Source organism: Paenibacillus sp. 598K (assembly GCF_003851045.1).
In the GTDB taxonomy this organism is placed as follows: domain Bacteria; phylum Bacillota; class Bacilli; order Paenibacillales; family Paenibacillaceae; genus Paenibacillus_D.
In genome coordinates this window covers 1-53,515 of the sequence record NZ_BFBX01000115.1, presented here as the reverse complement: position 1 = coordinate 53,515, position 53,515 = coordinate 1, and the positions used below count along the sequence as shown (strand labels likewise).

The window sequence follows — 53,515 nt, the reverse complement described above, 5'->3', positions numbered from 1 at the left end:
GTCTAGCGCCTGCTCTGCCGCCTCGGCGAAGCGGCGCAAGCCCCGGTCGAGCCGCTCGACCATCGCTGCAGAGGCTCCCTTCTGCGGCGCGAAGACGTGGGCCGCTCCCTCCGGGCCATAGAGCGGGTTGTCGACATCGCAAGCGACGCGGAAGGTACAGCTCGCCAGCTCAGGCAGCCCGTCGGAGCGCTCGATGCGGACGATTCCCTCTAACGCGCTGCCGCCTTCGCCGACCGAGCCCCCGTTTGCATCCAGGAAGCGGTAGCCGAGCGCTTGCAGCATGCCGATGCCGGCATCGCTGGTGGCGCTGCCGCCCAGTCCGATGACGAAGTCGCGGCAGCCCTCGCGGATCGCGTCTGCGATCAGCTCGCCGACGCCGCGCGTCGTCGTGCGCGACGGGTCGCGTCGATCTCTTGGCACGAGCGGCAGACCGCATGCAGCGGCGACCTCGATGATAGCGGTCCGACCGTCGCCGGCGATGCCGTAGACCGCCTCGACCGGGTGACCGAGCGGGCCGGTCACCGATACGGTGCGCAATCGGCCGCCGCTGCCTTGGGTGAGCGCTTCGACCGTTCCTTCGCCGCCGTCAGCCAGCGGCAGCACGACAGTGTGCGCGTCCGGGTAGACGGCGCGAATGCCTGCGGCGACCGCTTCGCCGCTCTCCGATGAGGAGAGACTCCCCTTGAAGGAATCGATGGCGATGACAACCTTCATCCAGATGACCTCCTAATGTCCGATATTGACGTAGTAGACGCCAGTAGTTTTATTATAAACGAAGTTCGAGCGTCAGCGGATTGGTCGGCATGCCAAAGATGGCGCGTCTGCTCTGGTCCGCAGACCAATAGTCGATGTAAGGGCGGCAGGTGTCTTGCAAGTAACCGTTGCAGCGTTCACGTCTGTATGGGCGTTCCCTTTTGATCCCGGCGCACTCCGGGCGATCTGCGGCATGACGGTGGTCGGACGACTACGTCTGCGCGCAGCTCCCAGCACGCGGCTTCTCCCCCTGCTGACATGAAAAAGGCCCATCCATCTGCGATGGACGAGCTTAATCAGTCGGACCGAGTGCCATCAAGCAGCAACGCGATGTACAGCTCAACGGAGTCGACGTAGCGGCGGGGGTCGAGACCGGTCTTGCGGGAGATTTTGTCTAGGCGATATTGCAGCGTGTTTTTGTGCAGGAACAGCGCTTCTGCCGCAGCTTTGAGCGATAGCCCATGCGCCTGGTAGACGCGGAGCGTATCGCGCTCCTCCGCATTCAACGCGCCGAGTCGTTGCTCCGCGTAGTCGCGGCGCTGCGCCTGCGGCAGCTGCGAGAGCAGCAGGTCCAGGCCGAGCTTGCGGAATTCGCAGACGGCACTCTCGTCGTTGCGAGCTTGCTGCAGAGCCAGCTGCGCATGACGGTAGGAGAGCGAGAGCTCGCCCCACGGCTGCAGGCTACCGATACCGGCTTGCAGTCCATATCCTGCCGCCAACTCTCGGAGGTGCCGTAGCATCCCCTCATAACCGTCCTCGGGCAGAAGGATGGCATAGCGATCCGGGAACAGGTAGGCGTAGAGCGGCGTCTTGGCCGCCGCCAACAGCCCGTCCATCCATGGTGCTGCGCTGCGCACCGTCGATTCTCGCATCTGCGCCCGTTCACTCCTTGCTTCACCATCCCCCACCACGCCCCGGGTCTCCACCTCGCTCCGCAGCGCCACCACCAACACGCACGCCTGCCCCTGCATGGGCAGCCCGTACCGCTCCAGCAGCTCGGACAGCGACGCCGCGTCGCGCCCCTCGCCGAATAGCAGACGCCGCACCGCTGCATGCCGCTCGTCGTCCGCGCTCTGGCGCGTCTCCGAGAGGCGCTGCTCCCGGATCAGCAGCTCGGCGATCTTGGTCAGCAGGTTGGCGAGCGGTCGGCACTCCCGGGCATCGCCGGCGATGCCGATGACGCCGAGCGGCTCGCCGTCGACGATGACCGGACAGTTGATCCCCGGCCGCGAGCCCTCGTAGAGCGTCGTCGCATCGACCTCTACGATCTCGCCCAGGGCGAGCGCCTCGAGCGCCGCCGCATGGCGCGTGCCGATCCGCTCGGGCGTCGTGCTGGCGACGATGATGCCGTCAGTGCGGATGAAGTTGACCTCATGCCGGATCACCTCCTTGGCCGCTTCGACGATCCGAAGCGCGAGCGCTTCGCTGATCCTGTCGTAGTCTGCCATCGTTTCCCCTCCGCCCTTTGTAAGTTCTGCCTAGTATACAACAAAAACAAGCCTCGCGTCTCCGTAGAGAGGCGAGGCTTGTCCGCAGCTTCCATCATGCGCCCTGGCAATGCAAGATCAGGGCTGGGAGAAGCCAAAATATTCGTACAGCGCATCCACGATAGCTTGCGCGATCTTCTGCTGCATCTCCTCGGTGAACAGCGCGGCTTCCTCGGTCGGATTGGAGATAAAGCCTGACTCCAGCAGGACCGAGATCATCTGCGTATCCCGCAGCACCTTGAAGCTGGCTTTTTTGACGCCGCGATCCTTGAAGCCTGTCGCCTTGAGCAGATGCTTGTGCATCACTTGTGTGAATGCTTTGCTCGCTTCTTCATAATAGTACGATTCGGTTCCGCTCGCGGACGGCGAGTTTTCCACCGAGTTGGCGTGTACAGAGATGAAGGCGTCGGCACCCAGCCGATTGGCGATCGGGCCGCGCTCGCCCAGCTCGATGAACGTATCGTTATCGCGCGTCAGGACGACCTCCATGTTCGGATCGTTCTGCAGCAGCGCCTGGACCTTGAGGACGACGGACAGGTTGAAGCCCTTCTCCTGGGTTTTGGAGTATCCGATCGTACCCGGGTCCTTGCCGCCGTGTCCGGCATCGAGGACGATCAGCTTCTTGCCGGACGAGACCGGCGGAAACTCGGGATCGATCACAGGCGGCGTCTCTGATCCGTTGCCCGGCGTGACGGTGCTGCCATCCGTGCCCGGGATAGTCCCATCCGTACCTGGCAAAGTCCCGTCTGTACCCGGGATGCCCGGAGCGGTCTCGCCCCCAGTAGCCGGATCAGGCGTCGTGCCGCCGAGCAGCTCGACGATGACTTCATTGCCTGCGCCGCGCGACACCTGATACGGCGTGGCGCTGCTGAGGTCCATGACGATGCGTACCGTCGACGGGTTGCTGCTGAACAGAGCGTAGCGCACATTGGCGATCTCGGGCGCACTGGCGGTGGTGACGACGCCCTTCTGGCCGGCTCGCTCCTCGAGCGTGCGCGACAGGCTTGTCCCTGGCAGATCGATGACGATCCGGTCCGGACCGCTCATCGTGAATACCTTCGGCTCCACCTTGCCGCCGACGGCGATCGTCAGCTGCCGACCGTCCACCCGGATCTCGTCCACCGTGATACTAGGCGTCTCGACGACTGGCGGAGCCGGGCGATTGACTATGGCAGTCTTCGTCGCAGCGTGCCATTGCACGTTCATGCCCATCTGTTCGCTGACGAAGCGGAGCGGCACGCTGGTGACGCCTTTCTTGAGCGCTGGCGCTGCCAGCAGCTGCTTTTCCTCGCCGTCGACATAGGCGGTCTTGCTGTCGATGGTCAGCCGGATCAGCCGACTCCCGTCCGTGATGTCGATGCCGCGGGTGGCTCCGTCCCAGTTGACCCGGAAGCCGAGGTTCTCCGTGACGACGCGGATCGGGATGATGACATTGCCGTCCTTGATCTCGACGCTAGCGCCTCCGGACAGCTCGAGCTTCTTGCCGTCCACGACGATCGATGGCTCGGATGCGGCTTGTACGATCGTGGGGAAGAGCGCCAAGACGCAGGCCAGCATCGCGAGCAGACCGATGTGTTTCCATGCTACACGCATACCTACATAATCCTCCGTTCCTTCTTGCTTTTAGTCTTGCTCCTATGTACATGCAGTTAACAGATTAGACGCCAATAATCGCCAAATGTTGCGGCGGGGCAAAACAGCAAAGCGCCGCAACCGACAACGGAAGATAAAGGAAAACACGAATATGTCTCTATTCTAGCGGATTTTGCGAGAGAAAGGGAGAGTTTTATGAAGTTTTTTTAATGTAGAACGGAGGAATGTCGAATCGTCAGAGGGGGAGCGCATCAGGACTTGCTCCAGATGCGCGTGTTGAGGTCGAAATGCTCGATCAGCGAGAAGAAAAACAGCAGCTCCTCATAGATCTGCTCCAGCTGCTGCTGGGTCGTTCGTCGGACGGACGGCTCGAAGAAGCTGGCGCGAGTAGAGATGGCGACGTACATCCGCGAACCGACGAAGGCAAACTCGACCTTCTCGTCGTGCCAGGACTTGAACGCGAGCACGCGCTCGATGAAGTTCGGCGAGAGCAGATAACGCGCCTCGACCTCATCCGAGGTGTTCGTGTCGAAGTGGCGATTGAACTCGGGGTGCTCCAGATCGATATTGACCATCTTCGTCTTGGCGAATAGATTGGTGAGATTGTTGCTCAGCTTGTTGAAGAAGCCGCTCGTGCCCATCCAGCCGTTGGCGAGCAGCAACGTGATGCCCTGGAAGGACTTGTGGAAGTCGGCGACGAACAATACGCCCTCGAATACCGTGACATGCCGGGTACTCGTCGGCCCCTTGCTTCTGTTGCTGTGCTCGATCCGCACCAGCTCCAGCTCGGAGAGCTCGAAGTCGGTGAGGCCAAGCCTGCCCTGGATCAGGTCTTCGCCGGACACCTCATCGATCCGCTCGTTGAAGAGCAGACAGTTGTCGATGTGGGCATCGCTGATCCGGGCGTCCGGGTGATAGGTCCATGTATACCTGTATGCCGGCGTCTCCTCCGGCAAGCGGCACAGCTCGACCAGCTCTCGCACGGCGCCTCTGACGATCAACTGCTTGAAGTGCTCGCGATAGGCGGCATAGTGACGGCGCATGCGTACGACCATGACGATGGCCGCGACGGCTGCGACTACGCCGGTCACGGCGACTACCTCGGGCATTCCCGTCAGCAGGCTGGCTGCCGTACCGACGATCGCCGCGAGGATCGTCAGGATGCCGTTGCGGAAGGTGAGGAGGTAGGCGAGGCGCTCTCGCTCCAGCTCCGGCAGGCGGCTGTGAAGCGCCGCGACGACGTCTATCTTGGCCGGGAACATCGGTTAACCCCGCAGGATGGAACGCAGATCGACGTCTTGCTTTTTGGCCGCGGCGACCTCCAGCAGCTCCTTGCGACGGAAATTCATCATCCCTGCCAGCAGATTGAGCGGGAACATCTCGATCAGCGTGTTGTACCGGGTGACGCGAGCGTTGAAGGTGCGTCGGCTCGCCGACAGCTTCTCCTCCAGATCGTTGATCGTCTTCTGCAGATGGACGTAGTTGGCGCTTGCTTGCAGCTGCGGGTACGCCTCGGCTTGCAGCCGCAGTCCGCCAGCGAGTTGCTCCATCTCCCGATAGATCTGGATCTTGTCCTCGTCGGAGCGGGCGACGATCGCTTGGTTGCGCAGCGAGGTGACGGCCATGAGCGTCTCCCGCTCGTGATCCGTATAGGCGGATACCGCTTCGGCGGCTTTGCTGAGCGCGTCGAAGCGTTGCTCCAGGAAGACGTCGATCGCGGCGAACGCCTCCCGCACCTTGTTGCGGGCCGAGACAAGCGTATTATAAATGACGATAATGCCGAGCAGCGCGACGATAGCAACTGACAATGCAATAATCATTATGCTCGTAGCCTCCTTCAGTTCGATCCGATCGATCGATGCGTATACCTTACATACGTCTGAAGGCGGCAAAGGTTACATGAAGCGCTTAGCGGGCGTAGACTTTGCGTTGATGGAAGGAGAGGGAGCGGTAGCGGGCGGCGAGCTGGCGCAAGCGTGCAGGCGAGAGCTCGGAGGGGCGAAGGGAGAGGCTGCGATTGCGCGCGGGCTTCAGTATCTGTCGTCCGGGACTGCTGGAGAGGTGGTAGTTGGCATAGGTCTCGAACTCGGAGAAGGCGAACTGCTTGTTGAGATTCATGCTGCCAAGGATCGCCCGATACCAGCTCTTGCCGTGACGGGCCTCGATCGTCTGCTTGAGCCGACGGACCTTGGCAGTCTCGAACAGCATATAATGGGTGACGAACGAGGTGCGCGCCGGCTCGCGGCCGAGCAGCTTGCGGTAGGTAGCGAAGTATTCGGGCTGGCTCCAGTTGCGCGTGTAGAAGATCGTCTTGCCCTTCGGCGTCAGGAAACGGTGCGGTCGGATGAGGATCGTATCCGCATCGATGACGAGGTAGTGAGAGGCGGACACCAGCTTGGCGCCCCCAAGCTTGAGGAGCTGCTGGTATAGCCAGCCGGAGCGCTCCCAGCGGGCCGACCGGTAGCGGATATCGCTCTTGGTGATCGGCAGCACGCTCCGTTCGTTGATGAAGGAGCAGCGCCGGTCGGCGCATAGCTTGCGCATGCGCGGGGTGTCCGGGGCGACGATGAGGATGCGCCCGATCGGGTGCCGGACCATTGTCCGCACGCTGTCGATCACGCGCGGCAGCGTGCCCAGATCTTTTTCTATTGCGGGGATCAGCACATCAATCGCAGGCAGCGGCACACTCTCACCTCCATAGGATCTAATAGATAGTCTCAGAGAGCAACATATGCTGGCGCCGCAGCAGAGGTGAGCAAAATAGTCGGCTATCCAATGTCCAGCGCATCTGCGCTGAGAGACTTGTCAAAAATGGAGACGCGGTTGCGTCCGCTCCGTTTGGCCGCGTAGAGCGCCTGATCCGCTTGGGCGATCAACTGAGGGAGCTCTTGCTCGCTCGTGCGAGAGCAGATGCCAAAGCTGGCGGTCATCGGCAACGAGCCGTCTGCGAGAGGCAGCGGCGTCGTCTCGATCGCGGCCCGCAGCCGCTCGGCCAGCAGGGCAGCGCCCTCGGGCGGGATGTCCGCGACGGCCAGCACGAACTCTTCGCCGCCGTATCGAGCGAACAGGTCGCCGCTTCGCAGCAAGCCTCGGCACACAGCGGCGACATGGCGCAGCGCCGCATCGCCGACATCATGACCATGGCCGTCATTGATCTGCTTGAAGCGATCGATGTCGAGCAGGATGACCGTGTAAGGCGCATCCGTTGCTATCGCATCGGCGAGTCTGCGGGAGGCCAGCTCCACGAAGTGCGAGCGGTTATACAGCTCGGTCAAGCCGTCGATGGTCGCCATCCGCTGCAGCTTATCGTGCAGCGATGTCTGCTCGGTGACGTCGATGAAGATAATCGTCCGACCGATCAATTGGCGATGTCGGTTCAAGAGCGGCGATACCCGCACCTGATAATGACGGGTCTGTCCCTGCACGATGCGCTGCAGCTTGTGCTCCTGCGGCTCCAGAGCCGCGGGATCGTCCGCGTCCGGGATCGACTGCTCGATGTCGGGCACGACCAGGATCGAGACGGGCTTGCCGATCGCCCCATCTCCCAGTCCCGGCAGCAGACGAGCGGCCGAGCGGTTGAAGTCGCCGATCCGGCCATCCCGGTCGAGCACGAGCACGGCGTCGCGCATATTCTCGAATACCCGCTCGCGGGCAATCGGCGACACCCGCAGCATGCCGGTGGAGAGGATCGCAAAGATATACAGCGTCGAGGTGACACTCATAATGATCGGCACGGGGTCCATTCCCTTGGGTGTCAGGCCGAGCAGATAGACGAGCGCGCCCAGCATCGGGATATAGAGGGAGGCTAGCACTGTCGCCATCTGCAGCCGATACGTGCGCCGCCAGTGCCGGATCAGGACGACGCCGCCAGCGAGCAGGCAAGCGAAGGTGAAGCTGCCGTGCACGATGTACCATCGGCCGATGACGACTTCGATCATCAGCGTCTCCGTATCCGTACGCGGGAAGATGGCTTGATAGAACAAGCCGTGCAGATCGTTGGTCGCGACCATCACGCTGGTGATGACAGGTATGGCGAAGAGAGCGGTCTGCACCCGCCGGGTGAGATGGCGCTCGAGATTGACATAGTGGAAGGCTAGCATGAGTGAGCACGGGGCGATATAAGGCATGCCCAGGTATTCGACGGCGATCCACAGCTTGGCCTCGGCGAGCGATTCGCTGGCGAGCTCGAACGCGAAGCCGAAGGCATAGATGCTGCTGAAGAAGCACATCCAGACGAAGGTGCGGATACCGGTAAATTGCGTTTTGACGGAGAGCGCGTAAATGACCAGCAGCAAATGAAGCACGCCGGATATCGAAACGATGACAATGTAGTTTTGAATTGCCGAATCCATGGCTCGCACCGCTCCATCGCAATAGAAATGGCCAAACGTGTGCGGACAGCCTGTAAGCAGGCGGTCCCTGTCCGTTCGGGATGTGTCTATGGTATCACAATTGTCCGGGACGAGGAAGAACAGACTGGCGAACAGTGGGGGAATTTGTAAATCGATCTCTTGAAGAAAAGAGTAGACAATTCAATTCACTTTTGTTACTATAAAAAAGTAATTAACAGATAAAAAGATTCGATTATCAGGAGGAGAAACCTTTACATGGCACAAGTTCTTTTCATTAAAGCAAACAACCGTCCGTCCGACCAATCGGTCACCGTTCAGCTGTACGAGCAATTCCTGAATACCTACAAAGCGAACCATCCCGACGATATCGTAACCGAGCTGAATCTGTTCGAAGCAGATCTGCCATACTATGATAATGATATGATGACCGGACTGTTCAAGCTGGGCAAAGGCATCGAGACAACGCCTGAGGAGCAAAAAGCTGCCGACCTGTCCAATACGTATCTCGATCAATTCCTGGGCGCGGACAAGATCGTCCTGGCGTTCCCGCTGTGGAACTTCACGATTCCTGCGCAGCTGCTGACGTACCTGTTCTACCTGTGCCAAGCAGGCAAGACGTTCCAATATACGGCTGAAGGACCAGTCGGTCTGGTCAAGGACAAAAAAGTCGTCCTGCTGCAAGCGCGCGGCGGCGTCTACAGCGAGCAGCCGATGGCTTCGATGGAGATGTCCCTGAACTATGTGAAGACGATTCTCGCCTTCATCGGCATCAACGACCCAGAGGTGCTGGTCGTCGAAGGCCACAACCAACTGCAGGATCAGGCGCAAGCGATCGTTGGCGAAGGCTTGAACAAAGCACGCGAGCTGGCTGCAACGTTCTAAATCCCGATGGACACCGAAAAACCTTCAGCCCGGCATTTGATGCCGAGATGAAGGTTTTTTTAAAATTCGCAAGAAACTATAAGTTTCACACTATATCAGCTTAGAATTCTGCGACAAAGCTCTTTCCACGTCCCAGAAGGACGACGAAGTCTTTTTTGCTTGAACGATTCCCGTTATTCCGTTCACGGTCTTGACATAAGCTATGGGGAAAGACAATGTGAGCCGAAAAAAACCTGCGGGAGGGAATACTGTGTCAAGGAATGCAAGGACTCAAGGGAAACGGACCTTTTTCATTTCGGCGCTTGCGGTGCCGGGCCTGCTGCTGTTCAATTTGCACGCCTATGCGGTCACCAACCAGAATCTTTATGACGAGATGCACGAGCCTCACGAAAGCTACGCGCACGGACTGCCGCCCGAATGGGATTGGGCGCAGGGACCGACCTACAAGGATTTGGCGTTCCCCACCACGACCTATACGCCGATCAGCCCGAATCCGCACACCTGGGACGCCGTGGTCCCTTGGGGAGCCGTCTATGAAGCCGCCGAGGGCAGTTCTTCGGTCAACACCCGCGTCGCCGTCAAAGACTTGCAAAGCTACTATCTCAGCTACGACGATAACCAGTGGCATGAGTTGGTGTTTCAAACCGCTCCGGACGGCGCCTATTTCACGGAGACGCTGGACAGCACGACGCAAACGCCGGCGCCCCGCATCGAAGCCGACGGGAGCCTGTCCGTCGTTCCCGGGAACGGCAAGCTGTATCACTTCTGGCCCGACCTCCGCACGCAGGTAACCGACCCCGCCGACGTCAAGGCGATTTATACGAGCTACCAAGCGAAGCTGGTCAAAGACAATCCCGCCGGTGTGGACGACAGGGCGAGCGCCAATTTTCTCGCCCATGCCAGCACGGACATCTGGTACAGCACCTCCGCTCCGTACGACAATCTGCAGACGAACGGCGATCTGGGCATCGGCCGCTTTCGGTACGTCACGAACGATTACCAGTATTTCTCGGCGTACAGCGCCAGAAGCGGCGTCAATATCTTGACCGTTCCGGCCCCGCCGACCGGCGACCCGACGCCGACGCCAGGCTACACGGAGGATTTCAACGACGATCTGGCGCAAAATTGGACGCTGCCTGCGGGCATTTCGGTCAGCGGCGGGCATCTGCATACCGACAGCTGGTCGATTCATCCGTTCTCGACCTACGACGGGGCGACGTTCAGCGGCACCTACACGTACGAGATCGACGTGAAGACGATCGCCGGCTCCGACGGCAACCGTACGAAAATCCTCTTCAATGCCGCGGACAGCGCCAACTATTACGCGCTCGATCTGGGCGGCGGTTCGTCGCCGAATATTTATCTGAAGAAGGTGATCGGCGGCACGGAAAGCACGATTGCGACCTCTTCGGCCCATACGAGCATTATGGACACCGGCGCTTACACGACGATCGCCATCGCTTATGCGAGCGGCGGCAACATTTCGGTCACGGCCGCCAAAGGCGGGACGACAACGACCTTGTTCAGCAACGTGAACGATACGTCCAGAACGTCGGGCAAAATCGGCGTCACCGTGGCCGCCTCCGTCACGCAATTCGATAACGTGACCGTTACACTGCCCTGATCGCGCAGGCGTTGTACGCGCAGAACCCCTTGAAGGTCGATAGTTTAGGGTGTACAATAGGGCGGTCAGGCTACATATCGATGGAGGTATAACCGATGACGAGCAAGCGGCCCGAGAGTGGCCAAGCGATTAATGAACAGGAACTGCTGGACTATCTGGTCGAGCATACGGGCGAGAAGACGGAGGATATCCGGCTGGTCTTGCGGCATGAGCAGACTTATATCGAGCAGGCGGCGACCAAGTCGCGCGGCGATGTGGATATCGATATCGACGACCTGGTCGATTATATTGTGCAACAGCGCGACGTCAAGCTGAGCGAGCTGGCCGTGGATACGATCCTGGAGGCCGAGATGTCCTACCTGATGGACCGGGGCGTCGCAGGCTATCTCAACGACTGACGCAGCAGTCTACCTACGGAGGATGATACGAGTGAATCAGCCAGTAAGAGTAACGATCTGGAACGAATATCGGCATGAGCAGAGCAACCGGGCAGTACAGGAAGTCTATCCCGAGGGCATCCACAAGGTGATCGGAGCCGCCTTGCCGGCGCATCATACGGTCGCTTACGCGACGCTCGACGAAGAACAGCACGGACTGACCGAGGAGCGGCTGCGCGAGACCGACGTGCTGCTGTGGTGGGGACATATGGCGCACGGCGAGGTGCAGGACGAGATCGTCGAGCGCGTCTATGCGCGCGTACTGCAGGGCATGGGATTGATCGTACTGCACTCCGGGCATTTCTCCAAAATCTTCAAAAAGCTGATGGGCACGACATGCGACCTGAAGTGGCGCGATGTCGGCGAGAAGGAACGGCTGTGGGTCGTCAAGCCGGGCCATCCGATCGTCCAGGGCATCGGCGAGTATATCGAGCTGCCGCAGGAGGAGATGTACGGCGAGCACTTCGACATCCCGGCGCCGGACGAGCTGATCTTCACGAGCTGGTTCCAGGGCGGTGAGGTATTCCGCAGCGGCTGCTGCTGGACGCGCGGCAAAGGCCGGATCTTCTACTTCCGCCCGGGTCATGAGACGTTCCCGACGTATCACCATGCGGATGTGCAGCGCGTCATCGCCAATGCGGTAGACTGGGCTGCGCCGCTCGAGACGGCCACGCCGGTGTACGGCAACGCCAAGCCGCTGGAAACGCTCTAATGACAATGAGTCTTCGCAAACTGTCGGTGCCGCAGCTGATGCTGCAGTCGCTGAACGGAACGCTATTGCTCATCTGGCTCATCGTGAGCCTTTCCTCCTTCAGGGACTATGAACTCTCGTTGTGGCTGTTGCTGTGGCTGCCGATGCCGGCCTTGACGATCGCCTCGCTCATGCGGGCGGTGGCTGGCCCGGCGGCGACGATCTTCGGTCGTCTCATCCATATCGGCCCGGTGCTTTGGGTGCTGCTCAGTGCGCTGTTGCTGCTCTCGACAGGGGAGCCTCATTACGAATAATGCCAAAATAAACGAAGCCCGTTCCCTTGCTTAGGGGACGGGCTTTTTGACGCTTAGCGCGAGCTAAGGTTGCTGCCAGGGGAGGCCTTCCTTCTATGCCTTCTACAGTTTATAAGTCTGACTCCCGTCTTCTTTCCATCGCTTCCTTCAAATAATCTCTGGACGGAAATTTGCTGTTGATATGGAGCAGCAATACGATGATGACGAGCAGCAGGAATACAATAAGAACGTTCACAACATCACCTCCAGACGAATTGCATTGTTTATCACAATGGACCGATAATCTCCAGCTATCACAGAGCGTAGCAAAAAACAGCCACTCATGCAAAATAAGCCCTGTCTGCCGAACGGCGCTTGTCCGCGAAACCCGCGAACAGGCGCCGTTCGGGCGTTCAGCAGCCGTGCAAAAAAGTCCCATTGAACGCCCGGTGCGGCTAAGGCGAGAATAGAGACAGCAAGAATGGAGAAAGGAATCGGTGCTTAGCTATAATGAGAGAGTGTATAAGGAGGGAACTCCTGGAAAGGGGCGTTACGTCAATGTTTAAGCGCTTACAAAAACAGGTCGAGCGATTCGCCGGCTGGCGGCATGCCAAGCGAGGCGCATTCTACCGCAAAAGCTTGATCCTGATCCTGCTCACCGCGAGCATCCCGGGGTTCGTGACCGGGGCCTTCATCTATTGGTTCTCGGTGGCGGGCATCGAACGGGATCTGAATGCGATGCATCAGCGGCAGATCGACGAGCGGGTGGACAATATCGACGATCAGCTCGGCTATCTGGAGATGGATCTGTCGCACTGGGCGTTCAGCCCTCGCTTCGGCTATCCGCTGCAGGAGCTCGACTTCGTCTATCACTTCCAGGAGACCTGGGATATCAGCAAGTCGCTGGTCATCCTGCAAGGCTCGCACCCGCTCATCCAGGATGTCGAGCTGTATATCCGGCCGCTCCAGGAGGGCGACGCGCCGGTGCTGTTTAATACGGGCTTCCATATGCTGCGGAGCGAGGCGCAAGCTCGCCCCTATGAGGAGCAGTTGGCAGACTCGCGCAAGATGTACTGGAGCAAGAGCGGACAGCAGCGGACTGCCGACGGACTGGATCGCCGCGAGCCGATCCGGCTCGTCCATCACATCCCCGGCGAGAGCACGCGCCCTTTTGGCGTCCTGACGATCACGGTCAATCAGGAGAAGATGGTCAATCTGCTGAAGACGATGACCCCCTACAATGAAGGCGCGACATTCCTCATGGAGGGGACGGACCATGTCATCGTCTCGGACAACCGCGCCTCCTCGCAGGCGCTCTACAGCGAGCTGCGCGAGGAGGTGACGCGTCGGGTCGAGACGGCAGGCAAGGACACGTTCCTGTGGGAGCGGGAGGGCAAGACGTACTCGGTCTCCTACGGCAGCTTCCTGCGGGTGGACAAGGGCTGGACCTATGTGTCCGCCGCGCCGGTGACAGCGATTACCGGGCCAGTCGTCATGCTGTCCAACACGATCCTCATCGTCAGCAGCGCCGGACTGATCGTCGCGCTCTTGCTCTCGTGGCTGGCTTCGCTGCGGATGTACTCGCCGATCGCCCGCCTCATGCGGCGGCTCGGCGGGGCCGAAGCTCCGCTGCGCGAGGTCGACGAGTTCCAGTATATCGAGGGACGCTGGCAGAGCGCCGAGCATCGCAGCCTGCACCTGCAGGAGAAGCTCGACGACCAGCTGCCGCATCTGCGCTCGGGCTTCCTGCAGCAGCTGCTGCAGGGTCATCTGTACGCCTACAGCGAGCAGGATCTGCGCACGCGGCTGCAGCGCTACGGCTGGGAGACGGAGGGGCATCAGTTCCAGCTGCTGCATGTCCGCCTGACGGGCTACAGCCGGATGACCGAGCGCTTCCCGCGCGGCGACGAGAGCCTCGTCACCTTCGCGGCGGCCAACATCGTCGAGGAGCTGACCGAGGCGGCGTTCGCGCGCTGCGACGTGATGAACTTCCACGATCTGTCGCTATGCGTCATGATCGTCAGCGAGCGCGGCAGCCAGACGAGCGAAGCGCTCGAGGCGCTGGGCAGCCGGGTGACCGAGACGATCAACCGGATCCTGCAGCTGCAGGTGACGCTGACGATCAGCCGCCCGATCGAGCAGCTGCGCCTGATCTCCGCGACGTTTATGGAGGTCGAGCGGGCGTCGGGCTCGCGGCCGTTCGTCAATCAGAACCAGACGATCCGGCTCGGCGACCTCGACGAGTCGACCGAGGCGCAGGCTGCCCGCTACCCGTTTGCGTTGGAGCTCGAGCTCGTCCAGACGATGCGCAGCGGTCAGGGCAGCGCGGTGCGGGCGCTGGTGGATCGCTTCTATGAAGAGCTGGTAGCGTACCGGATGTCGGAGGTGCAGATCCAGCAAAGCCTGCTGCAGCTGCTCGGCTCGCTCCAGCACATGATGCTGCAGGCGGGGATCGTGCCGTATCAGCTGTTCGCCGGGGCCAATCTGTTCGAGGAGCTATCGCAGATGCGCGATCCCGAGAAGATGGTCGACTGGCTCAAGGAACGGGTCGCCCTGCCGTTCATCGCCGAGCGCGAGGCGCGGGCGAGCCGTCAGCTGCGCGAGGTGGTCGAGCAGACCGTGGCGCATCTGCAGGAGCACTACATGACGCCGGTGTCGCTAGAGTCGTGCGCCGACCGCGTCGGCGTCAATTCCTACACGCTCAGCAAGCTGTTCAAGTCCGTGACCGGCGTCAACTTCATCGACTATCTCACCGAGCTGCGTATCGCCAAGGCCAAGGAGCTGCTGCGCGAGTCGGAGATGCAGATCAATCTTGTGGCCGAGGCGGTCGGCTATCAGCAGCGCTACTTTAACCGCATCTTCAAAAAACACGCCGGCGTCACGCCAAGCGAATATCGCGGTCAGGCGACGGGCTCGTGATTCGAGCGGATAAACGACCAGGGCACCCTTTTTGCACGTGCGCGTCAGCGATCAAAAAAGTACCATCGCGCTCGCCATCCCAGGCCTGGCGCGGGGTACAGCCATTACGCAAAAGCAGCAAAAAAGTGGAATTGAAGGCGCTCCCAAAGTTCTGCAATACTCGGAGGCAGGAAGCCAAATCCCGAATCTCGACAGAAAGGAAGAGCCGATGGAGACGACCGCGCAAGCAAGCAACAACCGCAAGGCGCAGCAGCCGCTGCCCGAACGGCAGAAGCGTTCATGGACCGCCCGGATCAAGAAGGACCGCTGGCTCTACGTACTGCTTCTTCCGGGACTACTGTATTTTCTCGTATTCAAGTATTTGCCCATGTGGGGCGTGCTGATCGCCTTTCAGAACTTTCAGCCGTTCCTCGGATTTTGGGAGAGCTCGTGGGTTGGGCTGGACCACTTTCGCAATTTTTTCGGCAATCCGGACTTCGCCCGGCTGCTGCGCAACACCTTTATCCTGGCCGTCTACGATCTCGTCTTTTTCTTCCCGGCGCCGATCATCGTCGCGCTGCTGCTCAACGAGATCCGCGTCGGCATCTTCAAGCGCTTCGTCCAGACGATGGTCTATGTGCCGCACTTCATCTCGATGGTCATCGTCGCCAGCATGACCTATGTGTTCCTGACGACGCAGGGCGGCGTGCTGCACGCGCTCATCCAGCAGCTGACCGGTCGCAGCTTCAACTTCCTGGCCGATCCCGACTGGTTCCGCCCGCTCATCATCCTGCAGATCATGTGGAAGGAGACGGGCTGGGGCACGATCATCTTCCTGGCAGCGCTCGCCTCGGTCGATGTCGAGCAGTACGAGGCGGCCGTCGTCGACGGGGCCAGCCGCTTCCAGCGGCTCTGGCACATCACGCTGCCGGCGATCAGCGGCGTCATCTCGATCCTGCTCATCCTGCGTCTGGGCAACTTCCTCGACAACGGCTTCGAGCAGATCTTCCTGATGACCAACTCGCTTAACCGCAGCGTCGCCGACGTGTTCGACACGTACGTCTACTTTGTCGGCATCACGCAGGGGGCATTCAGCTACAGTACCGCGATCGGCCTGTTCAAGTCGCTCGTCGGCATCGTGCTCATCTTCGGCAGCAACTGGCTGGCCAAGCGGATGGGCAAGGAGGGGCTGTACTAGGGCATGTCTGCATGCGGACACACCCTAGACGCTGCCCGGTGACAGCTCTCAGCTATGAAAGGAGGAATCCCTTGTGCATTCGCGTCACGATACGCTCGGTGAGCGGTTGTTCGATGTCGCCAATTATTTATTCCTGACGATCTTCGCCTGCGTCACCGTCCTGCCCTTCGTCTACATCATCGCCGGCTCGTTCACGACGGAGGCGGAGCTGGCCGCGCGGGACTTCTTCATCATCCCCCGCGACTATTCGCTGGCGGCGTACCAGTATATTTTCTCGTCGAATACGATCTTCCGCAGCATCGGCGTCTCGATCTTCATCACCGTGACGGGGACGATCACCAATCTGATGTTTACGCTGACGATGGCCTATGCGCTCTCGCGCAAGGATCTGATGGGGCGCAATACGATCATGAACCTGGTCATCTTCTCGATGCTGTTCAGCGGCGGCATGATCCCGTCGTATCTGGTGGTCAAGGAGCTTGGCCTGATCGACAGCTACGCCGCCGTCATCCTGCCGGGCGCGATCAGCGCCTTCAACCTGATCGTCATCAAAAACTTCTTCCAGCAGCTGCCCCCGGGTCTCGAGGAATCGGCGCGCATCGACGGCTGCACGGAGATCGGCGTCCTCTGGCGGATCGTGCTGCCGCTGTCCAAGCCGGTCATCGCGACCTTCGGGCTGTTCTACGCGGTCGGCCATTGGAACAACTTCTTCTCGGCGCTGCTCTATCTGAACGATCATACGAAGTGGCCGCTGCAGGTCGTGCTGCGCGAGATGGTCATGCTCTCGCAGCTGGCGGTCGGCGATCTGAGCAACATGGACCCTAACTTCGTGCGGCCGCCGGATCAGGCGGTCAAGATGGCGGTCATCGTCGTCGGCACGCTGCCGATCCTGCTGCTCTATCCATTCCTGCAAAAGCACTTCGCCAAAGGCGTGCTGCTCGGCTCGATCAAAGGGTAGCGTCGCTGCCCGCACGACAGATCGGCATGCCGGGAGGGGACGTGCGTCGCTAGCCGCACGACAGATATACAATGAATGCTGGCAGACCGGCAGCGTGGGCCGTCCCGGAAGGGAGGGCCGAGCCGCCGGCTTCCATAGAGCGACCGTAGTCTGGGCCTGGCGGACCACTCGCCGTCCGCTGAACGCAGATGGCAGCGACCACAGCGACCTAGCCAAGCCCGGCTGCGCGGCGCATCAGGCTGTACTTGAGCTGTACATTATACGAGGGAGGTTAACAGATGAACAGACACTCAGGGTGGAAACGCAAGACGATGGGGCTGCTGAGCGCGGCGCTCGTCCTCGGCTTGCTGTCGGCGTGCTCCGGCGGCAACGGCGGCACGAATGCAGGCGCCGGAGCCGGCGGCGAGAAGCCGGCCACAGGAGGGACGAACGGGCAGGAGACTAACGGCGGCGCGCAGGAGCAGCCGCTCAAGCTGAGCTTTATGATCCCGGCCTTCGAGACCGATCTGCCAGGCAAGGACTCGCCGGTGCTGAAGGCGCTGGAGGAGGCGACGAACACCGACATTACGATTCAGTTCGTGCCGAACAGCTCCTATCCTGACAAGATGAACATTACGCTTGCCTCCGGGCAGCTGCCGACGCTCATGGTCGTCGACCGCAACTCGGCGAGCTTTATCAACGCGGCGCGCTCCGGCGCATTTTGGGAGGTGGGTCCGTACCTGCAGGATTATCCGAATCTGAGTCAGGCCAACCCGATTATCCTCAATAACTCCTCCATCGATGGCAAGACGTACGGCATCTACCGCGGCCGTGTGCTCGGACGGATGGGCGTGACGATCAACCGCGACTGGATGGAGAACCTCGGGCTGCCTGCGCCGAAGACGATCGACGAGTTTTACGCGCTGCTCAAGGCGTTCAAGGAGGACGACCCGGATCAGAACGGCAAGGACGATACGTATGGCATCGTCATTACGAAGTACGCCGGTCCGTGGGACATTATGCAGACCTGGTTCGGCGCGCCGAACAAGTGGGGCGAGGCGGCGGACGGCTCGCTCGTGCCGGCGCATACGACACCGGAATATTTGGAGGCGCTGAAGTTTTTCCGCCAGCTGTATGAAGAGGAGCTCGTCAATGCCGACTTCCCGGTGATGGACCCGGCGGTATGGAACGACTCGATCATCAACGGCGAGGCGGGTGTGCTCGTCGACGTCGCCGACGCGGCTCGCCGCATCAACGACAAGATGCAGGACAAGGAGCAGCGGGATAAGCCGTACGTCGATGTGTTCCAGGCGCCGGTCGGGCCGAAGGGACATCGCGACATGCCGACCTCCGGCTACGCCAACGTTATCGCCATCTCCAAGTCGCAGGTGAAGACGGAGGAGGAGCTGCGCCGCGTGCTGGAGTTCCTGGATCGGCTCAACGACGAGGAGATGCAGATGCTGCTCGGCTACGGTATCGAGGGACGGCACTACGAGATGGTGGACGGCTACATCCATCCGCTGATCACAGCGGACGACGTGGCGCTCTCGACCGAGCTGCGCTCGATGAATCAGATGCTCATGTTCATCGGACCGGAGACGCCGACGCTGGAGTCGACCGAGATTAACGACAAGGTCAACGAGGTGCAGAAGGCCAACGAGGAGATCGTCGTCGCCAACCCGGCGGAGCCGCTCATCTCCGATGTGTACGCCCAGAAGGGGCAGCAGCTCGACAATATCGTCAACGACGCCCGCATCAAGTACATCGTCGGCCAGATCGACGAGGCGGGCCTGGAGGAAGCGTTCCAGTTGTGGCGCACAAGCGGCGGCGACGACTACATCGCCGAGATCAACAAGCTGTACCAGGAGGCGCAGGCTGCCGGATAAAGGTAATGGCTGCTGGATAAAGGCGGCGAAGTGGGAAAAAGCAATGATGTGGGATAAGGACCGCGACGCTGGATAAATGCAAATCGAAGGGGCGCGGCGCAGGCTGCGCCCCTCTGGCGGCTAGAGGAGGACGATAATATGAGTGAAACCGGAAATGCGCAAGTCCCGGCGCGTCTGGGCACGATCGATATCACAGGAGTGGGCGCGCGCTGCAAGATGCTGCTGGGAGATATCGACGGCGACGGCCGGATGGAGGTTGTCATGATCCAGGCCGATGGCGGCATCGATGACCGATATGTGCCGCATCAGGTGCAGTGCGCCACCGCCTATAGCCTCGACGGCGAGCTGCTATGGCAGGTGGGCGCGCCGGATCCCGAGGCTGGCGGACCGGGCTCGGACTATCCGGCGCAGTTGTACGACATCGACGGCGACGGCTGCTGCGAGCTGCTGTGTGTGATGGACCGGCAGTTCCGCATCATCGACGGCAGGACCGGTGTCGTGCGCGAGTCGCGGGAGCTGCCGGACGAGCTGGCACATGACTGCATCATCGTCGCCAATCTGAGCGGGGGCGAGCGCGCCAGCGACATCATCCTGAAGGATCGGTACCGACGGCTATGGGCGATGGACGCCGACTGGCGTCTGCTGTGGACGCATGAAGGCAACCCGGGCCACTATCCATGGGTGCACGATATCGACGGCGACGGGCGCGACGAGGTGATGGCGGGGTATACGATGCTGGATCATGACGGGACGCCGCTCTGGTCGTGCCGGGATCTCGACGACCATGCCGACTGTCTCTGGATTGGCGATGTGCTCGGCGACGGCACCCGGCAGCTGGTCGTCGGCGGCAGCGTCACCGTGATGTACGACTTTGGCGGACGCGAGCTATGGCGTTATGACGGCTCCATCGAATCCCAGCATGTGGCGCTCGGGCGATATCGCAGCGACGAGCCCGGGCTGCAGGTAGCCGGACTGGATCGGATCGTACGCGGAGATCAGGGGGCGGCGAGTGGCCGCGACGGCATCTTCCTGCTCGACCGTCATGGTCGGGAGTTATGGAAGGAGGACCGGCAGACGAAGGGCTGGCTGACGATCATCGAGACGCTGCGCGGCTGGGATGGCGGGGCGCTCGACTACATCCTCGCCTACCGACGGGGCGGCGGCGTCCTGCCCGCGCTGCTGGACGGTCACGGGCGCACCGCCTGGGCCTTCCCGGTCGACGGGTATGTCCAGTACGGCGACCTGACCGGGGCCGGGCGGACGCATGTGCTCATATATGATGACCAACAGGCGTCGATCTGGGCGGCCGAGCCGGGCACGCTGGCAGCAGCGCGCCCCGGACAGCCGCTGCGACAGCCCAAGCGGCTCCATCATGCGACGCTTTATCCCGGCGGAGAGTACGGGGTGTCTTGCTGATCGCGAAGCTTTCGCCTTTGTCCCTGGATATCAGTGTTCGCCGGGTATGTAAGCTGCCTGATCGACCACTTTGAAGTCGCCAAAAATAAAATGAACCGCAGATGGATTGATGTCATCAAGGATATCATTTTTGTTTTTCTTGTAATTTTCCTCTGAGATATAGATATCAACCTTGTTGGCATCAACCTTTATAGCAGTAAGTGTCACTCCGAGATGCTCCTTATCTCTTAACTTCTCTTGGATTTCCTTAAGTTCAGGCTCACTGAAGCTATTTAGGTTCCGCTGCTCATTCTGAGCTTTCTGTTCGTTATCGATCGAAGCTGGCGCGGCCGCAACGACATCTTCTACATCGACTGGAATCACAAGATGTTTCGTTCCATCGTGATCTTGTAAATCTTCCTCCTTGATGGCAGAATTCAAGCCAATGATAACAGTGATGGAAAGTACAGCAGCAGCCAAAACGATCACAAATTTCCTTTTCAACATTCCGGTAACTCTCCTTAGCTAGAATGAATTACATCTACTATGACACATAAAAGGTTGATTTTGTTGCATTTATTGTAAAAAATAGAGAGCGAATCAATTAAAGTGGTTATGAAAGGGGCGTAGCGGTCGAGTGCCTCCCTGACTATGCAACACCCTCTCCTCTTCCTGCGTATAACAGGTAAGGGAATACGAGGAAGGAGGCATGGCTCGATGGCGCGTTATGTGTTCGTCATGGTCGTCTCTGGCATGGTTGTGCTTTTCACTCCGCTCATGATCTGGTACAGGATATGGGATAACAATCGTCCCAAGGTCGGACCGGTCGGGAACGGCCCAGTGGAGCTGACGTGGCTCGACTTCTTGCCGTGGATTATTGCATTCGTCTGTCATCTGGGGATTCTGATATTGGTCAGCATCAAATTTCGCCAAGCAAGGTGGGAGGGGGACTGGTCCCCGGATAAGTAATAGAGAACCGAAAGCATGAATAAGCGGCAAGAAGAAGCAGTCCATGACGTGACGTCATGGGCTTTTGCTGATTGCTTAGGAATTGTGCGTAAGCAGGCGATGAGAACGAGGCTAAGAAACTTAGAGGTTTAACCACAAACTAGCGTTAATCTGTTCGTTCGCTCCACCAAGGTACTAATTTGGCGGAGGATCGCGCGAAGAGATAGTCTAGGGTGGAGCTCGGTGTAAACGTCGTCTTACCTGGCCCACGGGAGCGCGCATCGTAGGGTGCGACCGACTCTAAGTCTCGCCCTGGCACTTATTTGTCGTTTTTTGCGTGTGCGGAAAACGTAACGCTCGCCCTGGCGCTTATTTGCGAAAAAATGCCTGTTTTAGCGCTGTTTTACCAAAATAAGCTCCGTGGCAAGCGTTAGCCTGTGAGCCCCTGCATTTTCGACTAAATAAGGCCGAGGGCGAGCGTTACAATCGAACATGGGCTAACGGCCATCACCAGAATCCGAAATGACCTGAAGGGATGACAGTGTCGTTGCGAACACACATTAGGGGGCCGCCAACACGTACCAGGGGACGTCGCGATGAGCATCAGAGGAGCGCACGCGTTAGGGGACGTCGAGCAAACGCAATCAGGGAACGTCACGAACACGAAGGTTACCCACTACAACATGGTAAAAAACGGGTAACGAAGCAAACAATTGCAGCTTGTCCCGATCACGCCTGATCCTGATAATTAGAGATGCGTCAGGATAATGTGCCGAAAGGGGGGCATGTCTCGATAGCAATAATGTAAGCGATTACTAAACGATGCCAGTCAAAAGGAGAAGCGTAAGTGATGACTATGCAAGACCAACTACCGGAGCGTCTGCAACGCCAACTATCGGGCGAGCGGCTGCTGTTCAGCTACCAGACCGATCGGGTCGCCGACGGGAGCTTTGGCGTCCACTGGATCGCTGTCACCGAGCAGGGCGTCTCGGTCTGGAAGGAGGAGGGAACGCCGGTCTGTCGGCTGACCCTCCAGGAGATCAAAGACGCCCGCGCTGTCGGCGCGATCGGCGGGGGCGCGCTGATCGCTGATACATACGAAGGGCCGGCGACGCTGGTCCGATACACGGCGGCGCTGACGCCGGTGTTCAACTATGCGGCCAAGCTGATCGGCGCGCTCGCCAAGGGCGAGGAGCCGCCGGCGATGTCGGAGCAGGATCGTCTGCGCCACTGTCCGAGCTGTGGCGCGCCGCTCCCCGAGTCGACGGCGATCTGCCAGCTCTGCGCCAACAACGGCAAGCTTGCGGTCCGGATGCTCCGGTATGCCAAGCCGTATCGTCTGCGGATGGCGATCGCCGCCGTCCTGCTCATCCTGACGACGGCGCTGGAGCTGATCCCGCCCTATCTGACCAAGGTGATGATCGACGATGTGCTCCAGCCCACGGGCAGCGCCGATCTGTTGCTGCCGCTGATTGTCGGGCTGGGCGCGACGATGCTCATGATGGCGCTGATGCAGGCGGTGCGCGGCTACATCGGCGCGTGGGTCGGCTCCAAGCTGATGGGCGACATCCGGCGCGACATCTATGACGCGCTGATGAAGCTGTCGCTCGCTTTTTTCGATCGGCGGCAGACGTCGCAGTTTATTAGCCGGGTCAACAGCGATGCGGAGTCGATGCGGCAGTTTATGACCGAGGGCGTCATGTATGTGTGCGGCGAGACGCTGCGGATCGTGGCGATCTTCGCCATCCTGCTGTCGATGGACTGGCAGCTGGCACTGCTCGCGCTACTGCCGATGCCGATTATGTTGCTCACCTCGATGAAGCTGTGGCCGCGGATCGGCCGCCTGCTGTATCAGCAGTGGCGCTCGATCTTCCGGCTCAACACGCTGGTCGGCGATTCGCTGCAGGGCATCCGGGTGATCAAGGCGTTCGGGCGCGAGCGCGAGGAGACGAGCCGCTACGGGATGGCCAATGGCGAGGTGATCCGCAACAACGTTCGGACCGAGGGGATGTGGCAGTTTATCTTCCCGGCCTTCGGCTTCATCGCCGGACTGAGCACGCTGCTGATCTGGTACTCGGGCGGCGGCAAGGTGCTGGGGGCCGATCTACAGCTCGGTGTGCTGATCGCGATGATCGCTTACCTGGGGATGCTGTTCGGACCGCTGCAGTGGTTCAGCCAGATGATCAGCTGGGCGGGCAATGCGATGGCGGCGGCGCATCGGGTATTCGAGATCATGGATACGCAGCCGGACGTGATGGATGTCTCGTCGCCCCGCTCGCCGGGGATGATCCAGGGGGAGGTGCGATTCGAAGGCGTAACGTACGGCTATGAGAAGCATCACCCGGTACTCCGGGACGTCGAGCTGCATGTCCAGCCTGGCGAGATGATCGGACTGGTCGGCCACTCCGGCGCCGGCAAGTCGACGCTCATCAACCTGCTATGCCGGTTTTACGACACGGATGAAGGCGTGATCCGCATCGACGGCATCCCGATCCGCGAGATCGCCCAGTCGGAGCTGCGCCGGCAGATCGGCGTCGTCCTCCAGGAGACGTTCCTGTTCGATGGCTCGATCGCCGACAATATCGCCTACTCCAAGCCGGATGCGACGCCGGAGGAGATCATGCAGGCGGCCAAGGTGGCCAACGCGCATGACTTCATCGTACGGATGCCGGACGGCTACGACACGCGAGTCGGCGAGCGGGGGCACAAGCTCTCGGGAGGGGAGAAGCAGCGCGTCGCGATCGCCAGAGCGATCATCCACGACCCGCGCGTCCTCATCCTCGACGAGGCGACCGCCTCCGTCGACACCGAGACGGAGCGGCAGATCCAGGAGGCGATCGCCCGGCTGATCCGGGGGCGGACGACCTTCGCGATCGCCCATCGGCTATCGACGCTGCGAGGCGCAGACCGGTTGGTCGTGCTCGACAAGGGCAAGGTCGTCGAGGTGGGCACGCATGAGGAGCTGCTCGCCATGCCGGATGGCGTCTACCGCAAGCTGGTGGACGCCCAGCAGCAGCTATCGCAGATCAGAGGGGTGGGGAGCTGATGGAGCATCATCGAGATCGTACGGGCTTGCTGCAGCCGACCGCAGTGTCCCTGAGCCGGAGCAAGGGCGGCGTCCTGTGCGGCGTCATCGACGGCAAGCCCTATGCCGAGCTGACCGTCTACCGGGCCTTCCCGTTCAGCTATCCGGACCGCTACATCTCGATCCGGACGGCGGAGGGGGAAGAACTCGGCATGGTCGGCTCGATCGCCGAGCTTGACGCGGAGAGCGCCGAGGAGCTGGTCCGGGAGCTGGAGCTCCGCTATTTCCTGCCGCGCGTGGAGCGGATCGAGCGGGTCGACTTCCGCTCCGATCTGTGGCTATGGGACTTGCATACCCATCTGGGACCGACCCGGCTGGTCATGCGCAATCTGCACGAGCATCTGCATTACGCCGGCGACGGCCGGATTATCCTGAGCGACCAGAGCGGCAAGCGATGCGAGATCGCCGATTGGCGCCGCCTCGATGCGCATAGCCGCAAGCTGCTGTCAGAGCTTTTGTAAGGATCGAATACAACGATACCAAGGAGATGATACCTTTGCCAAGATGGACGAACATGCTCAAAGTATGGCTGGTCTGTACGCTGCTGCTGCCTTTTATCGCGATCGATAATCAGGTGGCCGAGGCCTGGACAGGCACGGGGGTACCCAAGCTGCATGTCAGCGGCAAGCATCTGGTCACCAGCAGCGGCGAGCAAGTGCTGCTGAGCGGCTGGCACCAGCCGACCGGCGCCTACTGGACCTATCAGGACAGCCAGTACTATCTGAGCCGCCACGGCAACAATCGACACGCAGCGACGCTGGCCTATCTGAAGGACATCACCGACACCTTCACCGATACCTCGCCCAAATACGGCAACGACCATGGCTGGTACATGAATCAGGTCCGTCTCTTCATCGACCGGCAGGATATGGGCGACGTCGCGGCCGGGACGTATAATTTCGCTGGATTGCAAGCGGTTACGCAAAACGTCATCATCCCGTACATCGCCTATGCCAAGACGAAGGGACTGTATGTGACGCTGGGCCTCGACTTCACGCTGCTCAACGACGAGGCGACGACCCAGGGCAACCTCGACAAGTTCAATCAGATCTGGGGCTACCTGGCCTCCCGGCCGGAGATCAAAAGCGCCGACAACGTCATGTTCGAGATCGTCAACGAGCCGGTCAAGTCGTATGCCAACGGCCGCTGGGGCGGACATCCGTCGGACCCTGACTTCGTCGCCTTCTGGAACTCGCTGCGCACCTTCCAGAACTCGATCATCTCGACGATCCGCAATCAAGGCGCGGACAATGTTATCTGGGCGGCCGGCCTCGGGTGGGATCAATACTACCAGCTCTGCGCCTCGCATCCGCTGACCGACCCGCTCAACAATCTGGGCTACGCCGTTCACTGGTATCCGGGCTACGGAGCCAACGACAACCTTTCGATCCTGCAGCAGCAATGGAACACCAACATCCAGCCTTGCGCCCAGAACTTCCCGATCAATATTACGGAGACGACGTGGTATAAATGGCTGCCCGGCGATTCGCAGTATTGGACGCTCTTCGATGGCACCAACGCCGGCTTCGGCAAAAACACCAAGTCGATCTTCACCTCCTCGGGCAATGTGAGCATCGCCATTCATATGAACGGCTTCCTGCTGGAGCCGGGACCGCGCAGCTCGTTTGCCGATCCGACGGCAGGCCTGAAGTATGACGGCAATGCCGCGAGGGACGGGATGGCCCGCTTTATCTTCGAATGGTATTACGAACGCGCCCAGACCGTACCGTGGAACGGCGTCTGGAACCGCATCACCTCAGGCGGCACCTACAAGCTGATCAATCGCGCCTCCGGCAAGGCGATCGACGTCCCGGGCGGCCAGAACACGAACCAGCTGCAGCTGCAGCAATGGCCGGACAACAATGCGACGGCGCAGCAATGGGTAGCCACCGACATGGGCACCTCGACGAACATCTACCGGCTGCGCAGCGTCAGCTCGAGCGACGGCAAGGTGATGGACGTCCGCAACGGCACGAGCAACAACAACGAAGTGATCCAGCTCATGCAGGACCTGACCAACAACGCCCAGCGCTTCCGGCTGATCCGGCTGAGCAACGGCTATTACAGCATCCTCAACGTCAACAGCAACAAAGCGGTCGAGGTGGCGGGAGCCTCGGGCGCGGACGGAGCGAAGCTCCAGCAAAATCCGTATCGCGGCGACAATCATCAGCAGTGGCAGTTGGTCAGAATCGACGCTTAGATAAGGAGGGGGAGCCTGCCCGAGGAAATGCAGGCTCCTCTTTTTCCCCGTTTTTCGCCGCATCCGGTTCAAGTTATAATAAAGCATGCGCGCAAGGCGCAACAGAGTAAAAGGAGGGTAATGATACAAAGAAATGCGGGTTGTCAGCGGCGGAATCGTTTCTGATAATTAGAGGTACGGACAGAGTTGACTTAGTTCTACTAAAGATGGAGTGATGCTGGCGCATGACATCTACACAGGTCATCAAGCTTGGACTCGCAGTGCTGATGCTGCTGCCGGTGCTGGTCACCTGCGCGGACAACAGTCCAAAGCAGCCGGAGACGGGAGCGATCAGTTCGCCCCCTCCGGATACGGACGGCAACCCGGCCTTCGCGCCCTATGAGCCTGCGATCGAGATCGGCATGGTCCGCGAGACGACCGATTCGCTGGAGGATATGATCGCCGGTCTGCCGGGAGAGTCGCTGCTGGATAATCGCTGGACAAGGCTGTACGAGGAGGAGCTGGGCATCCGGATTCGTTACGATTGGGTGGATAAGGGCGTGCTCTTTCATCAGAAGATGGGCGTGTCGCTCGCCTCTGGCGCGATCCCCGATGTTGTCCGAGTTAACGCGCAGCAGCTTAGACGACTGAGCAACGCCAATCAATTGCAGGATCTTACCTATGTGTACGAAGCCTATGCGTCGCCCTTGACGCGCGAGATTCTGAACGAGGAAGGGCCGGGCCCGCTCGATATGGGGACGATCGACGGCCGGCTGATGGGCATACCGGAGACGAGCGGGTCTGTGGAGCAAGCGATGTTTATCTGGCTGCGCACCGACTGGCTGGAAGCGCTTGATTTGCAGCCGCCGACGACGATGCAGGAGCTTTTGGCGATTTCGGAAGCGTTTACAGATCGAGATCCCGACGGCTCGGGCGCGAGCGACACGTATGGACTGGGGATTGCCAGTCATATCTGGGACCCGGTCGCCGGTCTGGTCGGCTTCATGGCGGGCTATGGCGCGTACCCGAACATCTGGATCGATGACGGCGACGGCAGGCTCGTCTACGGCGGCATCCAGCCGGAGGTCAAGGAGGCGCTGGCTGTGCTGCGTCAGATGTATCTGGACGGTCAGATCGACAGCGAGTTCGGGCTCAAAAGCGGCCTGAAGGTGCAGCGCGACATCGCCGAGGGCCGCATCGGTCTCGTCTATGGCGAGCAGTGGAGCTCCTTTTTCGTGCAGCCGAGCCGCGCCGGCGAGTCCGACGCGCAGTGGCAGGCGTTCCCGATCGTATCGGCTACGGACGCCTTGCCTCGGGTGCCGCTCAAGGTGAGCCCGAGCCAGTTTTTTGCGGTGCGCAAGGGCTACGAGCATCCCGAGGCGTTGCTGAAGCTGTTTAATCTCCACCTGGAGAAAAACTGGGGCGAGACGGCCGATTACGAGAAATATTACAGCACGCCTCAGCCGGTATGGCAGCTCTCGCCGGTGACGCCATATCCGGGACGCAAAAATCTCGACGCCTATCGCCAGCTCGAGGAGGCGAGGCGAACCGGCGACTATACCCGTCTGCAGGCGGAAGCTCGCGCCATCCACAAAAACATCTCGATCTACCAGGCCGGGGGTGAGGATCGCGATACCGGATGGGGATGGGAGCGGACGTATGGCCCGGAGGGGGCGTTCAGCATTGTCGAGCAATACGAGCAGAAAGGCCAGTTTTTGATGGACGGATTTGCGGGCGCGCCGACGGAGGCGATGATCGACCGGCAGTTTATCCTCTCCAATCTGCAGCACGAGACGTATATCAACATCATCATGGGACGCCCGTTGTCGGACTTCGACGCATTCGTCGAGGACTGGCACGCGCTGGGCGGCGAGGCGATCACGGCCGAGGTCAACCGTTGGCAGAGAGAGCGCAACCGGTCTTAGGCGGCGCTCGTCTGCAGAAGCGCCGTCTGATCGCGGCGAGATCGTCTGACCTCGGCAACGCCCAGACAGCAGGCATCTGGCAATCCATTGGAGGCGGAATCTTGTTCAAATTCCCTGCGATCCGTTATCGCAAATCAATCTTCATGCGGCTGGTCGTCACCTATGTGCTGGTGATCATGCCGATCATCATGCTTGGCTTCTATCTCTATCAGTGGAATTACAAGAGCGCTACCGAGGACATCTCCCGGGCGACCAATATGCAGCTGGAGCGATATCTCGATGAGCTGCAACGCGAGGTCGAATGGATGGGACTGCAGCAGTTCGATATCCTCGAGGATGACAGCCTCAACAAGCTGGCGGTCATGTGGTCGAATATGGACGCGGCGGAGCAGCGGGAGCGGCTCAACTACGTTGCGAACCGTCTCACCTCCTTTAAAAACAGCAGCGCCTTCATCAGAGATATCTACGTGCATATCCGCACTATGGGCAAGACGGTGTCTGCTTCCAACGCAATCAACGACTTCGATGCCGAACGCTTCACGCGGTTCGACGTCGCCTCGATCCGACGCGAGAACCGTCTCATCCGCTGGGGCGATACGCTCCATATGAGCGCGGCCAAATTCAGCGGCCGCCGGGCCGAGCCGCCGCTCTTCATCGTCCAGATCGAGCTGGACGCCGAGGGGCTGCGGGAATCGCTGCAGCAGGTACATCTGTATCCAGAGAGCGGAGCATTCCTGCTCTCCGAGCGCTCGGGCTTTGCGCTGACGAGCGATCCCGACTCGGCGGCGATCGTCGAGAGCTACCTGGCTGTGCGCCAGTCGCCCCAAGCGAGTAGCGCGCTGCTCGAGCTGGAGGGCGTGCTGTATCGGGTCGACCAAGCCTATTCGGACTCGCTCGGGCTGACGATAGCGACGTATCTGCCCGAAGAGACAGTCCGGCGACCGTTGGCCAAGTTCTATAATTGGGCCTGGGTTTTCGCTATCGCTTCCCTCATGGCTATCGTCCTGATCTCATACTCGACGTACAGGCTCATCCACAGGCCGCTGCTGCTGCTTGTCCAGAGCTTCAAACGAATGGAGGGAGGCGCATTGAACATTCGGATCAAGCATGAGCCACAGGACGAATTCGGATATTTGTACCATCGCTTTAACCATATGCTCAAAAAGCTGCAAAGCCTGATCGACCAGGACTTCAAGCAGAAGATGATGATGCAGCGGGCCGAGCTGAAGCAGCTCCAGTCCCAGATCAACCCGCATTTCCTGTACAATAGCTTCTTCATCCTGAACTCGCTGGCCAAGACCGGGGATGTCGAGCGGATCGAGCAGTTCACCGACATGCTCGGCGAGTACTTCCGGTTCATCACCCGCAACGGCGAGGACCATGTCCCCCTCTCCGAGGAGGTGCGGCACTCTCGCATGTACACCGAGATCCAGAAGCTGCGTTTCTCGCGGCGCATCCAGGTACGCTTCGACGAGCTGCCGGAGGCGATGGCGAGCATCCGCGTGCCGCGGCTGATCATCCAGCCGATCATCGAAAATGCGTATGAGCACAGTCTGGAAAAGGTACTCGACGAGGGGCTGCTGCGCGTCACCTTCGAGGAAGAGGCGGGCAGCATCGGCATCTGCATCGAAAATAACGGCGAGGCGGTCGACGAGGACACGCTCGCCACGCTCCGGCACAAGCTGGCGCATCCGACCGAATCGTATGAGATGACCGGGATTATGAATATCCACCGGCGACTGTTGCTGACCTTCGGCGAAGGCAGCGGGCTGCAGCTCTCGCGAAGCGAGCTGGGCGGTCTCAAGGTCGTCATCCGCATCAGACTGGAGGAGGGGATATAGATGTATCGGCTATTGATCGTAGATGACGAGGAGATTATTACGGATGGGCTGTATGAGGTGTTCCACCGGCTCATGCCGGAGAAGCTCGATATCTGCCGGGCGTACTCCGGCAGGGAGGCGCTGCAATGGATGGAGCGGACGCGGATCGATATCGTGCTGACGGATATCCGGATGCCGGGGATGTCGGGGTTGGAGCTGTCTCAGCAGATCCTCACCTACTGGCCTCGCTGCCGGATCGTCTTCCTGACCGGGTACAGCGAGTTCGACTATGCGTATCAAGCGTTCCAGATGCCGCAGGTGCGCTATCTGCTCAAGACCGAGGGCTACTCCAAGGTGACGGAGACGATCGCCGAGGTCATCGAGGAGATCGACCATAGCAGCCGGATGAGCGAGCTGGTGAGGCAGTCGCGCGAGCAGACCGATGCGCTCGCGTATCTGGCGCAGAGCGACTATCTGCGCCATCTGCTGCATGAGAGCTCGAGTCTGGCCGAATGCCCCGAGAGCATGGAGCGGGACTTCGGCCGCTGTCAGCTGACGCTTGATCCGGGTACGCCGGTGCTGCTGGCGCTCGGGCATCTGTTCTTCCCGGAGGGCGCGTCCTATGCGGCCAAGCAGGAGATCATGGCGGCCGTGCAGGTCATCTGGCGGCAGTTCCTCGGCAGCCCGGCCCGCAGCGCCGGCACGACCGACAAGCATGGCGACATGGTATGGTTCATCCAGCCATCGATCTATGCCGAGGAAAAAGTGGTGCAGCATACAGTGCGGTATCTCGAGGGCACGCTGGAGCTCGTCCAGGAAGCCTGCATGGAGTCGCTGGGGCTGCCGGTCTCCTTTACGATCAGCGGCTCACCCTGCGAATGGCGCGACGTCAGAGAGCAGCATGAGCGGCTGCGCCAGCAGCAACAGATGCGGATCGGCGACGGCATCTCGATGATCTACACCGACCGCTCGGAGCGGCAGGAGGCGACTCCGGTACGCGAGAGCGGCAGAGTGAGCCAGAAGGTGGAGCAGATGACCGCTCATCTGGAGGCCGGGCGCGAGGAGTCGTTCGTCGAGCTGTTCGACGAGGTGACGGCGATCATGCAGCAGCCGGATACGCTCGCCCAGCGCAGTCAGGAGACCTACTATGCGCTGGCGCTCATGCTCCTCTCCTCGATCAACCGATGGGGGCTGCACAGTCATGTCGGCGATTATGGCCGGCTGATGCGGCTCGACGAGCATGCCTCGCTGCGCAAGGGAGTGGAGTATCTGCGCTTGATCGCCGAGCGGATCTTCGCCGTGCGGCGGATGGATGCCAAGGACCGGACGGCGCATGTGATCGAGCGGATCTGTCAGTACATCCAGGATCATCTGGGCGACGATCTGTCGCTCGTGCGGCTGGCTGAGATCCACTACTTCAACCCGTCTTATCTGTCCCGCCTGTTCAAGCAGGAGCAAGGCATCAACCTCTCCGAATACATCGATCAGTGCCGGGTCCGCAAGGCCAAAAAGCTGCTGGAGCTCGGCGATCTGAAGGTGCGCGACGTGGCGTCGGCGGTCGGCTACGAGGCAGCGCATTCCTTTACACGCTTCTTCAAAAAATCGCTGGGGATGACCCCGCAGGAGTACCGGGACACACTAAGCAGCGTAGGAGAGTGAGAGCAGACCGATGAGCACCTCCCGCAAGTGGCGATGGGCAGGGATTTTGACGATTGTTATCGCGTCAGTTATGATAATTCTAGCTATCTATGAAACGCCGTCCGATAATATCAAACAAAAAGGAGATTCTCCCATGACGAATGCAAACTCAAACCTCTCCGCAGAGGAAAAAGATCCGGTCCAGGATGCGGGAGCGGACACGAAGCCAGTCGAAGCGAAGCTGGCCGCTGCGCTCGGCAAGCAGCCGCCGCACGGCAACCCGCTGATGGGCCACAAGTTCGGCGCCGATCCGTATGCGCTCGTCTACGACGACCGCGTCTATCTGTATATGACCGGCGATGTGCTGGAGCATGACGGGGCGGGCGAGATCAAAGAGAACTCCTATAGCTCGATCAACAAGCTCCATCTGATCTCCTCGTCCGATCTGATGAACTGGACGGATCATGGCGCGATCGCCGTGGCCGGACCGCAGGGTGCAGCGACCTGGGCGACACAGTCGTGGGCGCCTGCCGCCGCGCACAAGGTGATCGACGGACAGGACCGCTTCTTCCTCTACTTCGCCAACAATGCGACCAGCATCGGCGTGCTGACGAGCGACAGCCCCGAGGGGCCGTGGGTCGATCCGATCGGCAAGCCGCTCATCACCCGCCAGACCCCCGGAGTCGAAGCGGTGACCTGGCTGTTCGACCCTGCCGTGCTGGTGGACGATGACGGCGAAGCGTATATCTACTTTGGCGGCGGCGTCCCCGAGGGACAGTTCGCCGAGCCGAATACGGCCCGCGTCATGCGTCTGGGCCCCGACATGACGAGCGTCGTCGGCACGGCGGAGGTGATCCCGGCGCCATACATGTTCGAGAACTCCGGCATCAACAAGGTGAACGGCCAGTACTATTACACCTACTGCTCCAACTTCTATGACGGCGTCCGCGAGGAGGGCAGCCCGCGGGCGGGCGAGATCATCTACATGACGAGCGACAATCCGATGGGGCCGTGGACGTATCAGGGCTCCATTCTGAAAAACCCGATGCACTTCTTCGGCGTCGGCGGTAATAACCACCATGCGATCTTTGAGTTCCGGGACAGCTGGTATATCGCCTATCATGCGCAGACGTTGTCCAAGGCGATGGGCGTCGCCAAGGGCTACCGCTCGACCCATCTCAATCCAGTCGAATTCGACGCGGCGTCCGGCTTGATCCAGGAGATCGCAGCCTCGTACGAGGGCGTGCCGCAGCTGCAGTCCTTCGATCCGTATGCGCCAACGCGCGGCGTGACGATGGCCTGGAATGCTGGCATTACGACGGAGGCGGCGGCAGAGCCTGCGCGCACGCAAGTAGCCGATATCCAGACCGGCGACTGGGTCGCGCAAGCGTCGGTCGACTTCGGCGAGGGGGCGAAGACGTTCCGCGCCTGGCTGGCCGGAGCGGGCGCAGGCGGCACGATCGAGCTGCGCCTCTCCAGCGCCGAGGGCGAGTCGATCGGCGCGCTGGAGGTGCCAGCGCTGGCGTCGGGCGAGACTGTCGAGCTGACGGCCGAGGTGTCGGGAGCGAGCGGCACGCACGACCTGTACCTGGTGTTCCAGGGCGCGCCGGAGGCCGAGCTGTTCCGTCTCGCCGCGTGGCAGTTCGAGCGGTAGGCGGGGGCGCGGAGCGGCTATTTCAAGACGCAGGCGTAGGGCGACACGGCAATATCAAGAGGCGCATGTCCGAGTGACGGGCATGCGCCTTTTTTTGCTTGGAGAGCCGCGATGGCTAGGGACAGGCGCCACGTCCGTCCCACCAGTCTCGACTTGTGCGAAAAATCGCCCAAGTATCGCCGCCTGCCGGTAAACGAGGGGGCTCGGGGGAGAACGCAGCGACCCGAAGCCGCTGGAGTCACAGCGAGCCCCTCCAACCCCACCGATCGCCACCGAGAGGGCCAATGCGACTCGAACATGCCTCTCCGCCTGAGAGAGCCGCAGCCATTCAAAGTGTCGCGCCGCTCCGTCCCCGAAAGGTCCGATAACACACGTGCCCGCTCCTCCCCGAAAGTACCGATGCGACTCAAAAGTGCCGCTCCGCCCTCGAGAGGGCCGAAGCAACTCAACTCAAAGTGCCTCCTCGACCCAAGGCGCCGATCCTTCCCATGAAAAAAACGCCACTCCAAACGCAGCGATAAATTTGCAAAACACTACTAGTATCTCAAGGAATGGGCGAGAAAGAAAGCACCATTCCTTTACTATATATCCCGCTGTTTTCCTTGTTTTCGGGCTGTAATCGGACAGGTTGAAAAGATGCAAAAAACCTATAAACCGACAGGTTAAAAACCTGCGGTTTCACAGGTTGTTGCCCCTATTTGAAAGCGCTACAATTTCGTAGTAGAACAACAATTGAGGGGGAGAACCATGAAGGCAAACAAGGTTTGGCTTACGCTTCTCAGTCTGATGCTGGCGATCGCACTGGCTGCATGCAGCAGCGGGAACGGAGGCAATGGCCCGTCTACCGAAGACCCCGGCAACGAGCCGCCGGTCACTGAAAATACGGAGAACGACGGCGGCGAGGAGCCGGATGCGACCGCGAGCAACGAGATGGACTTTGATATGGGCGGACGGGTAATCAAGGTCGTCTCCTGGTGGGACATGACGATACCGGAGGACAATCCGGACAACATCCAGCGCAAAGAGAATCTCGAGGCGCTGAAAGCCAAGCATAACTTCGATATCGAGTACATCGCAGTCGACTACGGCGAGTATCAGGAGCGCGTCGTCGCCTCCCTGATGGCTGGCGAGCCGCTCGGCGATATCGTACGGATGGGCAAGGCGTACATGATCCCGACGTTGACCAAGCAAGGCATGTTCTGGCCAGTCGACGAATATACGAGCAACGAAAATGTGTTCAATCAGCGCATCACCAACCTGTACTCCCAGTACGAGGGCCGCGGCTATGGCTTCTCGGAGGGACGCAGCAACCTGATCACCGGCATCTACTACAACCGCACGCTGATGAAAAACCTCGGCCTGAAGCCGCTGCAAGAGTATGTGAATGAGGACAACTGGAACTGGGAGACCTTCATCCAGGTCGCCAAGGAAGCGAATCAGGATACGAACAACGATTCCAAGATCGACACGTGGGGGCTGGCGGGCAGCTCGCTGACCGAGCAAGCGCTGGCTGCCAACGAGACGGATCTGGTGAACGGCGACAAGCATAATCTGGACGATCCGAAGGTCGTCGAAGCGCTGAACTTCATCTCCAAGATGGCGACGGAAGGCGTAGCGCGTCCGACCGAGGGCGGCGACTGGACCGAGCCGGGACAGTTTTTCCGCCAGGGCAATGTATTGATGTACGCGGGTGCTGACTATGAGGCATCCGGACTGAAGCAGGATATGCCGGACTTCGATATCGGCTTCGTGCCGTTCCCGAAAGGCCCAAGCGCCTCGACGTACCATGCCCATGAGCCGGCTGTTCAGTTCCTGACCATCCCGAAGGTCGTGGAGAATCCGGAGCAGCTGATGTACATCTGGGAGAAGATCAACGATATCGAATCGATCTATGACTACCCGGGTCAACAGGGGCTGGAGACCAACTTCGACAACGAAGACGATATTGCCAACGCAAGACTGGCTGGAGACAACATGAACATTATCGACCGCAACTCGTTCCCGTCGCTTCCTTACTTCGACATGGTCGCAGAGATCGAGCAAGGCATCTCGGTATCCACGGTCATTGAGAAGTACAAGGCGCCGATCCAGGCGGCGATTGACGAGGTGTATCAATAACAAGCAAGAATCATTCGTCAGTCCCCATTTTGATTCTTCGAAATGGGGACTGTGTACTTTGCCTACAGGTTAGGAGGTAAACCATGAAGCGTCGTTGGAAGACATACACCATCATCCTGCTCGCCTGTGCCCTTCTCGTCTCGCTTTGGGCCTGGCCGTCTCAACGCTCCGAGCCTTGGCAGGTGCAGGCGCGGGCCGATTTTGAGGCGGTATCGGATTCGGCGGGCGAAGACAGCTACGATGACTACTACAACAGCCATATCGGGGCCGGTCGTCCAGAGGCGACGATCCGTATCCCGGCCGTCGAGTTCGCGGAGACGGCGGACGGCGAGTTCGAGGTCCTCGACCAGTATATGGGCGCGTCTGGCCAGACCGTGCTGACGCCCGAGACCGGCAAGATCGAGTGGCAGGTCGAGGTGCCGGCCACCGGCATGTACAACATCCGCATCCACTACTACCCGATCGCAGGCAAGAGCTCCTCGATCGAGCGGGTGCTGACGATCGACGGCAAGCTGCCGTTCCGAGGCGCCGATCTGCTGCTGTTCGACCGGGTGTGGGACAATCGCGAGGATTATATCCGCCGCGACGATCGCGGCAACGATCTGCGCCCCCGCCAGATCGAGCGTCCGCAGTGGCAGCTCGCCGACCTGAGGGACAGCGAGGGCTACTATGAGGACCCGTACCTGTTCTACCTCGAGGAGGGGACGCGGACGATCGCGCTGGAGGCGCAGCGGGAGCCGATGGTCATCGACTACATCGAGATCTATCAGCGCACCGGGCTCCAGACGTACGAGGAGGTCAAGGCCGAGTACGAGGCGCAGGGCCTGCAGCCGGCGACAGGGCAGTTCATCCAGATCCAGGCCGAGGACGCACTCGTGAAGTCGGCGCCGACGCTCTATCCCGAGTCGGATCGCTCCTCGCCGACCGTCGAGCCATACGATGTGTCCAAGATCCGGATCAACAGCATCGGCGGTCTTAACTGGAAGATCCCCGGTCAATGGATCGAGTGGGAGATCGAGGTGCCGGAGGACGGACTGTACCAGATCGCGCTCAAGCGCAAGCAGGATCAGCTCCGCGGCATCTACTCGACGCGCAGTCTGATGATCGACGGCGAGTACCCGTTCGAGGAGATGAAGCGGCTGCGCTTCAATCACAACACCAACTGGCAGACCGATGTGCTCGGAGGGGAAGAGGAGCCGTATCTGTTCCATCTGACGGCAGGCAAGCATCGGCTGCGGATGACGGTGACGCTCGGCGATATCGCGCCGCTGCTCCGTACCGTCGAGTCGAGCGTGCTGGCGCTCAACGAGATGTACCGCAAGATCCTTATGATCACGTCCAATAACCCTGATCCGCTCCGTGACTATCAGCTGGAGCGCCGCATCCCGGAGATGACGGAGCTGTTCCGCGAGCAGGCGGAGATCATCGGCTCGGTGGCGGATTATCTGGAGGAGGTGACGGGCGAGGCGAGCGACAAGGTCGCGGTGCTGCATGCGCTCGTACGCCAGCTCACCGACATGACGGAACGGCCCGAGACCGTCGCCAGACGGCTCGACAGCTTCAAGATCAATGTCGGCGGTCTTGGCACCTGGATCCTTACCGTGCGCGAGCAGCCGCTGTCGCTCGACTATCTGATCGTCTCGACGCCGGGCGCGGAGCTGCCGCCGGCCGAGGCGACGCTGCTGCAGAAGACCCGTCATGAGCTGGGCGCGTATGTCGCCTCCTACACGGAGGACTACGACAGCATCGGCAATATCGAGGAAAAGCAGCGCGCCATCACCGTCTGGATCACGACCGGACGCGACCAGGCGCAGGTGCTCAAGGGACTGATCGACGATTCGTTCACGCCGAACACCAACATCTCCGTCAGCCTGCGGCTCGTGCCGCCGAACATCCTGCTGCCGGCGACGCTGGCGGGCCAAGGGCCGGATGTGGCGATGCAGATGGGCGAGGATGTGCCGGTCAACTACGCGATGCGCAAGGCGGCGGCCGACCTGAGCGTCTTCCCGGACTTCGAGGATGTCGCGACGCGGTTCCGCGAGAGCGCGCTCACGCCTTATCGGTACAGCGACGGCGTCTATGCGCTGCCCGAGCAGCAGCTGTTCCCGATGCTGTTCTACCGCAAGGATGTGCTCGCGGAGCTGGGCCTGACGCCGCCCAAGACGTGGGATGACGTGTACGCGATGATCTCGGTGCTGCAAAAGCACAACATGGAGTTTTTCCTGCCGATCGAGGATACGATCAACAATGCGGCGCTGGTGCCCAATGCCACCTTCGCAATGCTGCTGTATCAGAACGGCGGCGAGTTCTACAGCGAGAATCATATGTCGAGCGCGCTCGACTCGGAGATCTCGATGGAGGCGTTCAGACGATGGTCACAGTTCTATACCAACTACAAGTTCCCGCTGCGGGCCGACTTCCCGAACCGGTTCCGGACCGGGGAGATGCCGATCGGCATCGCCGATTATACGACCTACAACATGCTCACGGTCATGGCGCCGGAGATCCGCAATCTGTGGGACTTCACGATCGTGCCGGGGACCAAGCAAGCGGACGGCCAGGTGACGCATGAAGTCGCCAGCTCGACCAGCGCCGTCCTGATGCTGGAGAATGCTCGGGACAAGGAAGCAGCCTGGGAGTTCATGAAGTGGTGGACGGAGAAGCAGACGCAGATCGACTACGGCCGCGAGATGGAAGGGCTGATGGGCGCCGCTGCCCGCTACCCGACCGCCAACATCGAGGCGCTCGAGCAGCTGCCTTGGCCGGTCAAGGACTACCGCAATCTGGAGGCGCAATGGCAGTGGGTGCAGGGCATCCCGCAGATCCCTGGCGGCTACTTCACCGGCCGTCATCTGGACAATGCCTTCCGTCGCGTCGTCAATGCGGCCCAAAATCCGCGCGAGGCGCTGAACGACTACATCGTCTACATCAACGATGAGATCACCATCAAGCGGCAGGAGTTCGATCTGCCTGTCCAGTAGGGAGGGAATACGTTGCAAGCCGAAAGAACCGATAATGCGGCCGTCTACGCCGTCCCGGCGGAGAAGACCTCCCGCTGGGCGCTGCTCCGAAAGCAGCTCCACGTCAACAGGCATCTGTACGTGCTGATGAGTCCGTTCATGCTGATCTTTTTCGCCTTTACTGTTATCCCGGTGGCGATGTCGCTGCTGCTGAGCTTCTTCTACTTCAATATGCTGGAGTTCCCGCGCTTCATCGGTTGGCAAAACTATGCGCGGCTGTTCCTGAACGATGACGTGTTCCTGGTTGCGCTCAAAAATACGCTGCTGTTCGCCGTCATCACCGGACCGATCAGCTATGTCGCCTGCTTCCTGTTCGCCTGGATCATCAACGAGCTGTCACCGAAGATACGCGCCTTTATGACGCTGGTGTTCTATGCGCCGTCGATCTCGGGCAACGTCTTCTTCATCTGGCTGATCATCTTCTCCGGCGACAGCTACGGCTACCTGAACGGCTTCCTGATGCGGGTCGGCTTCATCCTCGAGCCGATCCAGTGGCTGCAGGATGAGAAATATATCCTGACGATCGTCATCATCGTCCAGCTGTGGCTTAGTCTGGGCACCAGCTTCCTGGCCTTTATCGCCGGGCTGCAGACGATCGACAAGACGCTGGTCGAGGCGGGCTCGGTCGACGGCATCAAAAACCGCTGGCAGGAGCTGTGGTACATCACGCTGCCTTCGATGAAGCCGCAGCTCATGTTTGGCGCGGTCATGCAGATTACCGCAGCGTTCGCGGTGGCGGACATCTCGATCGCGCTCGCCGGCTTCCCGAGCGTCAACTACGCCGCGCATACGGTGGTGACGCATCTGATGGACTTCGGTACGATTCGCTTCGAGATGGGCTATGCGTCGGCGATCGCGACGGTGCTGTTCGGCCTCATGCTCGGCACCAACATCATGACGCAGAAATTGCTACGAAAGGTAGGGGAATGAGATGTCGACCAAGGTGCTCGGAACGTTCCGTCTGGGCAAGCGGCGATTGAACCGCTCGTTCTCCGTCAGCTTTCTGTTATTCGGTCTGCTGGCCGTCTTCGGCTCCTTTATGGTGCTGCCGCTTGTCTACACGGTCAACAATGCGTTCAAGCCGCTCGATGAGCTGTTTATTTTCCCGCCGCGTTTCTTCGTCAACAATCCGACGTTCGATAACTTCTACGATCTGGTCGCGTTGATGGGCAATTCGTGGGTGCCATTCTCCCGCTACATCGCCAATACGCTGCTGATCACGAGCGTCGGCACGGCGGGCCATATCCTGCTCGCCTCGGCGGCGGCGTATCCGCTCGCCAAGTATCGGTTCCCGGGATCGAAGATGCTCTTCACCATCGTCGTCCTCTCGCTCATGTTCTCGCCGCATGTCACGGCCATCCCGAACTATATGGTGATGTCGTGGCTCGGCTGGATCAACACGCATGCGGCGATCATCGTCCCGTCGCTGGCGTTCTCGCTGGGGCTGTTCCTGATGAAGCAATTCATGGAGCAGATCCCCGACGCGCTGCTGGAGGCGGCCAAGATCGACGGGGCGAGCGAATACCGGATCTTCTGGACGATCATCATGCCCAACGTCAAGCCAGCCTGGCTGACGCTGATGATCCTGCAGTTCCCGGCGCTCTGGGGCACCGATGGCGGCAACTTCATCTACAGCGAGAATCTGAAACCGCTCAACTACGCCCTCAGCCAGATCATCCAGGGCGGGATCGCCCGGGCCGGGGTCGGCGCGGCGGTGGCGCTGGTCATCATGATCGTGCCGATCAGCCTGTTCATCGTCTCGCAGAGCAGTGTCATCCAGACGATGGCGACCTCCGGTATGAAAGATTAGTACACGATGGCGACTACCGGTATGAAGGACTAGCGCACTGTAGCCTAGGGGGTTCACGGACACGGACTGTAGGCGGCCATAATCCTAACGCTCGCCAAGGAGCTTATTTGGCCCAAAAGGCGGCGACCCGCAGGCTAACGCTCGCCAGCGAGCTTATTTGGACAAAACAGCGCCTAAGAGGTCAATTTTTTGAAAATAAGCGCCGTGGCAAGCGTTACGTTGTCGGGAAGCGCAAAAACACGCAAATAAGCGCTGTGGCGAGCGTTACGGCAACGGCGGCGGCTTACAAACGGTGCGTCGGGCGATCCGAGGCCGTAATAACTCTAGAAAGTAGAGTTAGAGCGGTGCTCCGGGTGGTACGAAGCCCTAATAACTCTAGAAAGTAGAGTTACGGCGGCGCGCTGGTCGGTCTGTGATGCGAATAACTCTAGAAAGTAGAGTTACAGTGGTGCGTCGGACGTCCCGTAGGCCGAATAACTCTAGAATATAGAGTTACATCAACACGTCGGGTTAATCGCGCCAATGCCTACTCCTGCCCAAGCACAGCCCGCAACGTTCCCCAATCGTCGATATGCGAGGCGTCGAACAGCATGATCCCGTCGCTGCGCTGGAGTGCGAGCCGACACGCCTCCGCGAGCAGCGGCGTACCGGCCAGTTGGCCTACAGCCAGACCGGTGTAGATCGGCAGCTCGCCCATCGTGACGATCTGCGCCTGCGTCACATACTTGTCGATCTCGCCCGCCGTCTGCTGGTAAGCACCGATGATCAGGAAGTCCAGATGGTCGGTGTAGCCGGTGCGGAGATAGGATGGTGTGTAAAGAGGCGCTGGCTCCAGGCTAAGGCGGGCATCCGGCTGGAAGCGAGGGCTGCACCAGTTGGCCCCGTGCTCATAGTAGCGCTCATACCAGGAGCCTACGTAAGCTGACATCTCGATGCGTCGCCCGGTAGATCGGCTGCAGGCGTCAGCGAGCTCACGCGTCTCGGCGAGGAAGCTGGTGATCGTCTCAGCCCGGAATTCCCACCAGTCCTGCAGCAGCGGTCCATTGATCCGCATATCTGCCGCGTAGACATAGATATCGTCCGGCCAGTGCCGTAGCCGCTTGCCCCGGGCGGCTAGGAAGGCCTCGAACTTGATGCGCGACGTCTCGCTGAAGTCGGCGTATTCGTTGTCGTAGCGGCTTCGATCGTGGACGATGCCGTCGACTTTGTAGTTCGTCATGATCTCCTCGAAGGTGCGCAGCTGGTACGCGCGCGCTTCGTCATGCGCCGGATTGACGAAGGCGACGACGCCTGGGTCGGCGCTCTCCCGCTGACGCTTGATCTCGCCGCCATCGCCAGGAGAGCGCAGCTGCTCCTCCCATCCGGGATGCTCGTTCAAGACGCCGTATTCGCCGTACAGGATCGAGCCTTCCGCGAAGACGTTAATCGAGGCATGGATGCGCAGGCCCAACTGATGGCCGTATGCGACGAACAGCTCTAGCAGGTCGAGCTCTGGATGAGCGCCGGCCTTCTTGGCCGCCCGGATGCGGCTCGCGTGTGGGCGGCCGGTGAGGGTCGTCTTGCGGTACGTGACGAAGCCCTCCACCCCGAGCACATCGAGCACGATCATCGTCACGCCGGCCGAGCGGGCCTGCCGCAGGAACGTCTCCACCTGCTCCGGCGACTGAAAGCGGCGGCTGTTCGCGCCCTGGTCCACCCAGAGGATGACCTCGGGACGCTGGCGCGAGCCTCCTTGCCCGGCATCGGATTGTTGGGCACGAGCAGCGCCATCGGCGGGCAAGGTCGTCCCCGCCGCTTCGATGTCCCAGGCTTGCACGTCACCTAGCGATCCTCGTAAGTCAGCTGGCGACCTCTGCTCACCTTGGGACTGTCGTGCCGCCCCGCTGCGTTCGCCGCCATCCGCGCGTCCGGCTGACGTATCCGTCCGCGCTGCCTCCTTTTGCTGTTGGATGATCGCTCCGTCCGGATTGCCATCTCCGTCCGTACTCTCGCCTAACTCCGAGGTCGCAGCCGCCTTGTCTTCGGCAGACGCATACCGCTCCGCCAGACGCTCCAAGCCATGGCGGCAGAAGATCGCCAGCTCGGACCGGTCGAGGGTCTGGCCTTCGGCGGCGAGCGCGAGCCCGACATAGTTGGCGCCGGGAGAGAGGGCGCAGGTTGCCGAGAAAGTACCGTCCTCCCGGATGACGACGTGCTGGCCGTCGAGCCGCAGCTCGACCGACGTGCCTCGCGGCAGTCGCCGGATAGTGCCGGTGATCGTCGTGCGCGGCTCGCTTGTGCTGAACATGGCATGCCGATCGAGGACGATCTGCGGATGGTTGCCGCACGTCAGCTCGCCGATCGCGATGAGCTCGCCATGCTTGCGAAGCTTGAGGCGGTCGCCGGGCTTGAAGCGGCTCTCGAGGTATTGACGGGCCTCGTCATGGGCGCCATCCTCGCCGAGAGCGACAAGCACCAGGCCGCCCCTTGGGATGATGAGACGTATGGTGCCTGCCTCGCGCCATAGCGGCGAGGAGATATGACGCTCGGGACGCACCACCTGCAGCACGCTCAGATCGGCAGCGACCTGGACGGCGGCACATGAGGCCGGCAGACGTATCGTACCGCCATAGGCGCTGGTGTATACGGTCAATCCGGGCCCCGGCGCGATCGGCTCGCCCGGATCAAGCGCGGTCAAGGGCTTGCGGATACCCTCTACCGTAATCGTAATATCCTCGGGCGCAGCCTCGATCTCCAGGCCCAGCACCGCTGGAGTAGCTTGGTTGCTCATGTTGCATCATTCCTCCTCTTCATCCGGCCGCATCCATGCAGCCGCTGCAACGCCAGAAGAAGGACTCGCCTTGGGCGAATCCTTCTCTGTTGGCGTGTCTTGCGATTACTTCGAAGCGAACCATTCGTTGGCTGCCTCGACCATGTCCTTGCCGCCTTCGGCGTGCCATTGGGCGAGGAATTGGTCATAGTTCGCCAGTGGCTCGGAGCCTGCGATGAACTTCAGCACATTGTCGTCGAGCAGCTTGTTCAGCTTCAGCATGTTTTTCGATACCGCTTCGATCGGCGGCGCTGTCGACATCGGATCGACGACGACTACGCCCTCGGCGTTGGCTTGGAACTGCTCATAGTACGATTGCAGCGTCGGGTCCTTGCGGACGCGGGCCTGCCAGAAGGTCGGGTAGTTCACTTCGTCGACCGCTGTCATAAAGGAGCTCGCGTTGTTCAGATCGTCGTTGAACTTCGGCAGGATCGGGAAGTACTTGCCGTCCTTCACCTCGTGGTGCACGCCTTCCTCGCCGATCGCCATCCCCTTGAATGTCTCCGGCTCCAGTTTGGCGTTGAGCAGCTTCATGGCGTCGTCTTTATTTTTGGACGATTTCGGAATCGCGATAAACCAGCTTGTATTCGCCAGCGCGCCGACCTGGACTTCGCCGTCTTTGTTTTTCAGATAAGGGATCGGCGTTACCTTGGCGTCGGGATTGTTATCATTCAGCGCGTTGATCGTATTGCCTGCGTTCCACCAGGCCAGCTTGTAGACGCCGGCGCGACCGCTGGAAAATTTCTCGATCGCTTTGGCCGCTGTATTAATTGGCATCTCGGTGTCGAGCAGACCCTCGGTGTACAGCTTGTTCATGTAGCCGATGAAGTCCTTCATCTCTGGCAGCTCGGCGCGGTGCATCAGCTTGCCGTCGACTTCCTTCCACTCGGTCAGCACGCCGAAGGCTGCGGCGATATCGCCATAGATCGTATCGTTGCTGCCAGTCAGCGGCACGATTTTTTTGGCATCGCGGATCGCGACCAGCACATCATACAGCTCATCGGTTGTCGTCGGCATCTCCAGGCCGAGCTCCTCCATCCAGTCCTGACGGATGACCAGCTCCTCGCCGATGCTGACGCCTGCGCCGGTCTCCGGCAGCGCGAAGATCTGGTCGTTGATCGTTGCGCTGTTCCAGGACTCGGGCTTGATGGCGTTTTTGATATGGTTGCCGTGCGCCTCGATCAGCTCGTCGAGCGGCTCCAGCGCGCCCGCGGTAGCCAGATTGTAGAACTGGGCGGCATTCAGCTTCATCAGGTCGAAGCTCTCTTTATTGGCCACCATCAGGTTCAGCTTCTCGTCGGCATTCTCGGCCGGCAGCATATCGTAAGTGATGTTGTAGCCGGTTTTCTCCGCGATGTACTTGGCTGTGTAGTCGGTATTGGCATCGAAGCGGCTGTACTGCATGATCATCTTCAGATCGGCCTTTTTGTCGCTGTCCGCCGGTGTGTTGCCGTTAGCAGGCGTGTTCGACGGCGTCGAGCCGCCGCTGCAGCCAGTGACCGCGAGGCTTACGCCCAGTGCAAGCGTGAGCAGACTAGATTTCTTCTTCATACAATTTCCCCCTAAAAGTTATATTGTGGTCGATCCGTGCCCGTAGGCTCCACTTGAGGACCGTCCGGGCAACACGTTTAACCTTTGACCGAGCCGACCAGCACGCCTTTGACAAAATACTTCTGCAGGAACGGATAGACGAGCAAGATCGGTACGGTCGCCAGCAGGATCGAGGAAGCCTGGATCGACTGCGGCGTCGTGTTGAGCGCAGCGTCGATGTTGTCCTTCAGGAAGTCGCCCGTCGAGGAGACGAACAGCTCCTTGAGATACAGCTGGAGCGGCTTCAACGCCGGGTTGGTGATGTAGATCATCGAGGCGAAGTAGTCGTTCCAGAAGGCGACGGCGAAAAACAGGCCGATCGTCGCCATGACCGGCGTCGACAGCGGCAGGATGATCATCAGCAGGATGCGGAAGTTGCCTGCGCCGTCCAGCTTGGCCGACTCCTCGAGGGCGTCGGGCAAGCCTTCGAAGTAGTTTTTGATGATCAGCATGTTGAAGACGTTGACCATCGCCGGCAGGAACAGCACCGGCAGCGTGTTGACCAGCCCGAGATTCTGCATGAGCAGATAGGTCGGGATCAGGCCGCCGCTGAACAGCATCGTGAAGATGAATAGGAGCAGCAGCCCTTTGCGTCCCCGCAGTCTCGGCTTGGAAAGCGGGTAGGCGGTGATCGTCGTCAGCAGCAGGCTGAGCGCGGTGCCGATGACGGTCAGCAGTATGGAGATCTTCAGCGCGTTGAGGAACATGTTGTCCTGCAGCACATACTGGTACGTGCCCCATTGGAAGCCGATCGGCAGCAGGCCGACCCGTCCGGCGATGACGGCCTCCTCGCTGCTGAACGACTTGGCGATCAGATTGAGGAAGGGTAGGATCGTAATGATGCTCATCAGGATAAAAAACGTGTAGTTGAACGCGGCGAACAGCTTCTCGCCGACCGACATCTTGATGCCGACCGAAGCGCCCGCCGCGGCGTTGCTCGGACTTGCTTGCTCTAAGTTGCTCATACGCACTCCCTCCTAAAAGTTTTCCGAAGGAAAACTCGCTTCGGAAGCATATCTACCAGATGCCGCGCTGCAAATATTTGCGGCTGAGCGAGTTGCCGACGATCACGAGCGTAAACGAGATGACGGCCTCGAACATGCCGACGGCGGTGGTGAAGCTGTAATCCTGATTGCCTAGTCCCATCCTGTACACGTACGTGCCGATGACGTCGGATACCTTGTAGACGACCGGGTTGTACATGACGAGGATCTGCTCGGTGCCTGCCTCGAGGATGTTGCCCAGACGGAGGATGAACATCAGGACGATGATCGGCGCGATTCCCGGCAGCGTGACGTGCCAGAGCTGGCGCAGCTTGCTGGCGCCGTCCATCTTGGCGGCCTCGTACAGCGACGGGTCGATCATGGAGAACGCGGCCAGATAGACGATCGTGCTCCAGCCCGTCTCCTTCCAGCCGGCCGAGGTGATCAGCACGCTGCGGAAGACGCTGTTGTCGAGGAAAAATGAAATCTGCTGCAATCCGAGCGAGTTCAGCAGCTTGTTGACGAGTCCGCCGTCGGTGGACAGCAGGTCGATGAACAGGCCAGCCACGATAACCCACGACAGGAAGTGGGGCAGGTAGATAATCGTCTGCACGGTTCGTTTGAATACCATCTTGCGCAGCTCGTTGAGCATCAGCGCGATGATGATCGGCAGCGGGAACAGGATGACGATCTTCAGCAGGCTGATGATGATCGTGTTGCGCAGCACGATGGCGAAGTCCGGTGACGTGAACAGCTTGGCGAAGTGCTTGCCGCCTACCCACGGGCTGTCTGCGAAGCCGGCGAAGATGTTGAAGTCCTTGAATGCAATGATGATGCCGTACATCGGCGTGTACTTGAACAGCAGCAAGAATAAAATGCCGGGTACAAGCAGCAGGTACAAATCCCACTCGCGGCGGATATCCAGCAGCAGTCGGAGCAGATAACCTCCTTTGCTCCGCTTGCGGGGCATGGTGTTCGGTGCAGGCTCCATCGTCTTCTCCTCTCCTGGTGAAATCTTGTTACTGAAAATACTAGCGCGGAACGGGGGCGAAAAGTAGGAGAGGCTCATATCCTTTTTTGGTACTTTGATGTTGTGTCGAGCGGACAGGGAGAATACAATCAGATGGAGAGCGGTTGGAAAATAAGGGGCATAGAGTAAAGTTTTGTGGATATGGAAGCGGGGAGTGATCATGCAAGGGTGGTGGAGGCTGAACACGTTTCGCAAGCAAATGTTCGTGCTGTATGCGGGCGTCATGCTGTTGATCCTGGTAACTGTGGGCATCTATATCAACTCACAGGTCAGTCGGCTGCTGCAGAGCAATGCCGAGCAGCACATGGATAATACGGCGGTGCAGGCGATCGCCAATGTGGAGCTGCTCATGAAGCAGATCGACACGTTCTCCTCGCAGGTCGCGACCAATGCTATGGTGCAAGCCCTGCTGCAGGACAGCTATCTGGGCAAGCGCGCCGGGTTCGATCAGCTGCAGCTGCTCCAGCAGGAGGTGCGGAAGCTGGAGGCGTACCAGCAAGGCATCCGGGCGATCGAAATCTATAATCTGGCGCATGAGAGCTATCTGCCGCTCGGGGACGAGCGTCTGGAGGAGCGGTATGACGAGGAATGGGTGCAGCAGGCCGACAAACTGGCGGGGCGGTTGGTATGGGCTACGTACAGCGAGGATTACCCGGACAGTCTCGTCACGATGCGCAACATCCGGCTGATGAATCAATCGTTCCAGCATGTCGGCTATCTGGTCGTACATGTCGATTTGTCGCTATTCGATCTGCCTGCGCTGACGAATACGCGGCGAGGCGACCAGAGCGATTACGTCTGGTTGACGGATTCGTTAGGGCACGTCATTTTTACGAATACCGGGCATGCGCTGGATTTGCCGATGGCTACAGGGGCGCTGGACGTAGTGGATATCGAGGGCGAACGATACTTTAATGTCAAGCGCAGTCTGTCGCTCACAGGCTGGGAGCTGAGCATCTTGACGCCGGTGCGCAAGGCGACCGAAGGTCTGGCGCTGCTGCGTTCGACGATTCTGATCGCGTTCCTGGCGAGCAGCGTGCTGTTCCTCATCCTGAGCTACCTGATCGCCGAGCGGATCAGCCGACCGATCCTGCAGCTGATCCGCGCCATGCACGGGGCCAGGCTGGGCGGGCTGAAGCCTATCGAGGCGAAGAGCAATACGATCGAGCTGGCGGAGCTGAACCATACGTACAATCAGATGGTCGATTCGCTACAGGCGCTTATTCAGGTCGTCTATGAGAAGGAGATTTTGCAGAGCAAAACCGAGCTGAAGGCGTTGCAGGCCCAGATTCACCCTCATTTCTTGTTTAATACGCTGGAGGCCTTTTATTGGGAGCTGGAGGAGCAGGGGCAGGACGAGCTGGCGGAGATCGTCGTCGCGATGAGCGGGGTATTCCGCTATGTCATCACGAAGCAGGACAGCGATCAGTGGGTGACGGTCGGCGATGAGCTGGAGCATGCGGAGCGGTATCTGCGGATTATGAAGATGCGGCTGATGGATCGCTTCGCATGGGAGATCCAGTGCGACGAGACGTCCAGGCAGGTGCCGATCCCGAAGCTGATGATCCAGCCGATCATCGAAAATGCGATCGAGCATGGCATCGAGCGCAGCATGAATCGCGGCAAGCTGGTCATCCGCGTCAGCCATATCGCTGGCCCCGCCGTAGCTGACGCTGGTCCTGCCCACGCGTCTGAGGTCGAAGCGGCAGCGGCTGGCGATGATCCTGCCCGCGCGTCAGAGGTCGAGGCGGTTGCGACTGGCGCTGGTCCTGTCCATGCGTCAGAGGTCGAAGCGGCTGGGGCTGTAGCGGAGACCCTCCCTGCGGACGTGGTCGCCGGAGCAGTCCCTGTCGGAGCGGACGAGCTGGAGATCGCCGTCATCGACAATGGACCGGGCTTCACGAGCGATCGGCTGCACAAGCTCATGCACGAGCTGGCGCAGGGCGCGTCTCATCTGCACGACACGCAGGAGGGGCATCTCGGGGTCGGGCTCAAAAATACGCATCAGCGGTTAAAGCTGTATTACGGCAGCGCCCATCGCGGGCTGGATATTGTCAGCTCGCAGCAAGAGACGAGGGTGGGCTTCCGCATACCGAGGTACAGGAGGGAGGAACAGGGATGATCCGCATCTTGATCGCAGACGATGAACCGCGCACCCGCGAGGGGATCAAGCGCGTGCTGGAGGGCTGGCTGACGGAGAGCTATCATATCGCGGTGGCGGACAACGGCGTCCAGGCGCTGGAGCTGCTGCGGCAGCAGCCGGTCGACGTGTTGATCTCCGATATTCGGATGCCCGGTCTGACGGGGCTGGAGGTCGTGGAGCAGCTGAGCACTGTCGAGCATAAGCCGCATTGCATCTTTATCTCGGGCTATTCCGAGTTCGCTTATGCGCAGCAGGCGATCCAGCTCGAGGCGGTCGATTATTTACTGAAGCCGCTGGCCAAAAAGGAAATCCTCGCCGCTCTGCACAAAGCGCTAGAGCGCAGAGCGGACAAACAGGCGCAGGAGCAGATGAAGAAGGTGACGGACATCCGGCTCGCAGAGTTACAACAACGAGCAAGCCATCCCGAGATCAACAAGGCGCTCGATTATGTGCGCGCGAACCTTAGCGAGCCGATTTCCGCCAAGCAGTTGGCCGGACTCCTGCCGATGAACGCCAACTATTTCAGCCAGCTCTTCAAGGAGCAGATAGGCATCAGCTTCTCCGACTATGTGACGCGGCAGCGTATGCAGCTCGCCAAGCGGTTGCTGCTCACGACCTCTCTATCGATTCAGGAGATCGCCGAGCAGACCGGTTATCAGACCGACCGTTATTTCATTCGCGTCTTCCGCGCGCACGAGCAGCTGAGTCCGGCGCAGTTCCGCAAGCAGCGCTAAGCGGCAGAGGACTATTGCCCGCAAGAACTGTTCCTGAGGGGCTGTTCCATAGCCGTCGACGGGGTCTGGAACAATCTAACAAAAGTGGAGTTTTCCCTAATCGATGTGTCCATACAGACGCCGATATTCCCGATACAATAGAGCTGCAAGCGATTTCAGTGAGGGGGTATCTTTAAGTGAAAATTAAAAAGAAACTAGGCTTGTTCGCGCTAGCTATGGCGCTGGTAGCGGCGGGGTGCTCCAGCGGCTCCAACGACAATACTGGCGGAGCAACCGGAGGCAACACGCAAGCTGAGGGCGGCAAGCAGGGCGCCAATGAGGCGGTGACGATCAGCTTTATGCATCTGTGGCCGGAAGGGGTGTCGGCGGCGCAGAGCAAGGTGGTCAGCGAGATCGTCAAGCAATACGAGGATGAGCATGCCGGCGTGACGATCAAGATGGAGGTGCTCGACAACGAGCAGTACAAAAACAAGCTGAAGGTGTTGTCGACGTCCAACTCCTTGCCGGATGTAGGCGTCACGTGGTCGGCAGGCTTCCTGCAGCCGTATGTGGAGGGCAAGCTGTTCGCACCGCTTGACGATGTGCTGGGCGACGGGCTCGGCGATCAGTTCGTGGCGGGGACGACGGACGCCTTTGCGATCGAGGGCAGCACCTACGGGCTGCCGTTGGAGTTCAACATCGCGCCGATCTATTACAATACGGAGATTTTCGCCAATCATAATCTGACCGCGCCAACGACCTACGAGGAGTTCCTCAACGTCGTGCAGACGCTAGCCGATCAGGGCGTAACGCCGATCGCGCTGGGCAATAAGGATCGCTGGACCGGATCGCTCTGGTATATGTACCTGGCGGACCGGATTGCCGGGCAGGAGTTGTTCTCCAAGGCGCTGGCGGGCGAGGAATCGTATATGCAGGACAGTCTGCTGCAAGCAGCGGGCGAGGTGCAGCATCTGGTCGACCTGAACGCTTTTAACAAAGGCTTCAACGGCTTGTCCAACGACGAAGGCAAGGCGGACTTCTACAACGAGCAGGCTGCGATGTACCTGATGGGGACATGGGAGCTGGCCAACTTTACGGCCAATCCCGACATCCCGCAGGAGTTCAAGGATAAAGTCGGCTTCTTCAAATTCCCTGTCGTCAGCGGCGGCAAAGGGGACAGCAATAGCTGGGTAGGCGGTCCTGGCGTTGGCTTGTTCGTCGCCGAGAATTCGCCGGTAAAGGATGAAGCCAAGGCGTTCGTGAAATATTTCGTGGAAAAATGGGGCGAGAAGTCCGTCACCGATGCGGGCGTTATCCCGGCGACCAAGGTCGATACGGCCAGCCTGGAGCTGCCGCAGCTGTATGCCGATCTGTTCAATGAGATGAATCAGGCGTCGAGCATCACGCTCTATGCCGATGTTCAGCTCGAGGCGGAGGCGGCCGAGGTCCATCTCAATCAGATTCAGGCGCTGTTCGGCAAAGAGACGACCCCGGAGCAATTTTCCGAGGCGCATGAGCAAGCGATCAACAAATAGGCGAACAACCAAGGCTGCTCTACAAAGCCATGCATGCGGGTGGCGTGGAGCGGTCTTTTCACCTGGCTGGAGGCGAGAAACGACATGAACAAAATGATGTCCAACAAATGGATTATTGCAGCGTATATGATGCCGGCGCTGCTCCTGCTGGGCTCGATCATCTATGTACCGATCTTCCTGACGGCGTATTATGGCTTGCACAAATGGAACGGCATCCAGGCGATGGAGTTCCTCGGGCTGGCCAATTACAAGACGTTGGTCGGCGACCGGGCGTTCTGGAGCAGCGCCTATCACTCCTTGCTGCTGGCTGTGTTTTCCTGCCTCAGTCTGATCGGCTATCTGATCATCTCGCTGGTGCTGGCTTCGAGGATCAAGGGCGCGCAGCTGCTGCGCAAAATCTATCTGATCCCGATGCTGCTGTCCTCGGTGGCGATCGCCCAGCTCTGGCTGAAAATCTATCATCCGTCCAACGGTCTGCTCAATGTGTTCCTGGAGCGGCTGGGCTTTGCCGATACTCCGGCGTGGCTGGCGGAGCCCTCTCTGGTGCTGGGGGCGATCTTCGTGCCGATCCTGTGGCAGTATGCGGGCTTCTATATCCTGATCTACTACGCGGCGCTTAAGGGCGTGCCCAAGGAGGTCGAGGAGGCGGCGACGATCGACGGCGCGAGCGCGTGGCAGATGGCCTGGCGCATCAAGGTGCCGCTCATCTCGGAGGTGCTGAAGGTGACGGTCGTGCTCGCCGCTGTCGGCTCGCTCAAGTACTTCGACCTGATCTATGTGATGACCAACGGCGGACCAAACGGAGCCAGCGAGGTGATGGCCTCGTATATGTACCGGATCGCCTTCAAGTCGTTTGACTTCGGCTATGCGAGCGCCGTCAGCTTCTTCCTGCTGCTGATCTGTCTGATCGTCACGTGGCTGATCCGCAGAGCGACGGCCTCGGACGACAAGATCCAATACTCATAGGAGGGAAGCGACGGTGAATAGCCTATCTGTAAAAGCGACGGCAGGCAAAACGATCCTTTATGTCGTGCTCAGCGTCATCGCGCTGCTGCAGCTGTTCCCAATCTATTGGCTGCTGACGTTTTCGCTCAAAAACAACCAGCAAATCTTCGGCGCCAACCCGGTGGCATTCCCGACGCAGCCGCGTTGGGAAAACTACGGCAAGGTGTGGAGCGCGGGACATATCGACACGTACTTTATCAATAGCGTCTGGATTACGGTGGTCGCCACCTTGCTGACGGTGACCATCGCCTCCTTTGCGACCTACGCGATTACCCGCATGCGATGGAAGGGCAGCAAGCTGGCGCTCGGAGCGATCATGCTGGCGATGATGATTCCTGTCCATTCCACGCTCATTCCGCTGTACAGCTTGTTCGACAAGGGTCGGCTGATCGATCAGCCGCTATCGCTGCTGATGTCGTACACCGCCTTTAACCTGCCGATTACAGTGCTCATCATGCTGGGCTTCTACTATGCGATCCCCCGGGAGATCGAAGAGGCGGCGATTATGGACGGCAGCTCGGTGCAGCGTCTCGTGCTGACGATCATCTTCCCGATGACCGGCACCGTCGTTGCGACGACGGGGATTATCAACATGATCTACAACTGGAATGAATTCATCTTCGTCAACACCTTCATCAGCTCCAACGAATGGAAGACGCTCACGGTGGGCGTGCAAAACTTCATCGGTCAATACGCCACCGACTGGGGGGCGATCGGCGCGACCCTGATGATCAGCATTCTGCCGATCCTGCTCGCCTTCGTCTTCCTGAGCAATCAGATCGTAGAGGGATTGGCGGCCGGCTCGGTGAAGGGGTGAGGTGGGCGTGCTGCCGCAGGCGAGAGATGCACGAGGGCCTTTCGAGCGTCGCCGGGAAACCGTGGGCGCCCTCTGGCGGCCAGGTGGCCTAAGCGTCGCCGAGCGCCTAGGTGCCCCGTGCGTTTCGGACACCTCAAGCGCAAGTGACCTTCCTGATATACAGTTACTATAGACGTTGCTCGGTCTCGCGCAATCGCTAACTGCAAAAATACCTTTATTTATGCTCCAAAGCGGGTGCGAACGGAATTTTAATGCAAAAGTGCAGTT

Annotated in this window: 40 protein-coding genes; 27 read left to right on the top strand and 13 right to left on the bottom strand. The window is 60.0% G+C overall.

Annotated elements, in window-relative coordinates:
- The 7 genes from PA598K_RS38305 to PA598K_RS27935 all read right to left on the bottom strand — a co-directional run.
- On the bottom strand, positions 1-714 hold a 714-nt coding region (locus PA598K_RS38305; protein WP_260405651.1), incomplete at its 3' end, for a glycerate kinase.
- Between the two features lie 335 nt (positions 715-1,049).
- Complete coding sequence (locus PA598K_RS27960; RefSeq protein ID WP_128660092.1) at positions 1,050-2,201, bottom strand: CdaR family transcriptional regulator; 1,152 nt, start codon at positions 2,199-2,201, stop codon at positions 1,050-1,052.
- Between the two features lie 117 nt (positions 2,202-2,318).
- Complete coding sequence (locus PA598K_RS27955) at positions 2,319-3,833, bottom strand: N-acetylmuramoyl-L-alanine amidase (RefSeq protein WP_128660091.1); 1,515 nt, start codon at positions 3,831-3,833, stop codon at positions 2,319-2,321.
- Positions 3,834-4,084: 251 nt separating this feature from the next.
- On the bottom strand, positions 4,085-5,095 hold the full coding sequence (locus PA598K_RS27950; protein WP_128660090.1) for a DUF3137 domain-containing protein: 1,011 nt from the start codon (positions 5,093-5,095) through the stop codon (positions 4,085-4,087).
- Positions 5,096-5,098: 3 nt separating this feature from the next.
- Positions 5,099-5,653, bottom strand: coding sequence for a LemA family protein (locus tag PA598K_RS27945; protein WP_128660089.1), 555 nt, complete (start codon positions 5,651-5,653; stop codon positions 5,099-5,101).
- A gap of 88 nt (positions 5,654-5,741) precedes the next feature.
- The gene (locus tag PA598K_RS27940; protein ID WP_128660088.1) at positions 5,742-6,518 is read right to left on the bottom strand and encodes a DUF6492 family protein; all 777 of its coding nucleotides are present in this window, start codon (positions 6,516-6,518) and stop codon (positions 5,742-5,744) included.
- 83 nt (positions 6,519-6,601) lie between these two features.
- Positions 6,602-8,185 (bottom strand): histidine kinase N-terminal 7TM domain-containing diguanylate cyclase, encoded by a 1,584-nt coding sequence (locus tag PA598K_RS27935; RefSeq protein ID WP_128660087.1) that lies wholly within the window; start codon positions 8,183-8,185, stop codon positions 6,602-6,604.
- Positions 8,186-8,440: 255 nt separating this feature from the next.
- Here PA598K_RS27935 and PA598K_RS27930 point away from each other — a divergent pair, with 255 nt between their 5' ends.
- The 5 genes from PA598K_RS27930 to PA598K_RS27910 all read left to right on the top strand — a co-directional run bounded on the left by PA598K_RS27930 (position 8,441) and on the right by PA598K_RS27910 (position 12,133).
- The gene (locus PA598K_RS27930) at positions 8,441-9,067 is read left to right on the top strand and encodes an FMN-dependent NADH-azoreductase (protein WP_128660086.1); all 627 of its coding nucleotides are present in this window, start codon (positions 8,441-8,443) and stop codon (positions 9,065-9,067) included.
- Positions 9,068-9,317: 250 nt separating this feature from the next.
- Positions 9,318-10,691, top strand: a complete 1,374-nt coding sequence (locus tag PA598K_RS27925; RefSeq protein WP_128660085.1) for a hypothetical protein — start codon at positions 9,318-9,320, stop codon at positions 10,689-10,691.
- Positions 10,692-10,786: 95 nt separating this feature from the next.
- Positions 10,787-11,089, top strand: a complete 303-nt coding sequence (locus PA598K_RS27920; protein WP_128660084.1) for a hypothetical protein — start codon at positions 10,787-10,789, stop codon at positions 11,087-11,089.
- A 22-nt stretch (positions 11,090-11,111) separates the two neighbouring features.
- Entirely contained in the window at positions 11,112-11,840 is a 729-nt protein-coding gene (locus PA598K_RS27915) for a ThuA domain-containing protein (RefSeq protein WP_128660083.1), read from the top strand.
- Between the two features lie 5 nt (positions 11,841-11,845).
- Entirely contained in the window at positions 11,846-12,133 is a 288-nt protein-coding gene (locus PA598K_RS27910) for a hypothetical protein (protein WP_128660082.1), read from the top strand.
- A 109-nt stretch (positions 12,134-12,242) separates the two neighbouring features.
- On the opposite strand, the gene PA598K_RS38300 is transcribed toward PA598K_RS27910, so the two are convergent.
- Positions 12,243-12,368 carry a hypothetical protein gene (locus tag PA598K_RS38300; protein ID WP_260405650.1) on the bottom strand — a complete coding sequence of 42 codons (126 nt, stop codon included), beginning with the start codon at positions 12,366-12,368 and terminating at the stop codon, positions 12,243-12,245.
- A 302-nt stretch (positions 12,369-12,670) separates the two neighbouring features.
- Between PA598K_RS38300 and PA598K_RS27905 the strand changes: the two genes are divergently transcribed.
- The 5 genes from PA598K_RS27905 to PA598K_RS27885 all read left to right on the top strand — a co-directional run bounded on the left by PA598K_RS27905 (position 12,671) and on the right by PA598K_RS27885 (position 20,447).
- The gene (locus tag PA598K_RS27905; protein WP_185602269.1) at positions 12,671-15,031 is read left to right on the top strand and encodes an AraC family transcriptional regulator; all 2,361 of its coding nucleotides are present in this window, start codon (positions 12,671-12,673) and stop codon (positions 15,029-15,031) included.
- Between the two features lie 208 nt (positions 15,032-15,239).
- A complete protein-coding gene (locus tag PA598K_RS27900; RefSeq protein WP_128660080.1) occupies positions 15,240-16,208 on the top strand; it encodes an ABC transporter permease in 969 nt (322 codons plus the stop codon).
- Between the two features lie 73 nt (positions 16,209-16,281).
- Positions 16,282-17,166 (top strand): carbohydrate ABC transporter permease, encoded by an 885-nt coding sequence (locus tag PA598K_RS27895; RefSeq protein ID WP_128660079.1) that lies wholly within the window; start codon positions 16,282-16,284, stop codon positions 17,164-17,166.
- Between the two features lie 278 nt (positions 17,167-17,444).
- Entirely contained in the window at positions 17,445-19,031 is a 1,587-nt protein-coding gene (locus PA598K_RS27890; protein WP_128660078.1) for an extracellular solute-binding protein, read from the top strand.
- 138 nt (positions 19,032-19,169) lie between these two features.
- Entirely contained in the window at positions 19,170-20,447 is a 1,278-nt protein-coding gene (locus PA598K_RS27885; protein WP_128660077.1) for a rhamnogalacturonan lyase family protein, read from the top strand.
- A gap of 30 nt (positions 20,448-20,477) precedes the next feature.
- Here PA598K_RS27885 and PA598K_RS27880 read toward each other — a convergent pair whose 3' ends face one another.
- On the bottom strand, positions 20,478-20,933 hold the full coding sequence (locus tag PA598K_RS27880) for a hypothetical protein (protein ID WP_128660076.1): 456 nt from the start codon (positions 20,931-20,933) through the stop codon (positions 20,478-20,480).
- A 210-nt stretch (positions 20,934-21,143) separates the two neighbouring features.
- Here PA598K_RS27880 and PA598K_RS27875 point away from each other — a divergent pair, with 210 nt between their 5' ends.
- The 12 genes from PA598K_RS27875 (at position 21,144) to PA598K_RS27820 (ending at position 40,623) form a co-directional block, all read left to right on the top strand.
- On the top strand, positions 21,144-21,395 hold the full coding sequence (locus PA598K_RS27875; RefSeq protein ID WP_128660075.1) for a hypothetical protein: 252 nt from the start codon (positions 21,144-21,146) through the stop codon (positions 21,393-21,395).
- 829 nt (positions 21,396-22,224) lie between these two features.
- Positions 22,225-24,420: an ABC transporter ATP-binding protein gene (locus PA598K_RS27870; RefSeq protein WP_128660096.1), complete on the top strand. Its 2,196-nt coding sequence runs from the start codon at positions 22,225-22,227 to the stop codon at positions 24,418-24,420.
- A complete protein-coding gene (locus tag PA598K_RS27865) occupies positions 24,420-24,920 on the top strand; it encodes a DUF1854 domain-containing protein (RefSeq protein ID WP_128660074.1) in 501 nt (166 codons plus the stop codon). The genes PA598K_RS27870 and PA598K_RS27865 overlap by 1 nt, the downstream gene beginning before the upstream one ends.
- Positions 24,921-24,955: 35 nt before the next feature.
- Positions 24,956-26,659: an RICIN domain-containing protein gene (locus PA598K_RS27860; RefSeq protein ID WP_260405649.1), complete on the top strand. Its 1,704-nt coding sequence runs from the start codon at positions 24,956-24,958 to the stop codon at positions 26,657-26,659.
- A gap of 224 nt (positions 26,660-26,883) precedes the next feature.
- Entirely contained in the window at positions 26,884-28,563 is a 1,680-nt protein-coding gene (locus PA598K_RS27855; protein ID WP_128660073.1) for an extracellular solute-binding protein, read from the top strand.
- Between the two features lie 101 nt (positions 28,564-28,664).
- The gene (locus PA598K_RS27850) at positions 28,665-30,404 is read left to right on the top strand and encodes a sensor histidine kinase (protein ID WP_307719899.1); all 1,740 of its coding nucleotides are present in this window, start codon (positions 28,665-28,667) and stop codon (positions 30,402-30,404) included.
- Positions 30,405-32,042 carry a response regulator transcription factor gene (locus PA598K_RS27845; protein WP_128660072.1) on the top strand — a complete coding sequence of 546 codons (1,638 nt, stop codon included), beginning with the start codon at positions 30,405-30,407 and terminating at the stop codon, positions 32,040-32,042.
- A 133-nt stretch (positions 32,043-32,175) separates the two neighbouring features.
- Positions 32,176-33,675: a glycoside hydrolase family 43 protein gene (locus PA598K_RS27840; protein WP_260405648.1), complete on the top strand. Its 1,500-nt coding sequence runs from the start codon at positions 32,176-32,178 to the stop codon at positions 33,673-33,675.
- Between the two features lie 747 nt (positions 33,676-34,422).
- A complete protein-coding gene (locus PA598K_RS27835; RefSeq protein ID WP_128660070.1) occupies positions 34,423-35,793 on the top strand; it encodes an ABC transporter substrate-binding protein in 1,371 nt (456 codons plus the stop codon).
- Positions 35,794-35,876: 83 nt separating this feature from the next.
- The gene (locus PA598K_RS27830) at positions 35,877-38,774 is read left to right on the top strand and encodes an extracellular solute-binding protein (RefSeq protein ID WP_128660069.1); all 2,898 of its coding nucleotides are present in this window, start codon (positions 35,877-35,879) and stop codon (positions 38,772-38,774) included.
- A gap of 12 nt (positions 38,775-38,786) precedes the next feature.
- A complete protein-coding gene (locus tag PA598K_RS27825) occupies positions 38,787-39,743 on the top strand; it encodes a carbohydrate ABC transporter permease (RefSeq protein WP_128660068.1) in 957 nt (318 codons plus the stop codon).
- A 1-nt stretch (position 39,744) separates the two neighbouring features.
- Entirely contained in the window at positions 39,745-40,623 is an 879-nt protein-coding gene (locus PA598K_RS27820; RefSeq protein WP_128660067.1) for a carbohydrate ABC transporter permease, read from the top strand.
- A gap of 526 nt (positions 40,624-41,149) precedes the next feature.
- On the opposite strand, the gene PA598K_RS27815 is transcribed toward PA598K_RS27820, so the two are convergent.
- The 4 genes from PA598K_RS27815 to PA598K_RS27800 all read right to left on the bottom strand — a co-directional run bounded on the left by PA598K_RS27815 (position 41,150) and on the right by PA598K_RS27800 (position 46,996).
- Positions 41,150-43,393: an alpha amylase family protein gene (locus tag PA598K_RS27815; RefSeq protein ID WP_128660066.1), complete on the bottom strand. Its 2,244-nt coding sequence runs from the start codon at positions 43,391-43,393 to the stop codon at positions 41,150-41,152.
- Between the two features lie 105 nt (positions 43,394-43,498).
- Positions 43,499-44,983, bottom strand: a complete 1,485-nt coding sequence (locus PA598K_RS27810; RefSeq protein WP_128660065.1) for an extracellular solute-binding protein — start codon at positions 44,981-44,983, stop codon at positions 43,499-43,501.
- A 77-nt stretch (positions 44,984-45,060) separates the two neighbouring features.
- Positions 45,061-45,987 (bottom strand): carbohydrate ABC transporter permease, encoded by a 927-nt coding sequence (locus PA598K_RS27805; RefSeq protein ID WP_128660064.1) that lies wholly within the window; start codon positions 45,985-45,987, stop codon positions 45,061-45,063.
- 52 nt (positions 45,988-46,039) lie between these two features.
- Positions 46,040-46,996, bottom strand: a complete 957-nt coding sequence (locus PA598K_RS27800; protein WP_128660063.1) for an ABC transporter permease — start codon at positions 46,994-46,996, stop codon at positions 46,040-46,042.
- Positions 46,997-47,195: 199 nt separating this feature from the next.
- On the opposite strand from PA598K_RS27800, the gene PA598K_RS27795 reads away from it, so the two are divergent.
- The 5 genes from PA598K_RS27795 to PA598K_RS27775 all read left to right on the top strand — a co-directional run bounded on the left by PA598K_RS27795 (position 47,196) and on the right by PA598K_RS27775 (position 53,248).
- Complete coding sequence (locus PA598K_RS27795) at positions 47,196-49,157, top strand: cache domain-containing sensor histidine kinase (RefSeq protein ID WP_128660062.1); 1,962 nt, start codon at positions 47,196-47,198, stop codon at positions 49,155-49,157.
- Positions 49,154-49,912, top strand: coding sequence for a response regulator (locus PA598K_RS27790; protein ID WP_128660061.1), 759 nt, complete (start codon positions 49,154-49,156; stop codon positions 49,910-49,912). Before PA598K_RS27795 ends, PA598K_RS27790 begins: the two co-directional genes overlap by 4 nt.
- Positions 49,913-50,127: 215 nt before the next feature.
- Complete coding sequence (locus PA598K_RS27785) at positions 50,128-51,426, top strand: extracellular solute-binding protein (protein WP_128660093.1); 1,299 nt, start codon at positions 50,128-50,130, stop codon at positions 51,424-51,426.
- A gap of 84 nt (positions 51,427-51,510) precedes the next feature.
- Positions 51,511-52,392 (top strand): carbohydrate ABC transporter permease, encoded by an 882-nt coding sequence (locus tag PA598K_RS27780; RefSeq protein ID WP_128660060.1) that lies wholly within the window; start codon positions 51,511-51,513, stop codon positions 52,390-52,392.
- A gap of 13 nt (positions 52,393-52,405) precedes the next feature.
- Entirely contained in the window at positions 52,406-53,248 is an 843-nt protein-coding gene (locus tag PA598K_RS27775; RefSeq protein WP_128660059.1) for a carbohydrate ABC transporter permease, read from the top strand.
- The last annotated feature ends 267 nt before the right edge of the window (positions 53,249-53,515 follow it).

Excerpts from the sequence above, each read along its gene's own strand:
- PA598K_RS27930 (WP_128660086.1), top strand. The coding sequence starts at position 8,441 with ATGGCACAAGTTCTTTTCATTAAAGCAAACAACCGTCCGTCCGACCAA.
- PA598K_RS27810 (WP_128660065.1), bottom strand. The coding sequence starts at position 44,983 with ATGAAGAAGAAATCTAGTCTGCTCACGCTTGCACTGGGCGTAAGCCTC.
- PA598K_RS27845 (WP_128660072.1), top strand. The coding sequence starts at position 30,405 with ATGTATCGGCTATTGATCGTAGATGACGAGGAGATTATTACGGATGGG.
- PA598K_RS27915 (WP_128660083.1), top strand. The coding sequence starts at position 11,112 with ATGATACGAGTGAATCAGCCAGTAAGAGTAACGATCTGGAACGAATAT.
- PA598K_RS27780 (WP_128660060.1), top strand. The coding sequence starts at position 51,511 with ATGAACAAAATGATGTCCAACAAATGGATTATTGCAGCGTATATGATG.
- PA598K_RS27790 (WP_128660061.1), top strand. The coding sequence starts at position 49,154 with ATGATCCGCATCTTGATCGCAGACGATGAACCGCGCACCCGCGAGGGG.
- PA598K_RS27880 (WP_128660076.1), bottom strand. The coding sequence starts at position 20,933 with ATGTTGAAAAGGAAATTTGTGATCGTTTTGGCTGCTGCTGTACTTTCC.
- PA598K_RS27945 (WP_128660089.1), bottom strand. The coding sequence starts at position 5,653 with ATGATTATTGCATTGTCAGTTGCTATCGTCGCGCTGCTCGGCATTATC.
- PA598K_RS27875 (WP_128660075.1), top strand. The coding sequence starts at position 21,144 with ATGGCGCGTTATGTGTTCGTCATGGTCGTCTCTGGCATGGTTGTGCTT.
- PA598K_RS27865 (WP_128660074.1), top strand. The coding sequence starts at position 24,420 with ATGGAGCATCATCGAGATCGTACGGGCTTGCTGCAGCCGACCGCAGTG.
- PA598K_RS27960 (WP_128660092.1), bottom strand. The coding sequence starts at position 2,201 with ATGGCAGACTACGACAGGATCAGCGAAGCGCTCGCGCTTCGGATCGTC.
- PA598K_RS27785 (WP_128660093.1), top strand. The coding sequence starts at position 50,128 with ATGGCGCTGGTAGCGGCGGGGTGCTCCAGCGGCTCCAACGACAATACT.
- PA598K_RS27950 (WP_128660090.1), bottom strand. The coding sequence starts at position 5,095 with ATGTTCCCGGCCAAGATAGACGTCGTCGCGGCGCTTCACAGCCGCCTG.
- PA598K_RS27905 (WP_185602269.1), top strand. The coding sequence starts at position 12,671 with ATGTTTAAGCGCTTACAAAAACAGGTCGAGCGATTCGCCGGCTGGCGG.
- PA598K_RS27900 (WP_128660080.1), top strand. The coding sequence starts at position 15,240 with ATGGAGACGACCGCGCAAGCAAGCAACAACCGCAAGGCGCAGCAGCCG.
- PA598K_RS27830 (WP_128660069.1), top strand. The coding sequence starts at position 35,877 with ATGAAGCGTCGTTGGAAGACATACACCATCATCCTGCTCGCCTGTGCC.
- PA598K_RS27805 (WP_128660064.1), bottom strand. The coding sequence starts at position 45,987 with ATGAGCAACTTAGAGCAAGCAAGTCCGAGCAACGCCGCGGCGGGCGCT.
- PA598K_RS27815 (WP_128660066.1), bottom strand. The coding sequence starts at position 43,393 with ATGAGCAACCAAGCTACTCCAGCGGTGCTGGGCCTGGAGATCGAGGCT.
- PA598K_RS27820 (WP_128660067.1), top strand. The coding sequence starts at position 39,745 with ATGTCGACCAAGGTGCTCGGAACGTTCCGTCTGGGCAAGCGGCGATTG.
- PA598K_RS27955 (WP_128660091.1), bottom strand. The coding sequence starts at position 3,833 with ATGCGTGTAGCATGGAAACACATCGGTCTGCTCGCGATGCTGGCCTGC.
- PA598K_RS27835 (WP_128660070.1), top strand. The coding sequence starts at position 34,423 with ATGAAGGCAAACAAGGTTTGGCTTACGCTTCTCAGTCTGATGCTGGCG.
- PA598K_RS27920 (WP_128660084.1), top strand. The coding sequence starts at position 10,787 with ATGACGAGCAAGCGGCCCGAGAGTGGCCAAGCGATTAATGAACAGGAA.
- PA598K_RS27840 (WP_260405648.1), top strand. The coding sequence starts at position 32,176 with ATGACGAATGCAAACTCAAACCTCTCCGCAGAGGAAAAAGATCCGGTC.
- PA598K_RS27795 (WP_128660062.1), top strand. The coding sequence starts at position 47,196 with ATGCAAGGGTGGTGGAGGCTGAACACGTTTCGCAAGCAAATGTTCGTG.
- PA598K_RS27800 (WP_128660063.1), bottom strand. The coding sequence starts at position 46,996 with ATGGAGCCTGCACCGAACACCATGCCCCGCAAGCGGAGCAAAGGAGGT.
- PA598K_RS27855 (WP_128660073.1), top strand. The coding sequence starts at position 26,884 with ATGACATCTACACAGGTCATCAAGCTTGGACTCGCAGTGCTGATGCTG.
- PA598K_RS27935 (WP_128660087.1), bottom strand. The coding sequence starts at position 8,185 with ATGGATTCGGCAATTCAAAACTACATTGTCATCGTTTCGATATCCGGC.
- PA598K_RS27910 (WP_128660082.1), top strand. The coding sequence starts at position 11,846 with ATGAGTCTTCGCAAACTGTCGGTGCCGCAGCTGATGCTGCAGTCGCTG.
- PA598K_RS27890 (WP_128660078.1), top strand. The coding sequence starts at position 17,445 with ATGAACAGACACTCAGGGTGGAAACGCAAGACGATGGGGCTGCTGAGC.
- PA598K_RS27870 (WP_128660096.1), top strand. The coding sequence starts at position 22,225 with ATGACTATGCAAGACCAACTACCGGAGCGTCTGCAACGCCAACTATCG.
- PA598K_RS27885 (WP_128660077.1), top strand. The coding sequence starts at position 19,170 with ATGAGTGAAACCGGAAATGCGCAAGTCCCGGCGCGTCTGGGCACGATC.